At 55.8% G+C, this 40,448-nt stretch carries 32 protein-coding genes and 3 pseudogenes; 16 read left to right on the top strand and 19 right to left on the bottom strand.

Going from position 1 to position 40,448, the window contains the following annotated elements; translation table 11 throughout:
• Positions 1-99: 99 nt before the first annotated feature.
• The 12 genes from PHA01_RS28165 to PHA01_RS28110 all read right to left on the bottom strand — a co-directional run bounded on the left by PHA01_RS28165 (position 100) and on the right by PHA01_RS28110 (position 11,959).
• Positions 100-429: a cyclic nucleotide-binding domain-containing protein gene (locus PHA01_RS28165; RefSeq protein WP_271899563.1), complete on the bottom strand. Its 330-nt coding sequence runs from the start codon at positions 427-429 to the stop codon at positions 100-102.
• A gap of 71 nt (positions 430-500) precedes the next feature.
• A complete protein-coding gene (locus tag PHA01_RS28160; protein WP_271899562.1) occupies positions 501-848 on the bottom strand; it encodes a helix-turn-helix domain-containing protein in 348 nt (115 codons plus the stop codon).
• Entirely contained in the window at positions 784-1,872 is a 1,089-nt protein-coding gene (locus PHA01_RS28155) for a flavodoxin family protein (RefSeq protein WP_271899561.1), read from the bottom strand. The genes PHA01_RS28160 and PHA01_RS28155 overlap by 65 nt, the downstream gene beginning before the upstream one ends.
• 526 nt (positions 1,873-2,398) lie before the next feature.
• On the bottom strand, positions 2,399-3,691 hold the full coding sequence (locus PHA01_RS28150) for a hypothetical protein (RefSeq protein ID WP_271899560.1): 1,293 nt from the start codon (positions 3,689-3,691) through the stop codon (positions 2,399-2,401).
• A 91-nt stretch (positions 3,692-3,782) separates the two neighbouring features.
• Complete coding sequence (gene hutC / locus PHA01_RS28145; protein ID WP_271899559.1) at positions 3,783-4,514, bottom strand: histidine utilization repressor; 732 nt, start codon at positions 4,512-4,514, stop codon at positions 3,783-3,785.
• A 31-nt stretch (positions 4,515-4,545) separates the two neighbouring features.
• Entirely contained in the window at positions 4,546-5,568 is a 1,023-nt protein-coding gene (locus tag PHA01_RS28140) for a zinc-dependent alcohol dehydrogenase (RefSeq protein WP_271899558.1), read from the bottom strand.
• Positions 5,569-5,581: 13 nt separating this feature from the next.
• Positions 5,582-6,904 carry a histidinol dehydrogenase gene (gene hisD, locus PHA01_RS28135; protein ID WP_271899557.1) on the bottom strand — a complete coding sequence of 441 codons (1,323 nt, stop codon included), beginning with the start codon at positions 6,902-6,904 and terminating at the stop codon, positions 5,582-5,584.
• Between the two features lie 44 nt (positions 6,905-6,948).
• On the bottom strand, positions 6,949-7,749 hold the full coding sequence (locus PHA01_RS28130; protein WP_271899556.1) for an ABC transporter permease: 801 nt from the start codon (positions 7,747-7,749) through the stop codon (positions 6,949-6,951).
• Complete coding sequence (locus tag PHA01_RS28125) at positions 7,746-8,678, bottom strand: ABC transporter permease (protein WP_271899555.1); 933 nt, start codon at positions 8,676-8,678, stop codon at positions 7,746-7,748. Before PHA01_RS28125 ends, PHA01_RS28130 begins: the two co-directional genes overlap by 4 nt.
• A gap of 70 nt (positions 8,679-8,748) precedes the next feature.
• Positions 8,749-9,849, bottom strand: coding sequence for an ABC transporter substrate-binding protein (locus PHA01_RS28120; RefSeq protein ID WP_334312062.1), 1,101 nt, complete (start codon positions 9,847-9,849; stop codon positions 8,749-8,751).
• Positions 9,850-9,912: 63 nt separating this feature from the next.
• Positions 9,913-11,061 (bottom strand): ABC transporter ATP-binding protein, encoded by a 1,149-nt coding sequence (locus PHA01_RS28115; protein ID WP_271899553.1) that lies wholly within the window; start codon positions 11,059-11,061, stop codon positions 9,913-9,915.
• A 124-nt stretch (positions 11,062-11,185) separates the two neighbouring features.
• The gene (locus tag PHA01_RS28110) at positions 11,186-11,959 is read right to left on the bottom strand and encodes an SDR family NAD(P)-dependent oxidoreductase (RefSeq protein WP_271899552.1); all 774 of its coding nucleotides are present in this window, start codon (positions 11,957-11,959) and stop codon (positions 11,186-11,188) included.
• 149 nt (positions 11,960-12,108) lie between these two features.
• On the opposite strand from PHA01_RS28110, the gene PHA01_RS28105 reads away from it, so the two are divergent.
• The 6 genes from PHA01_RS28105 (at position 12,109) to PHA01_RS28080 (ending at position 17,565) form a co-directional block, all read left to right on the top strand.
• Entirely contained in the window at positions 12,109-13,212 is a 1,104-nt protein-coding gene (locus tag PHA01_RS28105) for a histidinol-phosphate transaminase (protein WP_271899551.1), read from the top strand.
• 202 nt (positions 13,213-13,414) lie between these two features.
• Positions 13,415-13,777 (top strand): hypothetical protein, encoded by a 363-nt coding sequence (locus PHA01_RS28100; RefSeq protein ID WP_271899550.1) that lies wholly within the window; start codon positions 13,415-13,417, stop codon positions 13,775-13,777.
• Between the two features lie 474 nt (positions 13,778-14,251).
• On the top strand, positions 14,252-14,452 hold the full coding sequence (locus PHA01_RS28095) for a type II toxin-antitoxin system VapB family antitoxin (protein ID WP_271899549.1): 201 nt from the start codon (positions 14,252-14,254) through the stop codon (positions 14,450-14,452).
• On the top strand, positions 14,449-14,832 hold the full coding sequence (locus tag PHA01_RS28090; protein WP_271899548.1) for a type II toxin-antitoxin system VapC family toxin: 384 nt from the start codon (positions 14,449-14,451) through the stop codon (positions 14,830-14,832). Before PHA01_RS28095 ends, PHA01_RS28090 begins: the two co-directional genes overlap by 4 nt.
• Before the next feature lie 513 nt (positions 14,833-15,345).
• A complete protein-coding gene (locus PHA01_RS28085) occupies positions 15,346-17,130 on the top strand; it encodes an adenylate/guanylate cyclase domain-containing protein (protein ID WP_271899566.1) in 1,785 nt (594 codons plus the stop codon).
• A gap of 165 nt (positions 17,131-17,295) precedes the next feature.
• Entirely contained in the window at positions 17,296-17,565 is a 270-nt protein-coding gene (locus PHA01_RS28080) for a cyclase (protein WP_271899547.1), read from the top strand.
• Between the two features lie 185 nt (positions 17,566-17,750).
• Here PHA01_RS28080 and PHA01_RS28075 read toward each other — a convergent pair.
• Positions 17,751-18,230: pseudogene (locus tag PHA01_RS28075) on the bottom strand (tyrosine-type recombinase/integrase); the annotation flags it as partial.
• A gap of 171 nt (positions 18,231-18,401) precedes the next feature.
• Between PHA01_RS28075 and PHA01_RS28070 the strand changes: the two are divergent.
• Together PHA01_RS28070 and PHA01_RS28065 are read left to right on the top strand one after the other, a co-directional pair.
• A pseudogene (locus PHA01_RS28070) lies at positions 18,402-19,631 on the top strand (putative DNA modification/repair radical SAM protein); the annotation flags it as partial.
• Positions 19,629-21,095, top strand: coding sequence for a UdgX family uracil-DNA binding protein (locus tag PHA01_RS28065; RefSeq protein ID WP_271899565.1), 1,467 nt, complete (start codon positions 19,629-19,631; stop codon positions 21,093-21,095). The pseudogene PHA01_RS28070 and the gene PHA01_RS28065, both read left to right, overlap by 3 nt.
• A gap of 1,068 nt (positions 21,096-22,163) precedes the next feature.
• On the opposite strand, the gene PHA01_RS28060 is transcribed toward PHA01_RS28065, so the two are convergent.
• From PHA01_RS28060 to PHA01_RS28050, 3 genes and pseudogenes are all read right to left on the bottom strand, one after another.
• Positions 22,164-22,562, bottom strand: a complete 399-nt coding sequence (locus PHA01_RS28060; RefSeq protein ID WP_271899546.1) for a hypothetical protein — start codon at positions 22,560-22,562, stop codon at positions 22,164-22,166.
• Between the two features lie 628 nt (positions 22,563-23,190).
• Positions 23,191-23,538, bottom strand: a pseudogene (locus tag PHA01_RS28055) (transposase); the annotation flags it as partial.
• A gap of 240 nt (positions 23,539-23,778) precedes the next feature.
• Complete coding sequence (locus tag PHA01_RS28050; RefSeq protein ID WP_271899545.1) at positions 23,779-26,634, bottom strand: ATP-binding protein; 2,856 nt, start codon at positions 26,632-26,634, stop codon at positions 23,779-23,781.
• Between the two features lie 193 nt (positions 26,635-26,827).
• Between PHA01_RS28050 and PHA01_RS28045 the strand changes: the two genes are divergently transcribed.
• The 8 genes from PHA01_RS28045 to PHA01_RS28010 all read left to right on the top strand — a co-directional run bounded on the left by PHA01_RS28045 (position 26,828) and on the right by PHA01_RS28010 (position 33,641).
• Positions 26,828-28,102, top strand: a complete 1,275-nt coding sequence (locus PHA01_RS28045) for an epoxide hydrolase family protein (protein WP_271899544.1) — start codon at positions 26,828-26,830, stop codon at positions 28,100-28,102.
• A gap of 28 nt (positions 28,103-28,130) precedes the next feature.
• Positions 28,131-28,571 carry an organic hydroperoxide resistance protein gene (locus tag PHA01_RS28040; RefSeq protein ID WP_271899564.1) on the top strand — a complete coding sequence of 147 codons (441 nt, stop codon included), beginning with the start codon at positions 28,131-28,133 and terminating at the stop codon, positions 28,569-28,571.
• A 24-nt stretch (positions 28,572-28,595) separates the two neighbouring features.
• A complete protein-coding gene (locus PHA01_RS28035; protein WP_271899543.1) occupies positions 28,596-29,675 on the top strand; it encodes an alpha/beta fold hydrolase in 1,080 nt (359 codons plus the stop codon).
• The gene (locus PHA01_RS28030) at positions 29,672-30,181 is read left to right on the top strand and encodes a cytochrome P460 family protein (RefSeq protein WP_271899542.1); all 510 of its coding nucleotides are present in this window, start codon (positions 29,672-29,674) and stop codon (positions 30,179-30,181) included. Before PHA01_RS28035 ends, PHA01_RS28030 begins: the two co-directional genes overlap by 4 nt.
• Positions 30,182-30,214: 33 nt before the next feature.
• On the top strand, positions 30,215-31,054 hold the full coding sequence (locus PHA01_RS28025) for an oxidoreductase (RefSeq protein ID WP_271899541.1): 840 nt from the start codon (positions 30,215-30,217) through the stop codon (positions 31,052-31,054).
• A gap of 68 nt (positions 31,055-31,122) precedes the next feature.
• Positions 31,123-31,902, top strand: coding sequence for an alpha/beta fold hydrolase (locus PHA01_RS28020; RefSeq protein ID WP_271899540.1), 780 nt, complete (start codon positions 31,123-31,125; stop codon positions 31,900-31,902).
• Between the two features lie 153 nt (positions 31,903-32,055).
• Positions 32,056-32,622, top strand: coding sequence for a TetR/AcrR family transcriptional regulator (locus PHA01_RS28015; protein ID WP_271899539.1), 567 nt, complete (start codon positions 32,056-32,058; stop codon positions 32,620-32,622).
• A gap of 50 nt (positions 32,623-32,672) precedes the next feature.
• On the top strand, positions 32,673-33,641 hold the full coding sequence (locus PHA01_RS28010) for a quinone oxidoreductase family protein (protein ID WP_271899538.1): 969 nt from the start codon (positions 32,673-32,675) through the stop codon (positions 33,639-33,641).
• A 311-nt stretch (positions 33,642-33,952) separates the two neighbouring features.
• Here the strand turns inward: PHA01_RS28010 and PHA01_RS28005 are convergent, their stop codons facing one another.
• From PHA01_RS28005 to PHA01_RS27995, 3 genes are all read right to left on the bottom strand, one after another.
• The gene (locus PHA01_RS28005) at positions 33,953-34,633 is read right to left on the bottom strand and encodes a DUF2161 domain-containing phosphodiesterase (protein ID WP_271899537.1); all 681 of its coding nucleotides are present in this window, start codon (positions 34,631-34,633) and stop codon (positions 33,953-33,955) included.
• A 964-nt stretch (positions 34,634-35,597) separates the two neighbouring features.
• Positions 35,598-36,995, bottom strand: coding sequence for a cytochrome P450 family protein (locus PHA01_RS28000; protein ID WP_271899536.1), 1,398 nt, complete (start codon positions 36,993-36,995; stop codon positions 35,598-35,600).
• Positions 36,996-37,320: 325 nt separating this feature from the next.
• Positions 37,321-38,208 (bottom strand): helix-turn-helix domain-containing protein, encoded by an 888-nt coding sequence (locus tag PHA01_RS27995; RefSeq protein ID WP_271899535.1) that lies wholly within the window; start codon positions 38,206-38,208, stop codon positions 37,321-37,323.
• Positions 38,209-40,448: the final 2,240 nt, after the last annotated feature.

Below are 40,448 nucleotides of genomic sequence, written 5' to 3'. Positions count from 1 at the left end.
CCCTCCGACGGGGCGCGGGGCTGTGTGGGGGCCTACTGGGTGGTAAATTTCTATTTTAGCCCTTCGGGGGGGCCGGGACCCCCCCGGCCGCGCACCTCTTCAAGGGAGTGCGAACATGAACAAGTTTGTCTTGACTGCCACTGTGCTGTTGCTTTCCTCGCCTGCGGTTGCGCAGTCCGCAACGGAAAAAACCGGCGTGAATTCTTTAATCGGTGTGGCGCCGACTTCCGTGTCTCTGCCATCCGGGCTCGTTGCCACGACGGAGATGACGCCGCCTTCTAGAAAGACCATGTAAGCAATCGGCTCGTGCGGCAATTCGATTTGCTGGCGGTAGGTCAGCTCGATTTCATTCAGAAAAAGTGCCAACAGCGCGAACCCTTCCCCGCTCAAAGATTTGAGCAGGACGTTGGCAAATTGTTTATGCGACACGAGATCGGCTTTCCGCCAGCTTGATCAACCGGCCTAACAGGGCGTCCCCAACGGACAATTGTACATACTGTTCACCGCGATAGCCCAGTGCTCAGCAATTTTTGGTACCCGCGTTCGGCGACACCATAGAAACCGTTCGCTTCCGCCAGCAATCCCGCCCGGTTGATAATGGTGACCTTTCCGCGGGTAGCACGGATGTGGCCCTCACCTTCAAGTGAATGCAGGGTTTCCGTGACCCAGGGACGGCGCATGCCGAGCATCACCGCCATGAACTCATGGGTCAGATACAGATCGTCGCCCGCGGTGCAAAACTCGGGAATCCGAACACAAGATAGTGGGCCGACGTCATAACGCCTATTTCTGACGGGGTTGCTGCAGATGTTTTCCGGCTGCAACGAATTGTCCGTCGCGCTGGCCAATCACTGCCTCCAATAACGTTTGAGCGGCGTTGCGGACTTCGTCTTGAATGGCGGTATCGGCATCGAGCTCTTCGTGGTTTGTGGCATAGGGTTTCCAGTAACCTATATAGCGGTCTACTTCAGCAAGCGGTCCTGCCGGCGAGAGCTGCATGAATCGAAGCCAGTCCGAAACGCTACGGCGAACATTCTCCACCCCTTCCACATCTCCATGCACGACCACCGAAAAGAAACGGCCCGCAAGGTGTCTTGGATAGTCCCAGCCCTCCAATTCGATCTGCTTTGCTAGCTTGGCGTCTTTGCCCTGTGTCAGGGTGGGATCGGGATTACCACCGTCGGCACAGACCAGACGGTCCATCATCAATTTGACCGGGGATGTGACATGGTACCAATTCACAGGCGTGACGATCATCACCCCGTGAGCCGCGACCCACATCGGATAGATGTCGTTCATCCAGTCCTGTGTCTGCCCGAGTGAATAATTCGGATAGCATGAGCATGGCCAATGACACAGCGCTGGCGAAGTCGAAAAGCAGGCTTTGCAGGGATGGATGTTGCGACCATACTCGGACGTAAGCCTGCCAAGCTCCAGAATCTCCACGTCCACCTCGCCCGACTGGTTGAACACTTCATGAGCGATTTCCACGAGGCGAAAGGATTTGGACATTTCACCGGGACAGGTATGTTCGCTCCGTGACGATCCGCTGATCAGGAGTACCCGGCGGCGAGCGGCGCTATCTTCGTATTGACGCTGTGCCGCATCAACCTTTGCCTTTGCCTTGATCCAGTCGACCGCGAGGTCATACTCTGGATCATGGAAACCTTGACCGGCTTTGGAGGTCTCGGGGCTCTTGCGCTGGTGCTTGTAAGCGTCCCAAGCAGCCGTCACGATCAGATCAAGTTCCGTCTTCAAAGGATTGAATGCAGGGTCTTTGAATTGGCTCAAAAACCGCTGACGGAACTCCGGCTCTTCTATTCTTGGGCTTGGCGTGCCCTTACGGGGCTCCGGCGTTGTGTGTTCAGTCATGAACGCATCCTTTCGGTCACGTTGTAAGCGCTCGGTTCCGGCGGCGATCCACGATCGACGCCTGTGTCATGGAAGCAACTCGTCACCTTCAGGAAAAGAACTCAGCCAATGATGCAAATGTTCCAAGGCGTGACTGGGCGGAGGCCCCTCGTCTCGTTGTCCTACGGGGACGTTTGCCGTAGGTTTTGACCTTTTAACCTCGCCCGGAGGGGCACATGGCATTGTGTACGGCGGCACGATTGTTTGCCGAATTCCCCCGCGGCTAAACCTGGTGATGCTGCCATACTGAATTCCAAATTGTGCGGTTACGAAAGAGCCATTATGCGACCTTCGGAGCACAGATCGCGAACATCTCCCTGACGTCTGCCTGCTCCGTCGGTTCGGCAAGCGCGCTTTAAGTCGCCAGTTGTTCGACGACGAACGCGCCAGCCGAGGTGATCGCCATTCGCCCTGAAATCAGCGCTGCCGTCCACAGAGACTCCTCGAAGCCAGCCGCCGCGACAGGACGCATTAAATCCCTGACCGGTCAGCTTTCAGGATCGATCATATTGAGAAACCGAGTAAAATCATCGCTGCCGTTTTCGGGTGGGCTGCCAGCCATCACCGCGACAGAGAACGCAATCAGCGAGGAGGCGGGCGTGTGGTTTCTTGCTCCGGCACGCAGGTCCATCACGAGCGTCGGGCAGAGGAAAAGTGCTAAGCGGATAACCGTTCGCCAATCATCCGGTAACAATGCACGCTCTTTCAACTCGCCTAGAAGCGGGCGCCACAGATGAATCGCCTTCACTTCAAGCAATGATTTGCGCACAAGCGTTAGCTCCCAGTCTGTTTCGACATGCAGTTCATCCGCATCCCGCCGCACCGACGTCTTGAACATTTGGCTGGCGATAGCCGGGTCATACAGCCACAAGGGATGAGCGAAAATATTGTGAAAAGTCGCCTTAACTTCTGCCAGAAGCGCAGGAACGTTGGAGCCGGCAAACGCCGGATCGAAAAACGAAAGCTTCGCTTTCCCACCGGCTTCCGCCGTATACCACACATTTGCGTTGTGGGCGTCGCCATGAGCGACTACCCCGCCGTTATCCGCGAGACGGCTCGGGCCTAACCGGACATATGCCGCATTGAAAAGCTCGCCGATGCTTGACCTATAGCGGCGGCCGTTTATCATAAATTTCAGCCGCGCGAATTCGTCCCATCCCAGTTCGACCTCGGGAAAGCGAAACGTCTTGCCTATGTAGAAATCGGCAAACCGCCCCCCGGGAAACGAGCGCGTGGCAGGATCAATGAGGCGTTCATAAAAAAGCCGGTGAACCGGTTCGGCGGCGGCCTCTTCCACGCTGATAGGATGCAGCGTCTCGCGATACACATCAAGCAGCTTCGCGCACAGGTTGCTTTCCGCATCAACAGCGCTTGCTCGCTCGGCGGGGTCTTCCGTGAAATCAAGTTCGCGAAGCACGTCGGAGAACCGGGGATCGTTCCGCCTGCGGTAAATCAGAATCTGTTCTCCGGGCAGAACTGACATGTATACGGGCTGATCGACGGGCAGGCCGGCATTGGCAAGAATGTCCGCGCGATAATACTCGCCGGTCATTTCCTCCTCGCCCTCCTCCTGATGAAACTTGAAGAAAAAGGCCTCACCATCGCAGCTGAAAAAGCCATTCAACGAATTGAGGCTATACTGATCGTAGTTTATCTGAACGTCCGACGCCCGCATGCCAAACAGATCGAGCAGCAAGTCCGCCAGCATCCGTTGTGCACGGTGTTGATCTATTCTGGCTATATTCCTGATTTCAGCCGTCCGGCTGGTTGTCTCGTTCATTGCAAAACCGATCCCCGTCAAGCCGATCTAAAACCGGCGAATTTTTCCAATTTGTTCAGTTGGAGTCAGTCGCTTATCGGTGAGCGACAAACTATTTTTTGCGACTTGGCCAATACCGGCTTCCCAACGAATAGCGGGCTCCGGCGTAGGTAAACCGGTTTACCGTTACCACGGCATCGCCCGTCCAAGTCCTGCGGTGGAGTAAAAGACAAGGTTCGCTGGGATTTAGTCGCAGGTGTTCGGCAGTTGCCTCATCTGCCGCAATCGCAGAAATGACATGCTCGATTTCGGTAACCGGTGTTTGCTGCTGGAGGTACTCGAAGGTGGTTTGGCTCTTGAAATCCTGCTGGTCGTAGTCCGGTGCAAGATCGGGATTAACGAAGCGCTCCTCCAGTTGGACCGGTTCGTCATTTTCGAAATGAATAACAATGGAATGATAGACCAGCCTGCGTTTCTTGAATTCGAAGGCAGTCGTCAATGCTGGTGTCGTCATGAGCGTTTCCACAAGGAGGACCTTCGAATGGTGGCTGTGACCCCGGGCTTCAATTTCGGCGGCGATATTGTTGATCTCGAGCAAGTCGGACTTCGCCTGCGAAGCGGCAACGAACGTACCTACACCCTGAATGCGAACAAGCACACCAACAGAGGTCAATTCCCTCAAGGCACGATGGATGGTCATGCGGGAAACACCAAGCGCCGACACGAGCTCGTTCTCAGAAGGAAGTCGCTGATCCTGGCCCCATAGACCGCTGCCTATGTTCTGCAGAACATAGTTCTTCACTTTCTCATAAAGGGGGCTGGCATTATCGGGTAGGTTGATCATTTTCGTGAGCGCATTTTCAGAGAGTTCTGTGTCATTGAGGCGATCCACCCATTCGAATAATCGTCTTCAGTCCTTTGGCCCGACCGGTGATCAGCCGATCATATGCCGCCGGAACATCACGCAGGCCAATCTCGCTATCGATAAGTTGTCTGAAATCGTCGGCATACTCAGCCAGCCGCCCAATGGCGACAGGCAATTCATCCGAAAAGGCATGACAGCCGACGAGGCATATTTCGCGCTCCACGAACAGGTTGGGATCGATGTCCATGTTGCTGTGGAATATGCCGACCAGAGCGATCGCTCCGCCACCAGCCACAAGATCAAGCAACTGCGCGAGAACAGCAGTATTGCCAGTCGCGTCCACGGCGGCCAAAAGAGGTGCACCGCCGGTTGCAAATTCAATGGAGTCCTCATCCAGGTTGACGACCGTGGCTCCGGTGACGCGCGCGACAAGCTCGGCACGGTCTGCGTTTCGGTCAGTGACAAGCACCGGCCCGTCATGACCGCGTGACAATACCATAGCAACCAGTCCCCCGATGGGGCCGCAGCCCACGACAAGGACGGCAGAGCCCGGCTGCGGCGACAATCGACGGACGGCGTGCATCGCCACCGCAAAAGGCTCGGACATGGCCGCGATCGATGGATCGATTGTTGAGTCAACCTTGTGTACAAGCCGAGCTGGAAGAACGATCTCTTCGGCAAAGCCTCCATCACATATCTCGCCCACAAAACCCAGCGCAGTGCAGAGGTGCCGACGTCCCGCGCGGCAAGAGAAACACTCGCCACACCAGAAACGGGAGTCGGCAACGACATGGTCGCCATTTGCCAAGCCTTGAACACCCTCCCCGACCTCTAACACCACGCCCGTTAGTTCATGGCCGGCCGTGGAGGGAGTCCGGGAAATCCATTGCCCGGTCCGGTAGTTATGGAGATCGGATCCGCAAATTCCAGCAGCCGTTGTCTTGATGCGCACCCACCCCGGCTTCGGACTTCCTGGTGCGTCAACTTCCTCGAACCTGAGATCGCCGGCCGCATAGAGCCTTACCGCTTTCATTGTCGTGTCCCCTTCATCGGATGAGCGGATCTCGAACTTCCGAAACAGCGTTTTCGTGCGAGCTAAAGCCTTCATATTTGGCGAGCTGCCGTGCATACTTGGCCAGTTCCGGATAGGCAGTGGAAGTGACGTAGCCAATGGACGAGCGCTTGACGAAATCCGTCACGGAGAGCGGGCCGTAGGTTCGTGCCCAGCGACTCGTTGGAAGCACGGCGTTAGGTCCAAGGACGAAATTGCCAAGCGTCACAGGCGTGTGTTGGCCCATCAGGATTTCAGCCGCTTCTGTGATCGATCCAAGATGGCGGAACGGCTCCGTCGATAGAATCTCAAGATGCTCCGGGGCATAGTCGTTGACGAAGCGGTAGCTTTCTTCAAGCGATGGCGTCAGCACAATGCCGCCGCACGTTCCAGTCAGCACTGAGCGTGAGAAGTTGACGCGCTGCTCGGTCATCCTTGACCAATGATCCGGCAGTGCTGCACGAGCTACTTCTGCGACCACCCGGCTGTGCGTGACGAGATAGGCGGATGAATCAGGACCGTGTTCTGCTTCGATTAGAAGATCCAGAGCGGCAAGGCGACCATCAATCGTCTCATCAGCAAGGATGATTGCTTCAGAAGGACCCGCAGGCAGTCCAGTATCGATCACATCGGCGAGAAGCCTTTTCGCCGCTACAACCCATGGACTACCGGGCCCGACGATCTTGATGGCGGGACGCACCGTTTCGGTGCCGTAGGCGACCGCTGCGACAGCCTGGGCTCCACCACATTTGTAAACTGTCTGCACGCCGGCAAGACGCGCGGCAACCAGTGTCGCAGCATCTACCGAACCGTCCGAGGTCGGCGGCGTGACAATTGATATGTGAGGCACACCAGCAACCACCGCGGGAACGGTCGTCATCATTGTTACCGAGGGAAAAGCACCCTTGCCGCGCGGAACGTAAAGCGCGACGGATGAAATCGGGGTCCACCGGTCGCCGGCATAGGCTCCGGGGCGAACTTCCTTGAGCCACATCGGCTCGGGCTTCTGTTCCTCGTGGAAACTGCGAATATTACCGATACCGAACTTGATCGCTTCGATGACTTCCGCCTCCACCTTGCCGAAAGCTTCATCGAATTCTTGCTCGCTCACTTTGAGGTTACCAGCCGTAACATCGGCCTTATCGAGTTCGCGGGCAAAACGAACAAGTGCAGCGTCGCCGTCCTCGCGCACAGCCTGAATGATCGGGCGGACCTTTTCAGTGAAGCTCGAAAGATCGGCTTCGGACCGCTTCAGGAGATTGGCGCGGGCTGTCGCATCGAGCGATAAAAGTTCGTAATAACTGCAGATGTCAGACATGGCATACCTGTTCGTTTGCATTGGAGCCGAACGCGTGGTTCCGCTCACTTGGACTTGAGAAAAACATCCAGACCGACGAGGCGGTCGAGGATCATGATGGCGAGAGCGGCGCAGCCGATGAACACGACTGAGATGGCCGCGAGATCAGGGGTGATGATGGAGCGTATCGAATTGTAGATCTGCACGGGCAGCGTCACGATGCGTGCATCGACGAGAAGCAGGCTCACCAGAAACTCGTTCAACGCCAAAATGAACATCAAAAGCGAACCAGTGATCACTCCAGGTGTTACCGCCGGAAGGGTCACCATCAGGAACGTCTGCAGCGGCGGCGCGCCGCAATTGGCCGCGGCCAGTTCCAGATCGGGATCAAGGCTGCTGGCGCTCGCCGTGACGGCCCATACCATGAAGGGTAGATTGATGACACAGCACGCGATGCCCACCGGCCACAACTGCCCAAGAACACCGGCGTTGCCGAAAATCAGCATCAAGCCGATTCCGGAGCCGATCAGCGGAATTGTGAAGGGCAAAAGCAAATAGATCTGCAGCGCCTTCTCGAAGCGTACAGCATATTTGGCCAGAGCTATTCCTGCCAGTGTGCCGACCGGTATCGCGATGAGAGTGCAGACGACGGAGACGTAGAGCGAGCGCAGGAATGCTTCTCTAAGATCAGTTGCTTGCGCAATGGAAGCGTACCACTTCAGCGACAATCCTTGGGGTGGGAACGTGATCATGTTCCCTGCGGTGAAGGATGCCCCAAGCACGACAAGCGTTGGTGCCGACAGGGTCACAATCGAAATAATGACGAGTGTCCAGAGGAAAATAGTTTTGCCGCGCGCCGTGGTCATTGCTTTGCCCTTCCCATTCCAAGCGTGCCAGTCCCGACCAGCGCGAAGACTAGGGCGACGAGGGTCGAACCCGCCGCAACGAGAAGCAGCGCTAGCGTCGCCCCGAGGCCCTGGTCGGAGGTACGGAAAAACTGGTCGTAGATCGCATTGGCAATGAAATCCTGCGAACCACCGCCAAGGATGGCGGGGATCGCGAAATCGGTCAGTGACAGCGTCATCACGACTAGTCCCGCACCCACAAAGCCCGGACGTGCCATGGGAAGTACCACATGGATGAATGTCTGGATCCAATTGGCACCGAGCGATTCCGCCGCCGCCTCGGTCTCCTCCGGTATCGCAGTTAATGCCGGAGCGAGCATCAGAACTGCGAAAGGCAGCATGTATTGGATGAGACCGAAAAGCACAGCGGGATAATTGTAGATGAGCCGGAATGGTCCGATGCCCAGGAAGCTGAGTGTTTCGTTGACCAAGCCCTGATTGCCAAGGATGATCAGCCAGCCATAGGCGCGTACCACCTGCCCGATGAAGAAAGGCAGGAAGAGCGCGATTAGCAGTATTTTCCTCAGCGCGGCCGACTTTGTGCGCACCATCACATAAGCGTAAGGCAGGGCAAGCATGAGCGTGATCGCAGTCACGATCAGCGATCCCGTAAAGCTCTTCAAAGCTACATTTCTGAACAAGGGTTCGGTAAGCGCCCGGCGGAAATTGTCGAGCGAATAGCTTTCGGACATCAGAAAGGTCGTTGTGTCGAGCGTTCTCAGGCTTCCATCGGCGATCTGGAACAGTCCAAGCACCAGAAGTCCGACCAGAAGGACTGCCGGAGCCAGCATCAGATAAGGCGTTGCGCCGGCGAGCCGGCGCGGGAAAACCTTCGCTACTCCTGCTTCCAGGACATCGAGCAGTCGCCATGTCAAAGGATATGCGCGCATAACACCCGTTCCAATTTTCAGAGCCATCTCTGCGGTGTCTTAACCAGGCACCGGAAAGATGCTGGATAGCTCAGCTCTGCATAATTGCCTTGAACTTGCCGAACCAAGCACTTTCGTTCTCAACCTGTATCTTGTTCGAGACACGAATGAGATGCTTGAAATCTTCCGGCGTCGTCGGATAGGAGGGATCGCCGACCAGGTCGGCGGGCGGCGTCAATCCGGGTACGACGCCCGGAAGGCCTAGCCCGTCCAGCCACACCTGCTGGGCATCCCTGGTAAGCGCGTGGTTGATGTACTGCTTTGCCCAATAGAGTTCATTTTCCGGTAGGCCCTTGGGAATCCAGAGGCCATCCGTCTCAAACTTTGCACCCTCCTCCGGCACGACCCACTTGATATCTACGCCGTTCTTCTTGGCCTCACGTGCGTTGGTCGAAATCGTGCAGGCAAGATCAATCTCACCGTTCTGGAACCAGTTGGTGAAATCCGGATCTTCACCCAACAGCGGGCGCTGATCCTTGACCTTGGTGATGAAGTCCCAGGCCGGTTGCATATTGCCAGGGATATCCTCGACCTTGCCCCCGCCAGCGACCTGTGCCGGGAAATGGAAGCCTATCCCGTCATTGTAGAGCGCAATGCGACCCTTGAACTTCGGATCGAGCAATGCCTTCCATGATGTGGGTGGGCCATCGGGAAATGCGCTCGGACGATAGGCCAGCACGTAGACATAGCCATACGTATTGACGATCGGATAGCCGTCGAGACCGACGGGCTTCGCAAGATCCGTCACTGTGGCAAGGTTGGACAGATCTGAAAGATCCTCGGTCACGCCGCGAAGCGCCGATTTGGTGGCATTGGTGGTTGTATCCCAGTTAACGTGGATGGGCGGCACCCGCTTCTGCGCCACCGCCGCCCAGACTTTGGGCTGAATCTCGTTGTCCTCTGTCAAATCATGACGCACGGCAATCCCGGTCAGCTTGGTGAAACTGTCGGAGACGCCCGCCTTGAGACTATCGACCCAGCTTCCGCCCCAGGCCCGGACAATAATTTCCTTCGGTTTTTCTGGTTCGGCTGCCAATGCGCCCTGCAAACCGACTGTAGACATGCCCGCAGCTGAAAGGGCAGCCACTGACCCGATCGAAGCTGTTGCGCTCAAAAATCGGCGACGGGTCATTTCCAATATTGGATTTTTCAGATCTTTCATTTTCATTCTCCTCTGGATTCCCGGTTTTCCGGATTATTCTGCGAAAATAAGTACGTCCCGCGCGTTCCAGCCAACGAACACTCGAGCTCCGGCCTCAAACTCGGCATGTTGTGACGGATCGTGGTCGAAGACACGGATAGTGGCGTCCTGAAGGGACGGAAGCCTAACCTCATAGACGACACGCTCGCCCTCAAAGATGACATCCATGACTGTACCGGCGACAGTCGTTTGCAGATCATCGAGACGATCCGGTGTCGCGGCCACACGAATTTGCTCCGCGCGAACTGCACCCTTCACGGTCTGGCCGGCCTTGAGCCGCACATTGGTGGAGACCCAGCGGCCAAACAGCGGCTGAGTGCCTGCAACAAAGGCGACATCAGAATCCGTAACGTCAGTAACCAAACCAGACAGAAAATTCGTCACGCCAATGAAACCCGCCACGAAAGAATTGCTCGGCTGCCTGTATGTGGCCGATGGTTTGGCATTCTGCTGTATACGTCCCTTGTCCATGACGATGATCTCATCCGATACGACCAAAGCCTCACGCTGATCATGCGTGACATTGATCGTCGACACGCCAAGCTCGCGCTGGATGCGGCGGAATTCAAGCTGCATCTCTTCACGCAATTTGCGATCGAGGGCCGCCAACGGTTCATCGAGAAGCAGCAGATCCGGTTCGAAAACAAGGGCCCGGGCGATTGCTACACGCTGCTGCTGGCCACCCGAAAGCTCGTGGATGCGGCGGTTGGCGAACCCGCCGAGCTTCACAAGTTCGAGGTATTTAGCCACTCTGCTGGGAATGGTGCGGGCATCAAAGCGGCGCATTTTCAGCGGGAACGCAACGTTCTGCGCGGCTGTCATGTGGGGAAACAAGGCGAGTTTCTGGAAGACCATCCCGATCGAACGCTTGTTAGGCGGCACTTGGCCGACAGGAATACCGTTGATGGCGATTTCACCGCTCGTCGGGGCCTGAAAGCCTGCAATCATACGCAGCAATGTTGTCTTGCCAGAGCCGGAAGGTCCGAGGATAGTCAGGAATTTCCCTTCTTCCAAATCGAAGGAAGCGTCGTCTACCGCCCGATAGTCGCCGAAAACCATGTTTACATTGCGCACAGACACAGCCGTTGAGCCAACAGGCTTCTCAACAGCAAGACGATCCAAGCCAGTTTTGGCAGCCGTCATATTGTTCCCTTTGTTATCGTCTTTGGCCACAATTGACCGGATCAAAAGGACCTTGTCGAGAAGAAGTATATACAACTACGTACAAGTTGTTCAGCATTTTCTTGGCCTTTGCGCGAGTGGCAAGTCAGACCGATGCCAGGAATCCGCCATCCACTGCGATGCACTGGCCGGTGATGTACCTTGATGCATCGGATGCGAGAAAAACGACTGTTCCTTCGAGGTCACTTAGATCGCCGAACCGGTTCAAGGGAATCTTGCCGAGCATTGCTTCTTGCCACCCGGCATTTTCATAGAATACGTCCGTCATTGCCGTGCGGAAGTAGCCAGGCGCAATGGCATTGACCCTGATGCCGATCGGTGCCCATTCGGCTGCAAGTGCCCGCGTCATTCCCAAGAGCCCAGATTTTGAGGATCCGTAGGGAACGGCGGTCGGTATACCAACATGCGATGTCAGCGAACAAAGATTGATAATGACTCCGCTGTGCTTAGCGTCAGCCATAGATTGCGCGGCCGCTCTTGCACAGAAGAAGGCACCTTTCAGATTCGTATCAACGATCCGGTCCCAAAGTGCCTCATCCACACTCAAGGATGTCCGAACTTCCTCGACACCTGCATTGTTCACGAGCACGTCGAGACCACCCAAGCATTTCGCAACCTCCACTACCGTCCGGTCAATTGATTTGACATCGGTCACGTCCAGCGCAAAGGGAAATGCTGCTCGGCCAAGAGCCCGAATGCAGTCAACAGTCTTTTGTAAAGCGTGCTCACTCCGCGCCGTGATCGCAACATCCGCACCAGCAGTCGCCAGAGCCTTAGCAATCGTCTGACCGATCCCCCTGCTCGCACCCGTTACGAGCGCCCGACGTCCCGTCAGATCAAATTGAGATAAGTCACTCATACGCCCGCCCTCGCATCGACATTGCGTGAATTGTGCCCCTTTACAACGGGCATGGCAAGTCTTACACTGCTTGTATATACAACTCTATACAAACCCTGATTTTTGGGTTAGTCAACGCGACAAAAGCACAAAATACAGGATTGACCCGCATGATAAATGCTTCCGATCTGGTGCGCGAAGAAGTTCTCAGGCTTGCGCCTTATAATTCCGGCCTGACATTGCGCGAAGTTAACCAGCGCTACGCCCCTGCGAAGATCGCCAAGCTCGGATCCAACGAAAACCCGTTGGGACCAAGCCCTGACCTTGACAGCATCATTACGGCAGGCCCCGATTTGATCCGCCTCTATCCCGATCCAGCGGGTGTTGAGCTACGCAACGCGATCGCGGTCGCACTTGACGTCCCATTGGCCAAAATCATTCTCGGTAACGGCTCGGAAGAACTCATCTCAATTATCAGCCGCGCGGTCCTCCGCCCCAAGGATCGGGTAGTAACACTCTACCCGTCATTCCCCTTGCATGAGGACTATGCGACGCTGATGGGCGCCACCGTCGATCGCATAAATATCAAAGACGACATGTCAATCGATGTCGAGGCGTTTGAAAAAGCAATCGCGACGCCCGCTAGGATGGTGATTTTCTCCAATCCGATGAATCCTGTTGGCTGCTGGCTCTCCCCTGCCGAACTCACCCGCGCAATCGCAGCGGCCGATAAAAACACCCTCATCGTCGTTGACGAGGCTTATGCCGAATATGCAGCTGGCGACGACTATGTCTCCGCGGTTGACCTCCTTAAGGGTTCAGATCGCCCATGGGTAGCGTTGCGCACAATGTCAAAAGCGTACGGTCTTGCCGGCCTGCGCATCGGATATGGCGTCGTTGGTGATCCAGAGTTTCGTTCCTTGCTCGATCGCGTCCGCACTCCTTTCAACGTCAACGCCATTGCGCAGGTATCTGCCGTCACGGCGCTCGCGGACAGGCAGCACTTGCAGCGCGTGGTTATACTGGCCGTAAGTGAACGCCAGCGCATGGAAGCATTTCTTTTCGGTAACGGCTGGCAGGTAGCACCATCGAAAGGCAACTTTCTCTTTTTCGATTGCGCTGGCAACGCCGCCGACTTCGCGGAAGGCCTGTTACGACAGGGTGTCATCGTTAAACCTTGGAAGCAGGCAGGATTCGAAACATTCGTACGGGTCAGTATTGGCGCCCCTGATGAGAACAACCAATTCATGAGCGCCGTGCTGTCGCTGAAATAGCCAAACTTCAGCCATTGCCAGCGCTATTCCTAACAGTTGACCCGAACAAGCCCTCCTTTTGCTGAGCGCGTAAAGCAGCCCTGTACAGTAAGGGCAGGCAGCAGCAATCGTTGCTTTAAAAATGCCGATAATAGCGGATTTTCGACCATTTTTGATTAATTCTCAAAGTCTACAATGTGGCTAAACGAGCCAGCAAAGCTTCTTGACGAGCGAAGTTGCCTTGAAAGTTCCTATTGCCCAGGTTCCGCGCTGTTGTAAACTTCACCTTATGAAAAATCACAGTCTTCATCATCCGGCCCGCGGAACTACTAAAAATAGTTGGTCGCTTACCAGTACGCGCGGCGAAAGAATAAGTGCGGTCGAGGGCATGAAACTGACGCAACGGATGGCAACGGCGTTAGCTGAGTCTCGAGGTAAAACCGGCGACGAACGTCGTACTTTAGTCAAAGAGCAGCTGGCAAAACCAAGCGCAAATAGTGGTCTATCCCGCCGAATCCGACCCGCTCTGTTACCCGGCACAACGATCCTGCGCAACAAACTTGATTTACAGAATCAGGACGATTAGACGAAGCAGACTGGCACTGTTCCTAATCCGTGCGCATGAAGAGTTTCCCTACGGCCGGCTCGATTACCCGCACTATATGGCGCTCCACGCCATCTGTTTCAGGACGTCTATGAATGGGCAGGTCAGCCGCGAACCGTTGGCGGACTCAATCATGGATATCATTTCGTCCACCCAGTAAGCATACACGCTGAGACCCTTGCTTCTTTATAGGGAGGGGCCGGCCACCCAGTTGGGGGTGGTTTGCAGGAAACTCGTAACGAAACTTGACACCTTGAAAGGATACGAACCGTGGGCCACCATTTATGATGGTAGATCGGCCAGCATATAGGTAGTCAATCGTACTTAAGCTTCGACCCTCCGGCTGAGTAATTCTCGATGGCACGTCAGCGAACCCACAGCGCAGAATGCTGCAATCGGCATAGATTTTATCACCAAATGGTGCTATTTTCCGCGCTTCAATTAGGGAGCTATATCATGCGATCGACCATTAACCTCGACGACACGCTTATGGAGAAGGCTAGGTTCTTGACCGGTATAAATGAAACTGCGGCCCTAGTACGCCAGGCGTTGGAAACGCTTGTCCGTGTGGAGTCCGGAAAGCGCCTCATCGCGCTCGGAGGAACTATGCCCGATGCCGAGGCAGCTCCGCGCCGCCGGAGCGCAGCGGCCAAGTGATACTCGCGGACACCTCGATCTGGGTTGATCATTTTCGTCGTGTTGATGCGGAGCTGCGCAGGATTATTGAAGACGACCTCCTACTTTGCCACCCGGCCATGATCGGTGAGCTGGCGCTTGGCAGCCTTAGGGATCGCGGCAGCGTGATCGCTTTTCTGGCGGCGCAGCGCGCGGCAGTCGTCGCCACGCACGACGAAGTCATGACAATGATCGATCGCCACAGTCTTTTCAGCATCGGCATTGCCTACACTGATTCTCACTTGCTGGCATCCGTCCTTCTGGACCAGCGGGCGACACTATGGACCAAAGACAGGCGCCTAAGAGCGGCGGCCGACAAGGCAGGCGCTTCACTGCACCTACCCGTAAATCGTCCCAACTAAAAGTGCCAAACCAAAGCCCTTATTTCAATCGCGCCTGGAGCAGACTTCGACCTAAGTGTGATTGGAATGACGGATTCGGATCCAAAAGCTGCTATAAGGAACCACTTTGAAGTTTCGAGTGCGGTTCCAGTCGAGCCGTTACGCAACTTTAGGAGCACATACCTAGAACATATTGGCCATTCGCCTCAATTGGCGAGACCAATGGGGCATGCGCGTTTGGAAAGGCCGATTGGAGTGGTTGTTGATTGGGCACAAAATCTTAAGGCAGATTGCGACAGATCCTTCTAGTCTGAACCTCTTCTATTACGCTAACCGCCGAATCGGTCGGCGCGACACGCGTGAGACGGAAGTCGGCCTTACTAAGAAGCGAGCGGTATTCAGCCTTATTCCGCTCCTGGCCAAAGCGGTCCGCGGCCGATGGCTTGTTAAAGTGCTACCTTAGCAATCAAATCGAGCGTGGGAAGCGTTGGCGGGGACTTTATGCTAGTCTGTACCAAGGGAGACTGGCGCTACATGGGCGAGATGCGGAAAATAGCAGCGATTCTGGTCTCCGACGTGGTCGGCTACAGTCGGCTCGCCGGTGCCGACGAGGATCGCATCCTGGCAAGGTTGCGAACCTTGCGCAGCGATTTGATCGATCCGACAATCGCCGTGCATCATGGCCGCGTGGTCAAGCGCACCGGCGATGGGAGCCTCGTCGAGTTCCGCAGTGTCGTGGACGCCGTACGCTGCGCGATCGAAGTGCAAAATGCTATGGTCGAGCGCAATGCAGGCTTGCCGCCCGAACGCCGTATTGAATTCCGCATCGGTATCCATCTTGGCGACGTTGTGGAGGAGAGCGACGGGGATCTGATGGGTGACGGCGTCAATATTGCCGCGCGCCTTGAGGGGATTTGCGAGCCAGGCAGTATCTGTCTCTCCGAACCGGCGTATTGGCAGGTCAAGGCAAGGCTCGATCTTGTGATCGACGACCGCGGTGCAGTGCAGCTCAAGAACATCGCCGACCCGGTCCGCGTTTATTCGCTGCACGTTGGCCTTGCCGCCCAGCCAAAGTCTGCGGCATCAGCGGAGACCTACGCGTCGGGAGGACGTGCGGCGTCGCCGTCCATTCCTGACAAACCCTCAATCGCCGTGCTTGCGTTCAACAACATGAGCGGCGACGCAGAGCAGGAATATTTCTCTGACGGTATAAGCGAAGACATCATTACAGACCTCTCTAAGCTGTCTGAGTTGCACGTGATCGCTCGCAACTCATCATTCGTATACAAGAAGGCGGCGGTCTCCGTCCCGGACATGGCCAAGGCGCTCGGCGTCCGCTACCTGTTGGAAGGCAGCGTTCGCAAGGCGGGCAACAGGGTTCGTGTTACAGCGCAGTTGATCGATTCGAGTAGCGGCGGACATGTTTGGGCCAGCCGCTTCGATCGCGACCTCACCGACATTTTCGCCGTTCAGGACGAGGTCACGCAGGAAATCGTGTCTGCCCTCAAGCTCAAGCTCACGGCTGACGAACGGGACCAGCTGGCCCGCGAGCGCGCGGTAAACGTCGAGGCGTACGAATTCCTGTTGCGTGGCCGGGAGCAGAGCCTGGCTTGCACCCGACCCGGAAACATCGCGGCGCGCAACTTGGCAGGGGCCGCCATCGCTATCGATCCGGCATATGCGGCGGCCCGCGCCCTCATCGCCTTCACCCATGTACTTGACTACATCAACGCCTGGAGCACCGATCCTGAGAATTCACTCCGGACCGGGCTGGAGCTCGCACAGCAAGCGGTGGCGATGGACGAGCAACAACCCAACGGTCACTTCGCATTGGGTATGGCTTGCATGTGGAGCCGGGACCTTGACCGCGCTCGGGCAGAGGCGCAACGAGGACTTGCGCTTTCGCCAAACTCAATCGACCTCCTCATGTTGATGGCCCATATCCAGATATTTTCCGGCGACCCCAAAGGCGCGCTCGAGACGCTTGATGCTTCGATGCTGTTGGACCCGCACTACCCGGAAGTCCTGTTGCAATTTCTCGCCGATGCGCACTTTTCCCTCGCCGATTATGAGCAAGCGGTTACCGCGCTCAAGGAGCGGCTCGCACGAAACCCTCAGTCGGACATTGCCCACGCCCTGCTCGCGTCCTGCTATGGCCACCTCGGACGACCTGAGGAAAGCCGACGGGCCTGGGAGCAGGCACTCCAGCTGAATCCCGCATTTTCCATTGAACGCCGCCGCCGCGTCCTTCCGTTCCAATACCCGGAGGACTTTCAGCGCCGCGTAGAGGGCCTTCGCAAGGCGGGGCTGGCAGGTTGATGCGCTCCGCGGCCGATGCCTTATTGAGAAGGGCGCGATATAGTCCACAAGTCCAAGCCGTGCGCTGCACGGACATTCCGCAGCAGGCGTTCGATTTTGCCGTCCGATCCAAACAAAATGATTAGCGCCGAAACGGCAATTGAACACGCAACGAAGGAGGACGACATGACGACGGTATTTGTGAGGCATATGGTCTCTGATTATAAGACTTGGCGAGGGGTCTATGATGCTTTTTCGTCGGTCCAGAAGGCAAACGGTGTTACGGCTGAGGCAGTTTACCAAGCCACCGATAACCCAAACGACGTCACAGTGACGCACGAATTCGCGACGCTCAAAGCAGCTCAGGCGTTCATCAAGCTCGAAGACTTGGCAGAGGCGATGCAAAGCGGGGGAGTGGTCGGGACACCGGCAGTCTGGTTTACCCAAAAGGTTTGACGAAGCGGCGCAAGTCTTTGCACAGGACAACCTGTCGCCGTTAGAACAGCGTATAAGCAGTCGGCTTGTTGCATTGTCCTGAGCCAGGAAGGCGATTTCAGGACGGCTGGCATCAGCGCCGATCTTACCTCGAAGCCTGGATGGCCCATCGCGCTGCGCCAATCCGTCGCCCTCAGACCCCGAAATCACAAAGCGGAAGACGTGGCCGGCAAAAGGGTGGGATCAAGCTCCATCAGAGGCATAGCCGGCGGCAATAGCACGGGCGTATGCTTTCGTCCTTCTCCCCAAGCATCCACAATGTCCGACCACTCCTGCATCATATGACGGCGCTGGACCTCTCCTCCGCCTTGTTATAGACGCCGCACGACGACCGGCCATCTTCGTGCGCCAAGCACTTCTCGATCCAGTCGCTGTTGAAGCCCAACTCGTTGAGCAACGTTGAGCCCGTGCGGCGCAGGTCGTGAACGGTGAACGGCTCAAGCGGTAACGCTTCCTTCTTGGCCTGTTCGACAACCGCATAGGTCACACGATTGAAAGTCGCGCGACATCGGCGCGTCCGCATCATACCTGGACGGCAGCAAGTATCGTGAGTTACCGGCGCAGGCCTTGAGCGCGATCATGATGTCGAGGGTTTGGCGCGAAAGATACACGTTGTGCGCCTTCGATGGCGAACTGATACGAAACTTTTCCGGCTGCAACGAATTGCCCTTGATCCGAACCGTGCCGAAGCGGTCTTCGCACATTGGATCCATCCCGCACCTGATAGGGTGAAGGTTTGAGTGGACTCGGTTTTCGCTCATTGACCAGCGACGCGATAGAACATAAAGTGAACGCGCATGGCAAAGACCCTTAAGGAACGTTTAGCTATTCTGTCAGACGCCGCAAAGTACGATGCATCCTGTGCGTCAAGCGGTACGACAAAACGCGACTCGTCACGTTCTGGAGGGTTGGGCTCGACCGAAGGCTCGCGCATCTGTCACGCCTACGCGCCCGATGGCCGATGTATCTCGCTCTTAAAAATACTGCTGACGAATTTCTGCATTTTTGATTGTGCGTACTGCATCAATCGCTCTTCGAGCAATACAGAGCGTGCACGTTTTACCGTCGAAGAGGTAATTTGGCTGACGCTGGAGTTTTATCGCCGCAATTACATCGAAGGGCTGTTTCTTTCCTCGGGAATTATCCGCTCGTCAGATCATACGATGGAAGAAATGGTGAGGATCGCCCGAGAACTTCGGACGACCCACAATTTCCGAGGCTATATTCATCTCAAATCAATTCCGGAAGCGTCGGCGCATCTGATCGAGGAGGCCGGCCTCTATGCGGACCGCCTTTCAATCAATATCGAGCTACCGACGGACTCAGGCATTGCACAATTTGCGCCGGAAAAACGGCCTGCTGAAATTCGTAAATCGATGGGCGACCTGCGGCTGAAAATTGAAGCGGCAAATGAACCGACCCTGCAAACGAAACGGCGCAAAAAGTTTGTTCCAGCTGGACAAAGCACCCAGATGATCGTCGGGGCTGACGATGCCAACGATGCAACCATATTGCAAACCAGTTCGAGGCTTTACGGGAGTTATAACCTGCGCAGAATTTACTACTCTGCCTTCAGCCCCATTCCCGATTCATCCAAGAAGTTGCCGTTGATCAAACCGCCGCTTGTGCGCGAACACCGATTGTATCAGGCGGACTGGCTATACCGCTTTTATGGTTTCGGAATTGACGAAATCACATCTTCCCGGCCCGACGGTATGTTGGATCTCGATCTCGATCCGAAATTGGCGTGGGCACTGGCGCATCGTGAGCGCTTTCCCGTCGATATCAATAAATCGGACAAGGAGATGCTGCTTCGGATTCCGGGCATCGGCACCAAGACGGCAAAATCGGTGATTAAAGCGCGCAAGCATCATCGATTACGCCTTGATGATCTCGGGCGTCTCGGTGTCTCGGTGAAGAAAGTAAAGGCTTTCATCATTGCAGAAGGGTGGTCGCCACACCGATTACTCGATAACGCCGATCTCCAGGGGCTATTTACCCCCGCACACAAACAGCTGACGCTGATGCGGCTGGTCAAACTTGAGGCAAATGGCGACCTGGACGAATGGCGCAACGCTGCTCGCCTTTTGCTGTCAAACAACATCGCGCCCCAACAGATCGATTGGCAGCATGAACAACCCGGCGCACGCGATATTTTTGGGCCGATTGGCGATCGTCGCCCACTCGATGATCTTAAACCTGGCAGCAAACAGATTATGGTTCCAAAAGATTTCTTACCCTTGGCGGAAAAGGTCGTATGTCACTCGAGTCAAACGCGTTTTGCCCTGCTATACCGGCTGCTTTGGCGGCTACAGGACGACAAGAAACTACTGGAAGCGCTCTCCGACGAAGATGTGGTTCTTGCCCATAAACTGGAAAAATCGGTTCGGCGCGACAGTCACAAGATGAAGGCCTTCGTGCGCTTCAAGGAATTTGTGGATGAACAGCCTTCAAGCACCGCACGAAGGAGGTTTGTTGCCTGGTTCGAACCTGACCATTTCATCGTCAAGCGGGTTGCCCCCTTCTTTCAACGACGGTTCACGGACATGGACTGGATACTCGCAACGCCGAAAGGATCGGCGGCCTGGGACGGGGAAACATTGTCATTCACGACGGTGCCCGCCACCAAGCCTTCAACGGAGGACGCAACCGACGATCTGTGGCGAGTTTATTTCGCCAATATCTTTAACCCGGCAAGATTAAAGATAAAGGCGATGCAAACGGAAATGCCCAAAAAGTACTGGAAGAATTTGCCTGAGGCGGTGCTTATTCCCCAGCTGATCGGTAAAGCCGAAGCGAACGTTGCGGCGATGCGTGCGCGGCAAGCTTCCACGCCGCCGGCCTTTCATTCCAAGCTGCAGGCAGCCCGAGCGCCTGATGAACCGACACAGGGCATTGAAGGAACGATTGAACACGAGAAGCAACGGGCGCGGGCATGTTCGCGATGCGATCTCTATAAAAATGCCACCCAAATGGTATTCGGCGAAGGGCCAAAAGATGCTGACATCATGTTTGTTGGCGAGCAACCCGGTGACCAGGAAGACCTTGCCGGCAGACCTTTTATCGGGCCGGCCGGCAAGATTTTCGATGGCGCTCTGGAGCAAGCAGGTATCGGAAGATCGGATGTCTATGTTACCAATGCGGTAAAGCACTTCAAGTACATGCCGAGAGGCAAGCGTCGTATCCATCAGAAGCCAAATATGGGGGAAATCAAGGCATGCCGCTGGTGGCTTGACCGCGAATTAAAGACGATCAAGCCCAAATTGATCGTGGCGCTGGGAGCAACCGCATTTTACGCCCTGACCCAGCGCCAACAGCGGTTAGGGGATTTGCGGGGCAAGACGGTTTCGCTCTCGAAAGAACAGACATTGTTCGTTACTGTTCACCCCTCTTATCTTCTTCGTATCCCGGACCCCAAGGCAAAGAAAATTGAGACGGAAAGGTTTTTCAACGATATCCGAATTGTTAGAACACTGACGCTGACGATTTAGCGGGATGGCCTAATGCCAGAGGCCAGAGACGTTTAGGATACGGTGCAGAGCCCTCGGCAACGAGGATGCCCACAAAGCGGAAACCGCGGCGGCAGTACTTGGATTCGCTCACTCGTCTGTTGCAGAAAGCGCTATCCAGCAAGAATAGTGTAGTGTTGCTTCCAACGGCAGCCTGATGTGATTTGACTGAATTGGAAGTCGGTCTAAACTTCTTGGTGTTGTTCGACTAGAAGCGGGCGACAGGGCTCGGCGGGATTTATCCCCTTAAGGATATCGGCACCCGCCGAGCCTCTTGCAGTCAGCGGGCGCATAACCATTCCTTAAAGTCTGAATGCACCCTTGTTGTGCTTGGACGAGAGCCTCATCCCGCGCGAATGGCCCTTTGAGCATTAATATCCCAAGCGGAGGGATTTCATATGGATCGAAGCAACCGCCTCGCTATTGATGACATTTGCGACACCCTGGTCGACGTTCGCGACAGGGCCAGTCGTGAAGGTTATGGTCTTTTGGTACATCTGATCATGAAGCGTTCGAAGAGGCAGAAAACATCAAGTCGACTATGAATCGAGGCCTGCGAGTCTGCAAGCTCGCCGAGGTCGTGACTGTCCCATGCCGAGAACGAGCCGATTAGAGGAGATGTGCCTTTGGTCCATATGCTCCTGCCGTTTTGACAGTAGTTTGAAAGCGCTGGCGGCCCCTCACCAGCAGGCCTGATAAAACGGGGCATTGCTTTTTCAAATGACGGGTCTAACCGAGGCCGGAACCTCGGTGATTTGCGTTCCGGAGTTCGAGCTTTCAGCGCATCCGAAATTACGGACATCCCTCAGGAACAGAAATGCTTTTGTTGAGTTTGCATGGATCGAATCAATCGATCCCTTAAACAGAGCTTGCAGATTTAATGACGACCATGGCAGCTGGTTTGCTTTTCAACCGACTTCGTAATGTATCCTTTAGCGGCCATCGCCGTTATCGTGGCCGTCTGGCTATTTTTATAGTGCGTCACCGGATGCGATGACAGCGGGGTTTCCTCGGGCCAAGGGAGCGTGGTGAATTCCACTACATATTGCGCTAAAGGGGCGATAAATCCCCGTTATCTTGGATAGAGTAGCCGCGCGATGCGAAGCGCTTGCGGATGGACTCCATGTCAGTCCAAATTCGGTGGGAGGTTCTTTTCAGTGTATAGCGCCATACGGAGCTCCCGATACCAACCATTGCGCCTATCATCGCCACGACGACCGGGCTTTGCCCATCCTCTATACCCACATCGAATAGCGAACCTCCAACAAACAGCAGCGCTCCTGCCAACATTAAGTAGGTGGCGAAGGCCTCGTTCCCGGACGACGACTGCCATTCTGTTAAGGCTCGCTTATAGCGCTCGGAATCCACAAGCCATTGTTCATTCATAGCTAAATCTCCCATGCTTCGTGATGATATGGGAGGATTGCCTTTCTGCAAAGTCAGCATCATTGTGTAGGGTCCTTGCGGACGTAGGGCTGCATTTCCAATCAAATGTTTTCTCTGTGGCCGTCTGCTCCAGTGTCGTGACAATAAAGGCGGCACGTGAGCTTCGCATTGGGGATGCGCTTCATGTCATTCGCGGGTCTTTCCTGGGCGCAAAAATAGTGGGCGGCGAGTGAAGTATTCGCGTTTCACTAGCGACAAAAGTGCCATGTCGCGAACATGTCGCGTGGAGCCGCCGGGACTCGCCGGAAGTCCAATTGCCAATTCTGACTCAACCATTGCAGTCGGTTACGAGTAAAGCCATCTGCAAGCGATTGATGGCTCATCGTCGCATTGACAGGGGTGGCATTACCTGCCGCCATTTCCATATGGATGAAGGTCCGCTTCTCTAATCGAGCATTTGGGTCAAGCTCTTTTCTGATCGTCGGTAGCCTGGTCGTTCACGCGGGTCACGCTTCTCTTCGCAGTCTATTGACTCCCTTGCGTTCGGAGTCGCTGCATGCATGCATGGGATCAGGGTCTGGAGAGCCTCGCTTTGGGACGCGCTCGAAGCGCAGCAGACATTAACGGCTTCATCCATCCCGTCGTCCGCGTGGACGATCCGGCCAGGATCGAGTTCGAAGGCTATGTCATATCATGCAGATGCCTCCGATCCGAACCGGAACTCTGTGCCATCGATCCACATCCGATGAAGCACGACGGCAATTTTGCGGGCGACGGCGACGATGGCTCGCCGCCGTCCCTTGGTCTTCATCAACCGCACGCCCCATGCCTTCAGGCTGCTCCAGGCAATCGACCGCATCAGCATCGCGTTGGCGGCTGCATAGAGCGTCGCCCGCACGTCGGCGGCGCCGGCATGGGAGATCCGGCCGGGATTGTCCTTCTCGCCGGACTGGAAGCGTCGCGGCGTCAGCCCGAAGTGAGCGCCGACAGTGCGCGAGCTCTTGAAGCGGGTGGGATCGTCGACTGCGGCCTTGAAGCTGCCGACGCCCCTTGAAGGCGGCAAGGCAAACTCCGAGGTCCGGCGCCCTGGCAACGCCGGCCCGCACCAAGATCGAAAGGCTCGCCGGCAGAGTGTCGATATCGCTGATTGCAAGGCTGACCTTGCCGGTGTTATCAGACAGAACCTGGTCCAGCCAGTCAATGGCACGGCCACCCATGCGATGCCCAGCCAGAAGGTGTCGCTGGCATCGATAGCGATTGTTGCCTGAAGTTCTCCCTTTTAGCGCAGTGTAGCCAAAAGGTCGGTCGCCGCTCTAACATCAGCAGTGGAGAGACCATCAACAACTTGTTCGCACAACAGCTGCAACAACGCTTGCGCATGGTCTGTCTGGCCACGGTCAACGTAAAGCTGAGCCAAATCGGTTCCGGCACGCAGTTCCCACGCGCGCGCACCCTGACGTTGGCTTAGTTTGATTGATGACTGGAAACACCGCTCCGCTTCATCCACGCTGGCTTGCGGAGTTGTCAGAGAAAGATTGCCCCTCACGCGCAATAACTCAGGCATGTAGCAAAGATCGCCTCGTGACTCCACCAATTCGATTGTCGTGTCTATCAGCGAGAAGGCTTCATCAAATCGGTTCGTGGCAGCAAGGCCCTGAACGAGTGCGATGTTGAGGGGGGTGGTCAGAAGTTCATACGGCGCTGTGTGGAGTTTCTCTAACGCCTCCTGCAGAGCTCCTATACCATCCCTTGCGTGGCCGCGCCGGACCGCTAGTTCCCCCTTTAAGCCACGTGCGACAGCAAGATATGGTCCGAGTGAGTGAGGTTCGGCTCGAGACAAGAGCCAATCAATGTATTGATCTGCACCGTCGAGGTCTCCCGTCCACAGCAACAACGAAGCAGCCCATATCAAAGCTATGGATAGCGTCAACGGATGGTCCTTGTTTGCAGCCTCTGACAGTGTCAGGTTCACCCGCTCCAGTGCCTGATCGGCAAAACCTTGCAGCCACAGGTTCCTTGCAAGAATAGCACCTGCCAGAACTTTACTATCGAAGCCAAGATAGAGGGTGGTGTTGTGTCGAATGAGCGGACCAGGAACCAGTGCCGACTCAAGCTCTGTGTGAGCCGCGTCAAACTGTCCGCCAAGATGAAGGGATATCCCCATCAGGGAATGAGCCAGGGTAACAGACACCGTGTCCTCAAGCGCTCCAGCCACGGTCGAGCAGCGTTTCGCATAGTTCAGTGCGGCTTTGAATTCTCCAGTGCGTAAGTGAAACATCTGAAGCGGACCGAGTACCTGAAGCTGATCAAGCGGCCCGCCGTATTCTTCGGCGATCGCGAAGCTCCGATTCAGGGCAACGCGCGCAGCGTCGTTTCCACCCCGGGTGAACATCAGGGATACTCCCGAGGCTGCAAGAAGATGCATCGCGTCTCGTTCGTGGCCAACCCCACCATCCAGGGCCAGAAGTGCCCGCTCTGACCAGCGATGACATTCGGTCAGCAGAGACATCGACAAAAAAACCGGAGCGGCCGCAACTGCCAAACGTACCCCGATTTCAGTGTCGCCAATGTCAAAGCAGGATTCGAGTGCTGCCCGCACATTGGCGAGACCCGCCAGATAAAGCGCCCGATGTGATGCGCTCCTCAAAGTCGGCCACTCGGCACCGGTTTCCTCCAGCCATCCAAGGTAGTAGGTCGCGTGACGTTCCGCCAAGTCAGAAAGTTCATCTTCGTTAGTGCCCGTTTCGAGGGCGTAGGTTCGCGTTGTGTCCAGCAGGCGGTACCGCATAGTAGCCCCGACCGGCGCGGTCGCGACCATCGACTTGGCCACAAGGCTATCGATGATGCCAAAAACCAGCGTTTGATCGATGCTCGGACTTCTAACGACCGCCAGGGCAGCCTCGATCGTAAAATGTCCAACGAACACGGCAAGGCGGTGAAGCACCGTACGCTCCGTTTGCGAGAGGAGCTGATAACTCCAGTCGATCGCGGCCTGTAAGGTTTGCTGGCGTTGAGGTGCGGTCCGCTGTCCCTGCCACGACAATGTCAGGCGATGATCGAGCAGCGCGGCCGTTCTTTCGAGTCCAAGGCCGCCGACCCGCGCAGCGGCTAGTTCAATCGCCAGCGGCACCCCATCGAGCTTCCGACAGATACTTGCCACGACTGCTGCCTCCGCGTCGCGAAGCTCGAGCTGCGCACCGCTGGAATTCGCCCTCTCCATAAACAACTGCGTTGCAGCGAAGGTTTCGGCAACGGCTGTGGTGAGCCGCGGATCGTCCGGTGGGCAGGCGAGCGTGGTCAATTTGTGGACGTGCTCCCCTTCGACTCTCAGAGCTTCACGACTGGTTGCCAAAATGTGAACCTGCGGCGCAGCCGTGTAGATGCGTGAGGCCAACGCAGCTGCTGCCTCTATGACATGTTCGCAGGTATCGAGAATAAGCAGGATCCGCTTGTCTGCCAGATAGGAACATAAACCCGGTATCGCGTCATCAGACTGCACCGACAGCCCCAATATGGAAGCGATCGTCGTCGCCACCAGACGTGGGTCGCTGAGCGCGCCAAGATCAATAAATTGGACAGCACCCGCAAAGGCTTCGATTAAATCATGCCCCAAGGCCACCGCAACCGTGGTTTTGCCGACGCCGCCAGCGCCCAGTATTGTGACAAAACGCGTAGCCAGCAGTTGAGCGGACAGGGTACACGTCACATCATCCCGCCCCACCATTCGTATTAATCGGCTTGGTAAGTTGGCATGAGTAAAATCAGCGCGACGCTCACCGCGTATTGCGCTCTGGTCGCTTGGACGCGAAATAGGTGCAACGAAACAGTAGCCGCGTCCTGTCAGGGTTGCGATATACCGGGCACCCTCCTTTCCGTCAGCCAGCGCTTTGCGCAGGTTTGCCATATGAAACCGCAGGCTCCCTTCCTCCACCGTGACGTCGGGCCATGCGCGGGCTAACAGGTCTTTTTTACTGATAATCTGGTTGGGCATGGAGGTCAGAGCGATCAAGATATCGAGGGCTCGCGCGCCAAGCTCGACCGGGGCCCCTTCGCTCGACAGGAGCCGTTTCCTTGGGGCCAGGACGAATGGGCCAAATACTATTTCATCTCCGCTCGTCACCGTCTCGTCTCTCATGCCATTCCTCGCAGCCAACAACTTATCCGAACATGGTTCAACACGACATCCGCGCCAAAGCGTCGCAATTCAGGATCATCTGGAATGCTGCTGCTCGCGGCAGCTAACAGAACATAACAGCGCATAACGGGCGTTTCCTGGGGTCTCAATCTAAATGTGCCCACAGAAGTCGCTTTTTTCGAGGAGTATCGTCATGCCCGTAACATCATTATTGCCGACGAGGCGTCATTTTCTGATCGGCTCTGCCGCCGCGGGGGCCCTGAGCATACTTCCGGCGCGCGTGCGCGCAGCGGTCAAGGGCGATGCGATCCGTCCTTTCCGGGTCGACGTTCCGGACCAAGCGCTTGCCGATCTGCGCCAGCGACTGGTGATGACACGCTTACCTGCCCGGGAGACCGTTATCGACCAGTCCCAGGGCGTGCAACTCGCCAAGCTTCAGGAGCTGCTGCACCACTGGGCGACGGATTACGACTGGCGCAAGGTTGAGGCGAAGCTCAACGCACTCCCAATGTTCATGACCGAAATCGATGGCCTCGACATTCACTTCATCCACGTCCGTTCCCCCCACGAGAACGCCCTGCCGATGATCATGACGCACGGCTGGCCCGGGTCGATCCTGGAGATGATTAAGGTGATCGGGCCACTCACTGACCCAACAGCGCATGGCGGCAGCGCCGACGACGCGTTCCATCTTGTCGTGCCCTCGATCCCCGGCTTCGGATTCTCCGGAAAACCAACTACGACGGGTTGGGGCTCCGACCATATCGGTCGTGCATGGGCGACGCTCATGCAGCGGTTGGGATATGACCGCTACGTGTCACAGGGCGGTGACTGCGGCTCCGTCATCTCGCACCGCATGGCGCTGCAGAATGTACCGGGCCTGATCGGCATTCACGTCAATATGCCCGGGACTGTCCCGAAAGAGATTGCGTCCATCCTTACTGCAGGTGGACCGGCTCCAGATAATCTGAGCGAAAAGGAAAAAGCGGCTTTCAAGGCGCTTGATACCTTTTACAAAGACAGCTCCGGCTATGCGGCCATGATGGTAACGCGGCCGCAGACAATCGGTTATTCGCTGGTGGATTCACCCGCCGGCCTCGCTGCATGGATCTATGAGAAGTTCGCGACATGGCCCTACAGCGACGGGGATCCGGAGAAGGTTTTGACCCGCGACGAAATGCTCGATGATATCTCGCTTTATTGGCTGACGGGTACCGGAGCCTCTGCGGCGCAAATCTATTGGGAAGACCATTCCAATAATTTCAACGCCGTCGACATCGCGACGATGCCCGTGGCCGTGAGCGTCTTTCCTGGAGAGATTTATTGCGCGCCGCGGACGTGGGCTGAGCGGTGTTACCATAACCTGGTCTATTTCAATGAAGTCGAAGACGGCGGTCATTTTGCCGCTTGGGAGCAGCCACAGCTCTTCACCCAAGAGGTGCGAAACGCGTTCAGGTCGCTGCGCTGATGACTGGTATCTGTGAGGAAATCATATGATGAGCCGGCATGAGACATTGCTCTATACCGCCAAAGTCCGCACCACCGGCGGGCGTAAACACGGCAAGTCCCGCAGTTCTGACGGCCGACTCGACATCAGGTTTTCGGTTCCCGGCATCCCAGGCAGCGGCACCAATCCCGAACAGCTGTTTGCCGCCGGCTGGTCGGCTTGTTTCGAAGGGGCGATTCAGATTGAAGCCAAGCGAACGAACGTCGCACTTCCGGCAGACCTGGCAATTGACGCCGAGGTGGATTTGAATGTCTCGGCCGGCGCATATTTTCTCTGTGTCCGCCTGAACGTCAGCCTGCCTGGCGTCGAGGACGACGTCGCCCGCGCCTTGCTGAATGCCGCCCATCAGACTTGCCCGTATTCCAAGGCTACGCGTGGCAAGATCGATGTCGCAATCAATCTGGTCAAAATTACCCCCAATCAAGCCTAATGCATACTTGAAGGAAATCCTGATATGGCCACCAGAAAAACCCCTGAACCTATCGATCACACTCGCCGCCGCTTTTTTGGAACAGCGGCCGCAGCTTTTGCCGTTGCCGAACTCGCTATCACCGGGACTGCAAACGCCCAGGCAGAGAAGACACCGCCAAAGCTCTCAGCTACCGTTCCTGCGCCGCGCACAACTTTCCGCTCGCTGAAACAGATCGAGGCCGGCGATTTGAACGTGGGATATGCCGAAGAAGGTCCCGCCGACGGATCTCCGGTCATTCTTTTGCACGGCTGGCCATACGACATCCACAGCTACGTCGATGTCGTTCCAATCCTGGCGTCGGCCGGGTATCGGGTCATCGTCCCGCACTTGCGCGGCCACGGCACCACACATTTTCTATCGGCTGAAACGGTCCGGAACGGCCAGCAAGCGGTGATCGCGGCCGATGTCATCGCGCTGATGGATGCACTCGCGATTAAAAAAGCGGTGATCGGCGGCTACGATTGGGGCGCACGGACGGCCAACATCGTGGCGGCGCTTTGGCCCGAGCGCTGCAAGGCCATGGTCTCCGCCAGTGGTTATCTCATCGGGAGCCAGGAAGCCAACAAGATGCCACTGCCGCCCGAAGCCGAACTCGCATGGTGGTATCAGTTCTACTTTGCCACCGAGCGCGGCAGGGCCGGTTACGAGAAATACACGCGGGATTTTGCCAAGCTTATCTGGCGGCTTGCATCGCCGCAGTGGAAGTTCGACGATGCCGTCTTTGACCGCAGCGCTGCCGCCTTTGACAATCCGGATCATGTCGCGATCGTAATTCACAATTATCGCTGGCGGCTCGGCCTGGCTGAAGGCGAATCCAAGTATGACGATCTTGAAAAGCGCCTGGCCCAAGGTCCAATCATTACGGTGCCAACCATAACCCTCGAGGGCGACGCCAACGGGGCACCCCATCCCGACGCCGGCACCTATTCCAAGAAGTTTTCCGGCAAGTATGCACACCGCGTGATAAAGGCCGGCATCGGCCACAACCTGCCTCAAGAAGCGCCTCGCGCGTTCGCCGAGGCTATCATCGACGTCGACGGTTTTGAGGAGCGTGCGCCATGAAAGCTGGTCATCTGGTGTTTCTTGCCGTCGCAGCGGGATCAGGAATCGCGGCAATTGCGGCCGCCGCCGACGGCGATCCCAATGCGCGGGCAGCGTCGCCGATCTACGGCGTCACCATTCCCGAAGGTTATCGGCATTGGGAGTTGATCGCGCCCGCCCAGGAAGGCGAACCTCTCAATGAGCTTCGGGCGGTCCTCGGGAACACGGTTGCGGTGAATGCGTATCGCGAGGGAAAACTTCCTTTCCCCGACGGAACCATCCTGACGAAGCTCGCCTGGAAACATGTTCAGTCGCCCGAATTCGAACCAGCCTCCATTCCCGGCGCCGCGACGACTGTCCAGATTATGGTCAAGGACTCGAAGAAATACCCCACCACCGGCGGCTGGGGATTTGGCCGATTTGTGAACGGCAAGCCTGTCGACGCAGCCCAGCATGAAACGTGCTTCACCTGCCATGAGGCCCGCGTAAAAGATCACGACTTCGTCTTTACGCGGTTTGCACCCTAGTCAAGTTGAGCTTTTACCTGAGGAGAAGGATTCATGTCGCAACGGTGGTTCATAACTGGCAGCTCGCGCGGTATCGGCCGAGCCCTGTCAGAGGCCGTGCTCAACGCCGGTCATCGTCTCGTCGCCAGCGCGCGGGAACCCGCATTGCTGAGTGATCTTGAGGAGCGCTATGGAGATGCGGTTAGAACTGTCGCGCTTGATGTGACAGATCCAATCGCCGCTAACGAGGCCATGCGCGTTGCCGGCGATAATTTCGGCGGGATCGATGTCCTCGTGAACAATGCCGGATACGGCAACATTAATTCTGTCGAAGATACCGACCTTGATGATTTTCGCAGACAGATCGAAACAAACTTGTTCGGAACCATTATCGTCACCAAGGCCGCTATCCCTTTGATGCGGGAGCAGCGTGCAGGTCATATCATTCAATTCTCGTCAGTGGGTGGCCGGATCGGTGCTCCGGGCCGTGCACCCTACTCCGCTGCCAAATGGGGTGTAGAGGGCTTCTCCGAAGTTCTCGCCCGGGAGATGGCGCTCATCGGCGTCAAGGTCACCATCATTGAGCCCGGAGGTTTCCGCACTGATTTCGCTGGGTCCTCGACGGAACTGCGTGAAGGTCGGCCCGAATATGAGGCGGTCGTCGGTCAAGCGGCGAGCGTGCAGCGTCAATTAAACGGAAGACAGCCGGGCGATCCTTCACGCGCCGCCCAAGTCATACTTGGGGTCGCCGCAATGGATAAGCCGCCGTTGCGGCTGCCGCTCGGAAGCGATGCTTTGGCTGTCATCCAGCAGGCTGATCGGGCGAAGCTGGAAGAACTGGAACGCTGGCGGACCCTTAGTGTATCCACCGACTATCCGCGGGCCCAAGTCTGATACATCACCGACTTGAGCGTCAGTAAACTGAAACGACCCTGTAAAAAATGTCAGAAAGGAAAATCCGGATGGACAAGTTATTGGCGGCACTCGCGATGGCGGGCGTCCTATTGAGCGATTTGCAAGTGCATGCACAGCAGCCTGAAAAACCCACAATCGTCCTCGTGCACGGGGCATTCGCCGATGCGTCAAGCTGGAGCGGCGTCATCAAAATACTAGAGAAAGACGGCTATCCGATAGTGGCAGCCGCCAATCCTCTGCGCGGCGTCGCGAGCGATGCGGAGTACATCGGCAACATCGTGTCCAGTGTAAAATCCACGGTTGTTTTGGTCGGCCATTCCTATGGCGGCAGCGTCGTCAGCTCGGCGGCAAACGGCCATGACAACGTGAAAGCCTTGGTCTGTGTCAGCGCGTTTGCGCCGGAAGCGGGCGAAACCGCCGTTGGCTTGACAGGTAAGTTTCCGGGGAGCACGCTCGGTCCGACACTCGCGCCGCCCGTCAAGCTCTCTGGCGGTGGGACCGATCTCTACATACAGCAGGACAAGTTCCACGATCAGTTTGCAGCGGACGTCCCCCAGGCCGATGCCAAACTAATGGCCACAACACAGCGGCCGGTTACAGAAGCCGCCCTGAATGAGGCATCGGGCGATCCAGCCTGGAAACATATTTCCTCGTGGTTCGTCTACGGCGACAAAGACAAGAATATACCGCCGCAGTCGCTGGCATTCATGGCAGAGCGGGCGCATTCGCACCATACCGTCATCGTCAAGGGTGCTTCGCATGTGGTGATGGTCCCAAATCCAGAACCTGTTGCGCGGCTGATTGAAAGCGCAGCCGTTGGCAAATAGCTGGCCTCTCGGCGCGAACCATCCCAGAAGGGCAGCATCGTGATGCTGTCCTTCTGCTTGCCTGATGATGGGCCATGGGGCGTTTCCATGCCGGACTAATCTACTTCACAGAGTCATTCTTGACAGATCGTTCCATTATTCCTAGATAGCGGTATGGCACGGACTAAGGAATTCGATAAAGAAATGGCGCTGGACGCGGCAATCGGCGTGTTTCGCGAGCATGGCTTCCACGGCACATCCACGGACATGCTTGTGCGCGCCATGAAGATCGGGAGGCAGAGCCTCTATGACACTTTCGGCGACAAGTGGAAGCTTTACTGCCTCGCCGTGGAGCGCTATTCGACAGAAGAAACCAATGCACACCTCGTAATGCTGCGCAAGGAACCGCGCGCAGTCGATAGTATCCAGGCGATGATGGACCGCGTGGTAGAAACAGCGGAGCAAGCCTGCCTCGGCATCAGTTCCATTTGCGAGTTCGGCCAAAGCCGTGCAGAACTCACACACATTTATCAAACCGCGGACCGACGTCTGATGCACGCCACGCGCCAGCGCTTGGACGAGGCTCGAGCCGCGGGCGATATAAGCGGAACGTTGTCCTCCGACGAGATGGCAGATTTCCTTTTTGCTAGCGTCGCGGGCATCCGCATCGCCGCACGCAGCGGCGCAAGCCGGAAGCAGTTGAAATCCCTCGGACGCCTGGCGCTTCGCGCGATTGACTAGCTAAAAATTTTGGCCAATTTTGGAACAATCAGTCAAGAAAAGGAGAAGTTATGAAAGCCGTGGTTATGAAAAAAGTCGGAGGCACCGACGTGATGGAATTCGTCGATCGCCCAGATCCGGTGGTGATGCCGGGACATGCCGTCGTCGAAGTCGCCGCCGCCGGTGTGAACTTCATGGACATTGGGGTGCGCCAAGGCATGGCGTGGACTGAGATGCCGAATCCGAAAATTCTCGGCGTTGAAGGCGCGGGGCGCGTGTTATCCGTCGGCAATGGGGTCGACGGTTTTGCAGTCGGAGATCGGGTTGCCTGGGTCTACGCACCCGGAAGCTATGCCCAGCGCCATTCCATTTTGGCAGATTCACTTGTTAAAATTCCCGACGCCATCGACGATCGTACGGCCGCATCAGTCATGATGCAGGGTCTGACCGCTAGTCACTTTGCCACCGACTTCTATCCTGTGCAGCCGGAGGACATCGCTCTCGTTCATGCGGCTGCCGGTGGGTTAGGCCTTCTACTGACCCAGATCATAAAGTTGAGGGGCGGACGCGTGATTGGACGCGTCTCGTCGGAAGACAAGATCGCGGCAGCAAAGGAAGCTGGTGCCGATCACGTCGTCGTCGATACCGGGGGACAGTTCGCAGAGGACGTCCTCCACCTGACCGGGGGGGAAGGCGTTAATGTTGTCTATGACGGTTCGGGCCCCAAAACGTTCCAGGGCTCACTTGATTCGCTCCGCCGCTCCGGTACGTTCTGCTGGTACGGGCCGGTGCTCGGTGGCCCCGGTCCATTGGACATCATGAGCCTGCCCAAAAGCATCAAGATCGGCTACGCGATCTTTTTCGACCACATCCACACGCCCGAACTCTTTCGCGCCCGCGTGCAGCGGCTTTTTGGCTGGATCGAAGACGGTTCGCTGACGTTGAAGATCGGCGGCGTCTATGCGCTTGCTGAAGCCGCTCGGGCGCATACCGACATGGAAAGCCGGGCCACAACCGGCAAGCTGCTGTTGATTGCATAATAGACGATAAACAGGTCCACGGTCGGCTTTGGTCTTCCATCAATCCGAAGAGCGTCTTTCCCAATGTGGACAAATCGCCAACCGTAGCTGTCCATGCGGCAACAACTTTGTGTTCGAGTCGACAAGGACGGCGTGGCTGGCATCCAGACAGTCCGCCTGACCCAATGGCGAAACTGTGACCCACAACCTGCAGTTCCAAATGAGGCATTATGCGATTTTCGAAGCACGGAGCGGCGGCAGATCCGGCACAAACGATGCATAGGGCGAGGCGCGATCTTCTCTAACGCACATTCGGAATGAACAACCAACGCTCAAATGCCAGGGTTACTGGCGCCCTGCACATCCGGCTGCGGCCATCGCTGCAGCGCGATGCGGCCAGCTTCTGTCAACGCATAGACGCCCCTATCGAGGCGCTCAAACCAGCCATAAACATTTGAAAGCAATATCTTGCCCGCGTCCGGTACGTTGGTTCTCATATCACGCACTCGCAGCGGTCCTGCCGTCAGAGTTGCCGCACAGGCAAGCGCCTGCTGCCGATATGCCGTCATAATTGGCGTGCGGGTACTACCACCAGGCACCGGATCTCCGCGTCGTTTCTGGTGTTCGCGCATAAGCCGCGAACGCCGCTTTGGATCGGTCCGCGGCATTGGTGATATGGAATTAACGATGACGCTGACCTCGCCGGCATCGGAAATGCCCAGCATACCAACGCCAAGCCTGCGGCAGAGGTTGCGGTAGCGTTTGTCGGCTTGACGACCTCTGCCGCTGGACGATATCCGGGCAGCGATCCAGACCTCGTTTGAAATGGTCGACCGGTCGACCGCCTGCAAAATGAGCTCCAGATTGAAACTCAATTTTAGCTCGGCGACCACGACAACCGGCGGATCGTCATTACTGAGGCCGACAAGATCGCAGCCGCCAACCTCGCCCTTGACGACGTAACCTGCCTTTTCAAGAAAGCTTTTTACCGGCAGATAGAGCGAAGTTTCCATGGATACAGATCAAATCGGAGAATCGTTTGACAAAAAGCTACACCGATATGGCAGCCAGGGACACCGCATTTGCCTCGCATTGAGAAGTATCTAACCCACGACCCCACTGAAATCTTTTCGCGGCCTGTTCAATTGCAGAAGCTGCCAGCAACCCTTCCTTTGAAAATGCCGATAATAGGCAAATTCAGGCTTTTTTGATTGTAGTTTAAAAGAGTACAATCCAGGTCGATACTTCATTCTAGACCGCAAGGGAGCCAATCGAACGGCTGCTATGCCCCCTCATGTCGGCCGTTGAGGTCAGTTTTGCCACCACCTGAAAGCAGACATTGCAGACGACCACGCTGAGGTCGCCGTTGCGCCAGAACCAGACGCCAGTCACATTTGGCCAAACCTCCAGATTATGCTTTGTAGACTGTGTGCATTACGCCGAAGTCGAGGTGCTACGTTAACGGATGGATGGTGCCAGCGAGACTACGCAGCCAATCACAACGTGCCATTTTCAGCGCCCGTCGCACGCTCCAAGGTGATGACATCATTGGCCAAAAGTTCCATTCCTCCCTCGCATGCGTGGGACGCGGCTCCCACACCGTTGCCTCACCTGTCATCGCCGAGAATAGACCCAACGACAGCGACGGCGTCTCCGCCCCCAGACATCGCGATATGTCCGGCAAACACGCCGCCGTCTAGTACGGCGATGGTGCCTGCGATTCTGCCGACGCCGCGAGTTGCTATAACGCCGCGAAGAACTGCGTCGCTGCGCTAGTTCGACAGGCGTGCCATCAGGGGCGTGACCCTTCGCGCTTTCATCTTGCTCCGAATCGGAGGTTATCGGTTCGACGTCCGCCATCGGCAAGGCTAGAACTGGCAACGATTTGGTAATCGCCGCAAAAGTGACCGCGCCAATCAGGGTCGACAAGAAAGTTCGTCTGTTCACGATGCCTCCCGGACCATCAGTTTGTTGCAGCTATACGACGCGTGCAAAACCGATATCATCACCAATCACCGTTGTTGGCCCGATCGGCAGCGGCTCAGGGTTGGCAATATTGAGTTTCATGAACTCGATCTTGTCTTTCGAAACCTTTCGCAGAAAATCTTCAAAGGCTTGAATGGTCAATTGCTCGCCCGGACAGCGACGATAACCAAAGCCAAAAGGCGCAAAGCCTGCATAGTCGCAGACGGGGAGCTGCTTACCGTCAGCGACACCGAAAACAGTACCGAACCCACTGTTGTGCAGCGCAGCCTTGCGACCGTCTTTCACATCGAACGATGTCAAGTCGAATGGGCATTTGGCAAAACCGATCTGCTTGGCTTTGGCTTCATCGATATCGGCGCTCGTAGGAGCATCCTTATATCGTGAAGGATCAAATTTTTTGGGGTTCGTCCAGTGCACGGGGTCCACGCTCGTCGAGGTGTGGGGACTGATGATGTAACCGTGTCGGTCGAATTGTGGCGTTTGTGTTTCTCCAAGCGCAGAAATGCTGCCGCCATTTGGCGAAATCAGCCGGAACAACTCCATGACGAATGCCTCGAGAGGCGTGAATGGGGCACCGTCTGCGTTGTCCGGATCACCCTCCATGGTTTGCTTGAAAGAAGCCTTGATATCCGGGTCACCCACACCATTGGCCAGACGGAGCATGATATTGTAAATGGTATTGCCCCACTGACTGAATGCCACGAAGTTGTGAAAGCATTCGAACACCACGTCCTTGTGATTGAAATACGCGCTCTCTTCGCCGTTCTTGATCCAGTACCACGCAAACGTCTTTTCCGGATCTGTGGTCTTTCCTGACGTGATATCGGCGAGCTTTTCATCGATCCATGATTTCAAGAAGTCGAGATGGGATCGCACGATCATATAATTTTCGTAGACGATGCGCGTCGTTGGGTCTCGGTAAGCGAGAACCGTGTTGAAACTCTCGCCTATTTGACGGACACGCTCCGGTATCTCGTCACCCGAGACGCCCAGATGCAAATCCCAGTACAGATCCCAAAACGAATTCAGGTAGACGCGCATCAGCGGCCGTCCCGCATTGGCTTCGGACATTAACTGGTCAAAAAACGCTGTAACCTTGCCGCCATACTTTTCACGATAGAGATCTGGCGTTACCGCCGACATGTAAATCCTCTTGCGACGGTTATCCGGTCCTCGCTTCTCCAATCCTTGAAGAAATACTGTCACGCCATCTTCCGGCGCGGGCCTCCATGTCGGGCTGAGAAGACCCCATAAATCGTTGGGAAGAGCGTTCTCCTTCGTGAGTGCAAGATCAATCATCGGAAGAAACGACCGCTCACCCTCAAAAACGCTCACCAGGAAATGCGGAACGATCACGTTCTCGATATAGGCTGGGTCAAAATCTTTCATGAATTGGGCGCGTAAACGAGCAGCTGTTGCTGCAAATTCACTAGGCGATGGTGGATCATTTAACGGAGGGTTATAGTGGGCTAGTACTGGTTGCGCTGATAGTGCCGCCACCGAGGTAGCGCTCCCCGTGAGAAAAGTCCTGCGTTTCATAGCAAAATCCTCCCTTACCTACGCTGGTGTCCGCAAGCATGCAGGTTCATCGCATTTGACGATTGATACTGGGGGCTATAGCACATTCAGGTTATGAGTTATTAGGTAGGGAATCCCGCCTTTAGGCCGAGCGTCCCAAAATCCGGATGCGGTCAATCTAGGCACTACGCTGGCGTTATCCGTGAAGTTTGCGCAAGAGCAGGCCAAATCGCTCTTCCGGTTTGTTCGCGGCGAGATCGGTGGCGGGCCGATTCGGCAGACCGCCATGGATACCGGTCCTAACATCGCTCGGTGTGTAGCCGAACTCGCGTCTGAATGCCCGACTAAACTCTGCGCCGTCGGTAAAGCAGCGCTGTTCGGCGATATCTACGATCCGACGTTGATCGCAAGGATCCGCAAGGACTGCATGCGCGTCAATGAGACGTCGGCGCTGCAGGTAATGGGCGACACCGCCATAGGGTTCGAACAACCTATATAGCCGTGTGCGCGAGACACCAAGTTCGCGGGCAACGCCGTCGATGCGGAAATCAGCATCAAATAGTTTGCGCTGCAAAAGGCGTCGTGCCCTCTGCAGAAGCACCATCGAAATGGGTTCTTCCGCTTCTTGAATGCGGTCAGCAGTCGGTGACGCACATGCAAGAATCATAGCCTTGGTCGCAGCCGCGAGATTACCCAGATCGGTGACCTCGAGGTTCGCAAGCCTTTTCGCAAGACCAAGCAGGAAATCTGATAACAACTGGCCCATGCCCGTGTCGATCGTCGAGAACTCTATCGCGCCCAGCACACGCGCCACCTCCTGGCAGAAGTCACGCGGAACGAACAAGATCAGCATTTCGCTGTCAGTAACGGATCCCTCGAAGGACCCGCCAAGAGGATGGACCTGTACAACTCCCGCACCTCCGCGGAAGGACCGGGAGGAGATCGACGTTTCGGTGGTTCCTCTAAGCACGAGGGTCACGGCCCAATGGTCAAGTGGGTCGCGCCGTGTATGGCCACGAACGCTCGCAAAGTTCAGCTCGTTCGTTTTGATATGGGTAAGGGCGATGGGACCCAGATCCCACATTCTCTGCTTTCCAACGAAAGGAGCTGGATCATTGTCCACCCCTGTTAGCTCAACCATGGGAGCAAAGTTGCGACGCCAAGCATCGAACCGAGATTCTTCAGGCAGCTTGTCAACATTCAATTCAAATACGGAAATTGCCGCGCTGTGGGCTTCGGTATGGGTGGCTGGCTGTGTATCCCGATGAGCCGGAACCTCCCCGTATGCATCAGGATTTCTGCCCGATGCAGGACCGTAACCCATGCCGCGTGGTGTCTTTGCCTCAGCAAATGCACACTCAGAAGTGGCGGATCTTCGCACTGAGACTTGAGGATATGGAACGTTCATTATCGTCACCTCTCGTAAAGCTGATAAAAGAACAATGCCGATTAAGAATGTTCGAGCACATACAGCTGATTTCGCACAGTACGTAACGGTTACATGACGCGCGCAAAAAATTACATTGTGGAGAGTACTGAGCCGACAGGATCACTTATACGCGACCGACGGCAAAGCATAGCGCCAGAACTTGGCGGCCAAACCCAAAGGCATTATTTGCCCGCATTTGTTGCGATGAAGCATCGAATACTCTTCAACCGCTAAACACCAGCAGGAACTTCTGGCTTATAGTGTTTGAAGCTCGGCTTCGCCTGAAAATCTGACGCTCGGCAGTAGGGTCGCAACCTTTGTGATAATCTTGAGCACGGAGTGCCGGCCGGCCACCTTGTGTAAAAAACGTTGGTGGGTACGGAGCCAGATTCATGGCTGCAAGCGCGGCGCCGGGCATGCATGGCGTGCCCTATCGTCGGTAATGCGGTGGACTAATAAATCAAGGAGTCGTGGCGGCACGAGTACCGTGCGCGAGAACTTCCTGAGGTGAATATAGGAAACTACGGGTTCGGCCGCTGGTTCTGATCAAGGCATTATTCCTGTCTCAGCACTTGCCGTGCTTGGTGCCCCTCTTTCCACTTTTGGAGGACGAAAGCGGTTGTCATTTATTTTCCGGCTTCTTCGGAGCGGGTGCTTGTGTGCGGCGCTTTTTTAAACTCCGTCTCCGCAGCAAGCCAAATGCGATAACCGCCGCGAGAACGACCGGAGCCCATATAAGCACAATTAGCGAAACAAGCTTTGCCACCGTTGAGTTCTCCAGGCATCTTTTAGGCACCACCCACAACCGTTTCGTAGATCGGATTGTGTGTGTACCCCATCATCCGATTTGAGAATGTTGCAGCCAGGCAATAGCATTCAGTACGCTAGTCAAAAATCATCGGTTCCCATCTTTCATTCAAAGTATCTTTAATCTGTCTGGTGACTAAAGGTTACGCAAAAGCTGAATGATTAAACCATAAAAATTGAGTGCTTATCAGATGATCAGTCCACCAACTCACGTCATCTTCGGGTCCGAATTCTAGAATGGCATGGATGGCTTAGCGTTGCTGCAATGCAAACCCGACTGACGCGTTTAGATTTGCCGCAGTTAGATTGCATCGTACCGACGGCCGTAAATGAGTAAGCCGGGAATATATTACCCGACCTTTGGGTATCAGTCCTGGCACAAGGTAAACAGTTTATCGCGCACAGTCAGTATCTACTAATGTATTGGCAAAGCAGAAATGGAAATCATCGTTCGAAAGTGGAGATCCCGGATGGAGATTGATTTAGGCGAAGTGCTTGCCGATGCCCTCTGCCAATCTGGATCGTACTATGCCCCACCTTGGGAAGGCGAGGACACGAAGCACCTCGACGGTTCAGGAGTTTAAGCACTCGCGTCGATGTGATGGCCGCTGTGCGCCAGAACAGGCTATTCGTGATCAATGCATTTAACGGCTGCTTTGCGCCTTCAAAGCGGTTTTTGAATAGTCCCAGCCAATCCCGGGAAGCAGACAGTATGGGGGCCTTGAAAAGAGCGAAACCATAGATCCCATTATCCCGTGCCGCGGTCGCGTTCGAACTCTGTTTGGTAGGACTGGTCCGAGAGCACAACGATGTTGTTGAACTCGACGCCGACCGATGCCTATCTTGCGTTAATATCCAATTGACATTGCATATCTTGGTCGGCTTTTTACTGAGTAGATTTACATCTACAATTGCAACCAAGATTTAGAAGCTACGTTTTTGTGGGTTAGCGGCTTACCCTTTGGCTATGGAAATTACGGAATTATGTAGCAAAAGCCACCAAATTCAATCTAATTATATGATAATATTATAGATTTTACGTTTTGTTTAACACCAAAATGTCGATTGCTATTACAGTACAACAACTG

It is taken from the genome of Candidatus Phyllobacterium onerii, from assembly GCF_028331445.1.
GTDB lineage: Bacteria > Pseudomonadota > Alphaproteobacteria > Rhizobiales > Rhizobiaceae > Phyllobacterium > Phyllobacterium onerii.
The sequence above is the reverse complement of the archived record's forward strand: the minus strand, read 5'-3'. Positions and strand labels throughout refer to the sequence as shown.

What these genes read in the sequence shown, in the direction of transcription:
- PHA01_RS28155 (WP_271899561.1), bottom strand. Translation starts at nt 1,872, where the DNA reads ATGACTGAACACACAACGCCGGAGCCCCGTAAGGGCACGCCAAGCCCA.
- PHA01_RS28150 (WP_271899560.1), bottom strand. Translation starts at nt 3,691, where the DNA reads ATGAACGAGACAACCAGCCGGACGGCTGAAATCAGGAATATAGCCAGA.
- hutC (WP_271899559.1), bottom strand. Translation starts at nt 4,514, where the DNA reads ATGATCAACCTACCCGATAATGCCAGCCCCCTTTATGAGAAAGTGAAG.
- PHA01_RS28140 (WP_271899558.1), bottom strand. Translation starts at nt 5,568, where the DNA reads ATGAAAGCGGTAAGGCTCTATGCGGCCGGCGATCTCAGGTTCGAGGAA.
- hisD (WP_271899557.1), bottom strand. Translation starts at nt 6,904, where the DNA reads ATGTCTGACATCTGCAGTTATTACGAACTTTTATCGCTCGATGCGACA.
- PHA01_RS28130 (WP_271899556.1), bottom strand. Translation starts at nt 7,749, where the DNA reads ATGACCACGGCGCGCGGCAAAACTATTTTCCTCTGGACACTCGTCATT.
- PHA01_RS28125 (WP_271899555.1), bottom strand. Translation starts at nt 8,678, where the DNA reads ATGCGCGCATATCCTTTGACATGGCGACTGCTCGATGTCCTGGAAGCA.
- PHA01_RS28120 (WP_334312062.1), bottom strand. Translation starts at nt 9,849, where the DNA reads ATGACCCGTCGCCGATTTTTGAGCGCAACAGCTTCGATCGGGTCAGTG.
- PHA01_RS28115 (WP_271899553.1), bottom strand. Translation starts at nt 11,061, where the DNA reads ATGACGGCTGCCAAAACTGGCTTGGATCGTCTTGCTGTTGAGAAGCCT.
- PHA01_RS28110 (WP_271899552.1), bottom strand. Translation starts at nt 11,959, where the DNA reads ATGAGTGACTTATCTCAATTTGATCTGACGGGACGTCGGGCGCTCGTA.
- PHA01_RS28105 (WP_271899551.1), top strand. Translation starts at nt 12,109, where the DNA reads ATGATAAATGCTTCCGATCTGGTGCGCGAAGAAGTTCTCAGGCTTGCG.
- PHA01_RS28095 (WP_271899549.1), top strand. Translation starts at nt 14,252, where the DNA reads ATGCGATCGACCATTAACCTCGACGACACGCTTATGGAGAAGGCTAGG.
- PHA01_RS28085 (WP_271899566.1), top strand. Translation starts at nt 15,346, where the DNA reads ATGGGCGAGATGCGGAAAATAGCAGCGATTCTGGTCTCCGACGTGGTC.
- PHA01_RS28080 (WP_271899547.1), top strand. Translation starts at nt 17,296, where the DNA reads ATGACGACGGTATTTGTGAGGCATATGGTCTCTGATTATAAGACTTGG.
- PHA01_RS28065 (WP_271899565.1), top strand. Translation starts at nt 19,629, where the DNA reads ATGCGGCTGGTCAAACTTGAGGCAAATGGCGACCTGGACGAATGGCGC.
- PHA01_RS28060 (WP_271899546.1), bottom strand. Translation starts at nt 22,562, where the DNA reads ATGATGCTGACTTTGCAGAAAGGCAATCCTCCCATATCATCACGAAGC.
- PHA01_RS28050 (WP_271899545.1), bottom strand. Translation starts at nt 26,634, where the DNA reads ATGAGAGACGAGACGGTGACGAGCGGAGATGAAATAGTATTTGGCCCA.
- PHA01_RS28045 (WP_271899544.1), top strand. Translation starts at nt 26,828, where the DNA reads ATGCCCGTAACATCATTATTGCCGACGAGGCGTCATTTTCTGATCGGC.
- PHA01_RS28040 (WP_271899564.1), top strand. Translation starts at nt 28,131, where the DNA reads ATGAGCCGGCATGAGACATTGCTCTATACCGCCAAAGTCCGCACCACC.
- PHA01_RS28035 (WP_271899543.1), top strand. Translation starts at nt 28,596, where the DNA reads ATGGCCACCAGAAAAACCCCTGAACCTATCGATCACACTCGCCGCCGC.
- PHA01_RS28030 (WP_271899542.1), top strand. Translation starts at nt 29,672, where the DNA reads ATGAAAGCTGGTCATCTGGTGTTTCTTGCCGTCGCAGCGGGATCAGGA.
- PHA01_RS28025 (WP_271899541.1), top strand. Translation starts at nt 30,215, where the DNA reads ATGTCGCAACGGTGGTTCATAACTGGCAGCTCGCGCGGTATCGGCCGA.
- PHA01_RS28020 (WP_271899540.1), top strand. Translation starts at nt 31,123, where the DNA reads ATGGACAAGTTATTGGCGGCACTCGCGATGGCGGGCGTCCTATTGAGC.
- PHA01_RS28015 (WP_271899539.1), top strand. Translation starts at nt 32,056, where the DNA reads ATGGCACGGACTAAGGAATTCGATAAAGAAATGGCGCTGGACGCGGCA.
- PHA01_RS28010 (WP_271899538.1), top strand. Translation starts at nt 32,673, where the DNA reads ATGAAAGCCGTGGTTATGAAAAAAGTCGGAGGCACCGACGTGATGGAA.
- PHA01_RS28005 (WP_271899537.1), bottom strand. Translation starts at nt 34,633, where the DNA reads ATGGAAACTTCGCTCTATCTGCCGGTAAAAAGCTTTCTTGAAAAGGCA.
- PHA01_RS28000 (WP_271899536.1), bottom strand. Translation starts at nt 36,995, where the DNA reads ATGAAAGATTTTGACCCAGCCTATATCGAGAACGTGATCGTTCCGCAT.
- PHA01_RS27995 (WP_271899535.1), bottom strand. Translation starts at nt 38,208, where the DNA reads ATGTGGGATCTGGGTCCCATCGCCCTTACCCATATCAAAACGAACGAG.